Genomic DNA, 57,671 nt, shown 5'->3' on the forward strand with positions numbered 1-57,671 from the left:
TGCTTCACTTGAAGAAGTAAAGAGAGTTGCAGAAAAGGTAATAAGTAATGTAGGCAGTATGGGAATGGCACTAAGTTCTTGTATTGTGCCTGCCGCTGGAAAACCAAACTTTACTTTAGGAGAAGATGAAATTGAAATAGGAATGGGTATTCATGGTGAACCAGGAACTCATAGACAAACTATAAAAACTGCTGGTGAAATAACTGAACATCTAGTTAATAAAATATTAAAAGATACTAAAATCCAAAAAGGTGAAGAAGTAGCTGTTATGGTAAATGGCTTATGCTCCACACCTTTAATGGAATTATATATTGTAAATAAAAAGGTTAATGAAATGTTGCAGGATATGGGAATAAAGATTCATAAAACTTTTGTGGGAGAATTTATGACATCTCTTGAAATGGCAGGTTATTCAGTAACAATATTAAAATTAGATGATGAATTAAAAACTTTATTAGATGAACCAGCAAACACACCAGCTTTAAAGTGTATAAAATAGTACATTTAAGTAAATAAGATTAAACAGTGTATAATATACATCATATAATTAAAGAGGAGATTTAAAGTAATGAGTATTAATACAGCACAAGTAATTGAAATATTAAATAAAATAACTGAAGTCATGTGTAAGAATAAAGCATTCCTTTCAGAATTAGATGCAGCTATAGGGGATGGAGACCATGGAATAAATATGGAGAAAGGATTTTTAGCAGTTAGTGATAAAATCAAAGAGGATGACGATACTACTATAGGAGATTTATTAAAGAAAACAGGTATGCTACTAGTGTCTAATGTAGGAGGGGCTTCTGGTCCACTCTATGGTACAGCCTTTATGAAAGCTGCTATAGAAGTTAAAGATGCAAAAACTATAAACCTAAATGATTTTTTAAATATTATGAATGCTGCTTTAGATGGAATAAAAATGAGAGGTAAAGCTGAATTAGAGGATAAAACTATGGTAGATGCCATTGTTCCTGCTATTGAATCATTAAATGAATCTATATCCTTAAATATAGATGATGTTACAGCTTTAGGAAAAGCTAAAGATTCAGCTTATAATGGAGTGTTGCATACTAAAGAAATTATAGCAAAAAAAGGTCGTGCTAGTTATCTAGGTGAAAGAAGCATAGGTCATCAGGATCCAGGTGCTACATCAAGTTATTTAATGTTAAATACTATATATGAATATGTAAAAAATCTTTCTGAAAAATAATAAAAATTTAAATTATAAGCATGATGGTATAAAAGTAAAGAAATAAAGTTTATAATATTATTAATAGTGAGCTGCAAATAAGTACAAAAGTATTTGTTGTATTGTAAACAGCAATATCTATTTTATAGTAAAAGGATATTTTAAAACATAGCTATTTAATATGTAGAATATCTATAAGATATATAGTAAGGAGATAAAAAATGGTTGGTATTGTAATAGTATCTCATAGTGAAAAAATTGCTGAAGGAGTAAAAGAACTTGCTTTGCAAATGGCTGAAGAGGTACCTATGGCTGCGGCAGGTGGAACATCAGATGGTAGAGTAGGTACTGATATTGAAAAAATAAGTAATGCCATAAAAGAAGTTTATTCTGAAGATGGAGTAATAATTTTATTTGATCTTGGAAGCTCCTTTATGAATGCAGAAATGGCTATAGATTTTCTTCCAGATAATATGAAAGAAAAAGTTGAAATTGTGGATGCTGCTTTAGTTGAAGGTGTTATAACTGCAGGTGTAGAAAGTAGTATAAACAAAACTTTAGAAGATATAAAAAAGTCATTAAAAAGTATATCTATTAATAAGATGTCATAAAATTATATGTGTTCATGAGATTAGTGAAGTTTAAACATATCTATACTAATTAATAAAAGAAGACCAATATAACTTTGGTCTTCTTTTATTAGTTTTATTTATCTTCTTTAGGAGTACCTTTATCTTTTTTGTGGCTTTTATTTTGTTTATCCTCTATATTTTTATTATTTTCACTAGTAAAAGATTGTTTGTTTTGTACAATTTTATCAGTTTCACTAACTGCATTGACTTTTACATTACTTATATCATCTTTAGATGAAGTATCAATAGTCTTAGTTTCCATTGACGTTGAAGCAGGAGAAACACTCGTATTTTGAGAATCTGTAGTATTGCTTTCATCCTTGCTAATTGGGTTAACAACTTCATTTGATTCTTCACTTTTATCTTTTTTATTTTCATTCTTTACTTGTTTTTTTACTTCGCCAACCAAACCTTTTAACTCACCTTTCTTATCTTTAAGAGCCTGTTTAAATTGTTCCTTTTGTACACTTAAAGCTTGCTCTTTTTCTTTCAATAAGTTTTCAGCATTTTTTACAGCTTCTTCATTTCCAGAATTCTTTAAAGTCTCTAATTGTTTTTTAGCATCATTTACAGCTTTTTTACTATCTATTAATGCAACCCTCTGTTTAGCTATTTCAGATAAAGCTTCTTTTTTCTTCTGCTGCATTTCTATAACTTTAGTTATTGTTTCTTTCGCATTAGAACTATTAGAAAGTTTATTTTGAATTTTATTCAATACTTCTATTGAGTTTTTTTCACTTTCATTTATAGTATCTTGTAATTTCTTAAATTTATAAGAATTAGATTCATCTGAAGTACTATCCTCAATAGATGATTTTATAATTTCTAAAGCTTTATCCATGTCAGTAGTATATTCATTGATAGCCTTAATAGAAAGATCCTCCTTGTAATCATCACTCATTTTTTCACTTTCGCCTAATCTTTCTTCTGCTACATTGATCAGTACATCAGCTTTGCTACTATTAGAAGACAGTTTTATTCTTAAATTATCCATATATTTATCTATAGGATATATTATTTGGTTGTCAGGAGTAATCCCTGCTTTGTCTTTAAATGTAATATTGTCATTTTGTGCAAAAACAGCAGCTTTACTACCTAATGTAATTGTTGCAGCAGTGATAAATAATATTAATTTTTTCATGTATAATTCCTCCTAAAATGTTTTTCATAAATATTTACGTATGGGATTTATTATTTTTAGGGGGTAATGTATAAAAAAGTATTCAGAAATACTTTCCAGTTGATTTTATTAAATATTAATGTAAATTTATATTAAGAACCCCTTTAAATTAAAAAAATAATTCGTATAGATATATGAGGTGGTTAACCAAATGAGTTTACAAGAAAATTTAATTAAAAATAGAGACACCTTTATAGAGGAGAATAAAAAATTTATTTATAATGTTACTTTTTCAATATGTAAGAAAAGGCTTCAATGGGAAAATGATGATGAACTAAGTGTAGCACTTATAGCTTTTAATAATGCTTGTAATAGCTATGTGGAAACTAGGGGGAATTTTTTTAGTTATGCAAAAGTTATTATAAAAAATGCTCTTATAGATTATTTTAGAAAGAATTCAAATAAATATCTTCTGTCCTTTGGTGAGGAGAATGATGAATTAGAGAATGCTTTTTTTAAAAATTCACTTTCGGAATACGACATTAAACAAGAAAATATGAAAAGGTGCGAAGAAATAAAAGTTCTTTCCGAAGAATTAAAAAAATATAATATAAGTTTTAAGGATTTAGTAAAAAATTCTCCCTGCCACAAAGATACAAAGGACAAGCTGTTAAATGTTTCATTTTCCTGTTCAAAGGATTATTCCATATTAGACTATATTCATAAACATAGAAGGCTCCCTGTAAAACAAATTTGCATCATTACAGGATGCAGCAGAAAACTTATAGATCAGTGGAGAAAATATATTTTAAGTTTGATTGTAATTATATCCAATGAAAGTTATTATTATATAACTTCTTATTTAAATATAAAAGTAGGTGAAGATAATGAAAAGTAGAAAGGGTATAGTTATTTCTATTGAAAATAGAAATGTTTCTATAATTACGCAGGACGGAGAATTTACAAGTGTGTGCATAGATAAGAAAAAAACGACTCCAAGTGTTGGAGAAGAGTACGAAGGTATATTAGCTAAGAATAGCATATTCAATAATGACTTTTCTAAATATATCGCGGCCTGTTTAATATTTCTTATAATTTTATCAGGCGGATCAGCTTATGCCTATTATATGCCAGTTTCTACAGTAGTACTTAATACAGACAATCCCAATGTAGAACTTAAATTGAACAGATGGGGTAAAGTAATAGACGCAAAGGCATTAAATAAAGATGGAGATAAGATTTTAAAAGAGATAAATATAAAAAATAATTCTGTTAATAAAGCTCTTATAGCAATTTTAGAAAAAGGTAAAAAAGATAAGTTTTTAAATGAAGATTATATGAAGGGCATTAAAACTATTACTTTAGATATAAAAGGGAAGAAAGATGTTAATTTATCTGAATTTAAGAAGGAAATAGATAAGGGAAAACTAAATTTAGTAATAGATAGAAATGGAACTACAATTTTTAATAAAACAAACAGTGATAAAAATTATAATGATGCAGATAAAAAAACAAAGGAGCCTATTAAATCAAATGAAAAAAGTAGTGTGAATAATGGTTTGATTGATAATAAAAATGATGTGAATAATAATGAGGAAACTATCCAAAGGAATAGTGTGGATGAAAAATCAACTGAAGAAAATGATAAATCTAAGAAATTAAATGGAAACTCTAATATTAAAGAGGATGAAAAAAAGCCAGCAGATGCTGAAAATGCTAATTCAAATAAAGAAGATAAAATCAAAAAAAATGAGAGTAAAAAAGATAAAAATTTAGAAAAAGAGTAATATAATAATAGCTCGAATAACTATTTAACCATATTTTTAATTAAATGTAATATATAGTAAGAAAACAAGATTAATGAAGTGTTATTAAAATGTAGCGGTAAAATTAGGAGTATTAAGATGATTAATGAACATAAATACAATTTTCAATTTTAATACAAATGATGTAAAATTATTTTATTAAATTACATTTTTTCAAAAGAAAGGGGACTTGGAAATGAGCAAAAAAATGAAATTTTTAACAGCAACTTTATGTGGAGCATTATTAATATCCAATATTGCAATAACTAATGTTAATGCTAAAACTTTACAGGTAGATAAAAAAATTACTTCGAGTACTATTTATACACCAAATTATGCTGCAACATCTTATAATATTAATGCAACATATAATGCTCCTAATGTTTTAGTAGAGTATTATCCTAGTGATTCAAAAAAACATTCTTATACTACTGCAATCCTTCTTTATGACAAAAATAATAATAGAATTGGTATGCTAAATGATCAAGAAAATAACACATCAGGAAGGTATGCTGTAAACATGGGAACTTATCAGAATTGGTATAAAGCTGAAGTAGTTTTCAATGCAGATAATGTGTATATAGGTACAAGAATAGTATATCATAAATAATTGCTTTATACTTATTGGGAGTATAACAACGTTTTTCTGCACAGTAGTAAAAACTTACTGATTACCCGTATAGATTTGTAGTAACGACCGCTTACAGGACTTTAAAAAAAGAATGGTGGACAAGCATCGATAATGTCTGAGCCGTTTGTCCACCATTCTTTTTTAATCATATCTATATTTCTTCCGAGTCTATTTAACTATAAGTGTGTTATTTTTTCTAAGTTCTAATTTTATGCGATGGCTATCATTCTCTTTAAGGCGGAAGATAACAACACTGATACGTCACTGGATAAGTTCTTTTAAAACTCATATGTAATCGTAAAATCGCCTAATTTTTATAAGAATAAAACGGGTACAGTTTTTTATCTATGTTAGTATTATTTTTTGATGAAAATGAGATCTAGATCTCAATAAGAGTTTTTTTAGTGAGGATAGGATTTATTTGATTGATTAGTATTCGTAATAAATATTATGTATACTAAATAAATGAAAAAAATATTTAACATTAAATTATTTTTAGCAATACTTTACTTAAAACTTATGTTCGTATATAATGGAATTGATGAAAATTAACTGATTTTTAAAAGGGGATTTATAGATGACCGATAGAATTGTGTTTCATATAGATGTAAATTCTGCTTTTCTTTCATGGAGTGCAGTATATAAATTAAGCCAGGGAGAAAAAGTAGATTTAAGAGAAATACCTTCCATAATAGGAGGAGATGAAACTAAAAGGCATGGAATAGTACTAGCAAAATCTATTTCTGCAAAAAAATACGGTATAAAAACCGGAGAACCTATCGCAAAGGCTAAAAGAAAATGTACCAATATTCTAGTAGTTCCTCCGTTATTTACTATTTACTCTAAATATAGTAAATCTATGTTTAATCTTTTAAAAGAGTATACACCTGATATTCAAAAATTTTCTATAGATGAATGTTTTTTAGACCTAACAGGGGAGAAAGATTATATTAACCTAGCTCACATTATTAAAGATAGAATAAAAAAAGAGTTAGGTTTTACAGTGAATATAGGTATATCAAATAACAAACTTTTGGCAAAAATGGCCTCAGATTTTGAAAAACCTGATAAAATCCACACACTTTTTCCTGAAGAAATAAAAGATAAAATGTGGCCTCTGCCTGTAGAAGATTTATTTATGGTAGGAAGAGCTACACTGCCTAAGCTTAATTCTATAAATATCTACACTATCGGGGATTTAGCTAATTATGATTTAAGCTTTTTAAAGTATAAATTTAAAAGTTATGGAGAGCTTTTATGGAATTATGCAAATGGTATAGATAATTCAAAACTAGAATCTATAAATAGAAACTCTGCAAAAAGTATAAGCAATTCTACTACTTTGACTTATGATGTTACAAATAGGGAAGCTGCCCATAAAATTATACTTTCTTTGTGTGAAAACATAACTATGAAACTTAGAAGTAATAAATTTTTATGTAGTGTTATAGCTGTTTCTATAAAAAATAGTAGTTTTGAAGTATATTCAAAACAAAAAAAGGTAACTCCTGCTACAGACTGCACAGATGAGATAGTAGAATATAGCTTTGAACTTTTTGATACTCTTTGGAAGGGTGAACCTATTAGGCTTATAGGAGTTACTTTAGGAGACTTATGTAAGGAGGGGATAAAACAATTAAGTTTATTTGATGATGAAAATTACGAAAAAAGTTTAGAAAAAAATAGATCTCTAGATAAAGCTCTCGATAATATAAAAAACAAATTTGGAACTGGTTCCATATTTAGATTATCATCTTTAGATAAAGATTAAAATTTGAGATCGTTCTAATAATATGTTAAACTTATTTCTATAAAATTTATAAGAGATTGCTTTAAAACAGTAAAGTTACAATAGAAATGTTTTTTAAGATTTGTGCGCTGCTTTTGCTATAAGATGCAATTTTAATAATATAAAAAATACACATTACATATAAGGAGTGGATTTTAATGCCATATATAAATTCGACTTTAACATTAAAGCTATCTGAAGAAAAGAAAGAAAGTATAAAAACAAAGTTAGGTGAAATAATTAGTGAAATTCCAGGGAAAAGTGAAGAGTGGTTAATGGTAGGATTTAATGATAATTATTCTCTTTACTTTAGAGGGAATAAAAAGGATAAAGCAGCCTTTGTAGAAATTAAAATCTTTGGAACTGCTGAAAGAAAATATAAAGAAATTATTAATTTAAAAATATGTGAGTTGTTTGAAAACGAACTTTCTATTTCAAGGGATAGCGTTTACATAACTTTTACAGAAGTGCAGGATTGGGGATGGAACGGATCTATGTTTTAGGATCAGCAAAAGCTGATCCTATTTATTTTCTAATTAAAACATGATGATAATTACCTATATAATTATATAACTCATTTTTCATTTTATTTAATATTTTTCCAACTGATTGTGTTAAAAAAATAAATTTTAAAAAGTTTCAAATCTAGTTATGATGCATTTGAAGCTTTTTATTTTTTGCTTTTTTAAATAAAATGAAACTTATTGATGATATATGTAACAAACTTTTTTAGAAATGAAAAAAGTAGAAAATACAATAGAAAAATGAATTCACACACTTATCACCAGTTTGTGGAAATATATCAAATTAATAACTATCAACATTCTTGTAATACGCTTTGAATAAAAACGATTCATTTCTGTTCCCCTATCTGTTATTGATAATATTCTCAGTTGAAATTCATGCATATATAAACAGTATAATTTATTACAAAAATATACATCAATTTGATTTTAAGTTATTTTCCGATATTATGTTATAATTTAATTATTGCTTAAAGCTTTCTCTATCATACTGATATTATTTTTGTCATTATATGTTTCAATTATGGTTCTGGATAATTATTATTAATGACCGGTTCTTTTAAATTAAGTTTAATACCTTATATAATACCTATTGTATTATATAATAATACTCTTCTTAACATCGCTCAAAATATTATATGCGCTAAATATACATTTATTAAACTTCGCGTATTGAATAATGCGAAGCTATATAGTATAATAGAATCAAGGCTTAACATAGATTTAGGAGGTTTTTATGAATAGAGGTAGAACCATAACGTTTAAATACAAGCATTTTCAATATGATGAACATATTAAAAAATTATTATCTACTGATCTGAACCCTAATGATGAACTAGAATTGCAAAAAATATATAGCAATTATGAATCTTTAGATGTTCGCAGAGGCTATGAATACATAATAAAGGATTTGTATATTTTAATAGTAAAAAGAAACATTAGCACTACAGATATAGCTAATATATACGGTATTGGCTCTAGAACGGTACAAATATGGCTAAAAGAATTAGGATTAAACAGAACCCAAAAACAAGCTCAAAAAATAGCTGTAACCAAAAGAGATTACAACTTTATAAAAAAAGGTATAAATAATTCACATTCTTCTGGCTCGCTTACGCAAAATGATATAATATATAAATTGGACAAGCTTTTAAAAGAAGAGCTCAACGGATACGAAATTGTAATTGGTATAACCCATCACGGAATCTCGGATTGCAAAACAGATATTCCTGTAATTGTATTCAAAGACACTCAAGTTAGTAAATTTTTAATTGAAACGCATTCTCAATTGCACAAAGAAAAAATCAATAGGCATAAGTGCTATAAACTTATAAAATTAAGTAATAATAAAGATGCCTTAAAAAATGTAATTACAGAAATATCAGAAGAAGTGAAAGGAATTTAGCATTATGAAATACGATATTGCATCAATAAGAAGTAATAATCTACCCCAAAGTTTAATAGATTTTTTAAATTACTTAGAAACAATAAAAGGAAAATCTCAAAATACCATAAAAGGTTATAAAATCGATTTAACTATGTTTTTTAGATTTTTAAAAATTTATAAAGGATTATTCAATGATGAAAGCCTTGATTTTGAAGAAATACCTATAGGTGATATAAGTAATGCTGTTTTACAGCAAATAACTTTAGCAGATCTTTACGCATTTTTATCGTTCACAGAAAAATATAGAGAAAATAGTGCTTATGCTAGAGCTAGAAAAGTTGCTACATTAAAATCATTTTTTAAATTTCTAAATGGTAAAGCTAAAATTATAGTTGAAAACCCCGCTATAGATTTAGAATCTCCTAAAATAAGCAAAAGAAACCCGACATATCTCACTTTAGATGAAAGTAAATCTCTTTTAAACGCCATATCTGGCAGGAACAAGGAAAGAGATTATTGTATAATAACTTTCTTTTTAAATTGTGGTCTTAGACTTTCTGAGCTCTGCGGCATTGATATTCCTAATATAAAAGGAGATATTTTAACTGTTATAGGTAAAGGTAATAAAGAGAGGACAGTTTATTTAAATAATGCATGTGTGAAAGCTTTGGATAATTATTTAAAGGTTCGTAATGAGAATTTAGATAAAATAATCGATAAAGATGCCCTTTTTATAAGCAAAAATCATACTAGAATAAGCAAAAGAACTGTAGAAATTATGTTGAAAAAGCATTTAGTTAATGCAAAATTGGATTCAGAAAAATATACCCCTCATAAACTGAGACACACAGCCGCAACGCTTATGTATAAATACGGAAACGTAGATATAAGAAGTCTCCAAAAAATATTAGGCCATGAAAATGTATCCACAACTCAAATTTACACTCACGTTGATGATGAAAAATTAAGAGATGCCGTTAAATTAAATCCTTTAAGTGAAGAAAGCGAGAATTAAAAAAACAAGAGGCTGTGTCCCTTTTCACAAGCCTCTTGCAACTTTCTAGTTATTCTCATTAGTCTTAAATCTTATAAAACCAGGAAACTCTTCATAGGTTAAGTCCTTAAATACTCCTTCGTCCTCAATAATCTCTCTTAAACCATCTATATCATCTATAAATTCTATTTTATCATCATTGTTACTCTGGCATTCTGACTGTTCTCCACATGAAGAAACAGATTCTTTTTCATCATTAAGTACTTGATAACAATTATCATTTTCAAACACTTCTGTGTCATTTTTTTCTTCCATTATTTCATCGATTTTTATTGCTTTCATATCATAACCTTCTAATTCAAGACACTTACCACAGTTATTGCACTTCTTATTAGAATTTAAATCACATTTATTGCAGTCACCGCAGTTAATACAGTCTTTATTAGAATTAAATATACACTTTTTATTCATCAGCTAATTCCTTCCCTTTTTAGTATAATATCTTAGATTCTACATTTAATAATTTAAAGCCTAAATACTATTATACACAATCTAAATTAAATTCCAAGTTATTTTTATTCAATATTACTATAATCGGGAATTTTATCCTATACTAAATTAATTATATCCCATTTATTATAAAATTATACAACTAAAGCGACCCTTTCACAGAACACAAGTTTGATAATTGTATTTAAATATGGTATAATTCAAGTTAATTAAAGTATTTTTGGAAAATTAGTTTCTCTAAAATATCTAAGTTAAAGGGGTGTTTTTATGGCCGGACGTAAAAGTAATAAACAGATGGAAATTTACGAATTTATAAAGGATCAAATTAAAGAAAAAGGATATCCCCCTTCTGTAAGGGAAATATGTGCAGCTGTAGGATTAAGTTCTACATCTACAGTTCATGGACATCTTGAAAGATTAGAAAAAAAAGGTCTCATAAAAAGAGACGCTACTAAGCCTAGAACTATAGAAGTCATAGAAAATTCTTTGAATAGAAAAGAAATGATAAATGTTCCTATAATAGGCACTATTACTGCTGGTATGCCTATTTTAGCAGTAGAAAACATAGAAGACACCTTCCCTTTGCCTGTAGATTACGTAAAAAGTAATAAAGAGCTTTTTATGTTAAAGGTTAGTGGCGAAAGTATGATTGATGCTGGAATATTAAATGGTGATTTTTGCATAATTGAAAAAACTAATGCTGCTGAAAATGGTGATATTATTGCTGCTTTAATAGATAACGAAGCCACTCTTAAAAGGTTCTTCAAAGAAAAAGATCATATAAGGCTTCAACCGGAAAACAAAACTATGAAGCCAATAATCGTACCTGATTGTCAGGTGCTAGGTAAATTAGTAGGACTTTACAGAAACTACTAAACTAATTATTCTAAATATATAAAAGTTTCATTGCATTTCAAATCAATAAAGATAGTACCTCTTATGCTAAGAAGTACTATCTTTTAATTAAGTTATTTCATTATATTACTAATTGTTATAATTTCAGCATTAGTTAAATATTTTCCTGCAGCTTTACTATAACTTTTAATATAAGCTCTGCAGCTCTAAGTTATATAATCAATGTATACCCAATTTGTATAACCTAACTAACAGTTTAAATTGTAATATTAAATTATCTTAGAAAGAGCAATTAATATGCCTATTTTAGCATGATCAAAAGTAAGACCACCCTGAAGATATGCTATGTATGGTTCCCTTATTGGTGCATCTGCTGATAATTCAATAGATGATCCTTGAACAAAGGCACCTGCTGCCATTATTACCTGATCTTCATAGCCTGGCATATCCCATGGTTCACATTGTACAAAAGAATCTATAGGTGATCCTTGCTGAATGCCTTTACAGAAATTTATTAATTTTTCTTTATCATTAAATTTTATAGCTTGTATTATATCACTTCTCTTATCTGTATAGTATGGAAGTACTTCAAATCCAGAAAGCTCCATTATCCTCGCACAGAAAAGAGCTCCCTTTACTGCTTCCATAGCTACATGTGGTGCCAGAAATAATCCTTCATATAAGAGTCTCATAACACCAAAAGTAGAACCACATTCTCCACCTATTCCAGGTATGGTTAATCTATAAGAAGCTTGAGTAACATATTCTTCTTTTCCTGCTATGTAACCTCCTGTTGGAGCTATCCCTCCCCCTATATTTTTAATAAGTGAGCCTGCGATTAAATCAGCTCCTACATCTGTAGGTTCTTTTATGTCTATGAACTCACCATAACAATTATCTACAAAACATATCACTTCTGGTTTAATGTTTTTTACAAAATCTATTATTTCTTTAATTTCTGATACCAATAAAGCTTTTCTCCAGCCATATCCAGTAGATCTTTGTATATGTATTAATTTTATTTTAGGATCATTTTCTAATTCATTTTTGATCTTATCATAATTAAATTTACCTTCAGAAGTTAAATCTACCTGTTTATAATTTACTCCAAAATCCTTTAAAGATCCTATATTTTCTTTTCCGCTTATTCCTATAATATTATGTAATGTATCATATGGAGTACCACATATGCACATCATAGTGTCATTAGGTCTTAAGTTTCCAAATAAAGCAGCTCCTAATGCATGAGTACCATTCACAAAATGAGGTCTTACTAATGCACTTTCACAGTTGAATATTCTAGCATAAACTTTATCTAAAGAATCTCTTCCTATGTCTCCATATCCATATCCTGAAGAATTAGTGAAATGAGATTCGCTTATTCTTTCCTGCTGCAGCGCATTTAAAACTTTTAATTGATTATACTCTCTTATTTCATCATACTTTAAAAATTCATCTTTTATATCATTTATGGTTTGTTCATAAAGTTCAAGGACTTTATCACTTATACCATAATACTGCTTTAACTTTTGTTTTGTTAGTTCTATCATTTTACCAAACTCCTTTAAATTTTTATGTATAAAGCAACCTCAATTAATAACAAGGTTACTTGAATGTAAAGATTAGAAATTAGTAATCAATTCACCTGATAGTTACCTACAGCAATATTCCAACTAAATATAATTCATTGATGATTACTAGTTACTGGTTCCTTTTAACACATGTTTTATAATATCATATAAAAAAAAAATAGGCAATAATCTGCCTATTTCTTACTTTTCTTGTTGAGTTTCTTCACAAGGAATATTGTTAAATAAAATAGTTTTAGCAGGAGTAATAGTAGATATAGCATGTTTGTATATCATCATCTGCTTACCTTCACTATCAAGAACGACTGTAAAGCTATCAAATCCTTTAACATTACCTTTGAGCTGAAAACCATTAGTTAAATGTATAGTAACTGCAGTTCTATTTTTTCTTGCGCCATTTAAAAATATATCTTGTAAATTGCTGGCTGTTTTACTCATATTATCCACACCCTCCGTTGAAAGTTTTAATTTATATATTCTATAAATTATTATAAATTCCTTTTAATTATTATAATTTCTTTAATGATGTAAAAATGTCAATTATATTATCTACAATTTCATCTTCTTTCTCAAACTTATCTTTGTCTATCCATATAGCTCTTTTATCTTTTCTGAACCAAGTAAGCTGCCTTTTAGCATAGTTTCTACTACCCTTTTTTATAGAGTAAATAGCTTCATCTAAAGAAATTTTATTATCTAGATAATATAAAATTTCTTTATAACCTATACCTTTCATTGACTGCATATCAGATGAATATCCCATAGCTTTTAACTTTTTAACTTCTTCTATCAGTCCATTTTCAAGCATTATGTCTACCCTTTTGTTTATTCTTTCATAAAGCTTTTCTCTATCCATAGTAAGTACAAAGTAATAAACATTATAAGGTATATCATAAATATCATTTTCCAAATTAAACTCACTTATAGTTTTACCCGTAAGTTTATAAACCTCAAGTGCTCTTACAACTCTTTTTAAATCATTAGGATATAATCTATTAAAAGATTCAATATCTACTTCTTTAAGTAAGCTATGTACATATTCTTTTCCTTCTGTTTCTGCTAAATGATGAAGGTAGTTTCTATATTCATAATCTGTAGATGCTTCAGTGAAATCATAATTGTAAATCAAGGAATTAATATATAATCCAGTACCTCCCACTAACATAGGCAATTTATTTTTACTGCTTATATAATCTATTTTTTCTTCAACCATCTTTTTGTATTCAGAAACATTAAAATTTATATTAGGTTCTATTATATCTATAAGATGGTGAGGTATATTTTGCATTTCTTCTTTTGTAACTTTTGCAGAACCTATATCCATGTATTTATATATCTGCATAGAATCTGCAGATATTACTTCTCCATTTAATCTTTGCGCAAGTTTTATAGATATATCAGTTTTTCCTACAGCAGTAGGCCCTGCCAGTATAAATAAATCTTTCATAAAATCCCCCTTTTCCCTTGGATGTTATCTTGCTAACAAATTTATATAAAAAGCTTTAAATTTCTAAATAGTTTACTGTATTCTTTTGAATTTTTTTTCTAGTTCGTTTAGAGTAATTTTTATTATAGTAGGTCTGCCATGGGGACAATTAAATGGATCATTAATAAATCTTAACTCTTCTACTAAAGCATCCATTTCTATATTAGATAAATTATCATTAGCCTTTATTGCTGCTTTGCAGGCAAGTTTAGCTATAGCATTATATTTTACTTCCCAAGTTTCACCAGAGCCCATATTTTTAAGATTTTCCAATATATCCGTAAACAAATTTTTTATATCAGGCTTACCTAATACTAAAGGTACCTCTCTTATACTTATTGTATTATCGCCAAAAACTTCTATATTAAAACCTACTTTAGAAAAAGTTTCTTTATTATCTGCATAATACATAAAATCTTCATGATACAATTCAATAATTACAGGAGTTATTAAAATTTGAGCTACTATATTATTTTCCTTAATACTTTTTTTATATTGTTCAAATAGTATTTTTTCATGAGCAGCATGTTGATCTATAAGATACAGCGTATCCATATATTGAGCTAATATGTATGTACTATGAAATTGGCCTATTATATTTAGCTTTGGAAATTTAGGTTCAACTTTAATAGGATTAACTTCAATTTGGCTGCAGACATTCTCTTTACTATAAGTCTTATCTATTTTTAATAATTCACTATTTTCTTTGCATAATTGAAAATCTTCATTACGTTCTATCGGATGTTTTTCTCCATAATCTTTATAACAATTAGACCTTTCGATATTATAAGTATCTTCATGTTTTGATTTTAAATCTATAGGAAGCTGTATTAGTTCTTTTTTATTTTCTACTTTATCTTTTAATAGTCCCCCTTTAGCATTATTGTCATCTGGCACAGAAGATAAATCATTATTAATTTCCTCGGGGAATATATTGAAGGAGTCCTTAAGACTATCTCTTAATGCCTTATGTACAGTATCAAAGGTAATTTTGAAAATTTCCCTATCATCCCTAAATTTTATTTCGGATTTAGTAGGATGAACATTTACATCTATGTATTCAGGAAATATGTCTAGAAATAATACAAAAAAAGGATACTTATTTATCATCAAAAAGGATTTAAATGCATTCTCCACTGCTGCAGTTATTAGTTTATTTTTTATATACCTTTTATTTACAAATATACTTTCATTATTTCTACTTCCTCTGCTTATTTCAGAATTACCAATATATCCGTATATAGACATTATATCCGTATGTCTCTCAAAATTTATTATATTATCACATGTAGATTTTCCGTATACACACCTTATAGTGTCTACTAAGTTTCCTGTTCCATAAGTAGTAAGTACTTTTTTACCATTATTAATGAGTTTAAAAGAAATGTCACTATGAGCTAAAGCTAATCTATTTAATATATCTGTTATATAGGCAGATTCCCTACTTGAAGACTTTAAAAACTTTTGCCTAGCAGGAACATTAAAAAATATATCATTAACTTCTATGGTAGTTCCTAAATTGCAGGCTGCATCTTCAATATGATTTATATTACCTCCGGTTATTGAAATTTCTTTTCCAAAATCAAATTCTTTTATTTTACTTCTTAAAATAGTATTTGAAACAGAAGCAATACTTGCTAAAGCCTCACCTCTAAATCCCATAGTATTTATGTTATAAATATCTTCTATATTTTTTATTTTACTTGTAGCATGTGGCATAAAAACTTTTTCGATATCATCTGGATGAATACCTTCTCCATCATCTAAAACCTTAATAGTTTTTTGTCCACCATCTGTTGTTTCTACAGTTATATTTTTAGCTCCTGAATCTATACTATTTTCAACTAACTCTTTTACTACTGAAAAAGGTCTTTCAACTACTTCTCCTGCTGCTATTTTATTAGATGTTTCTAAATCTAGTACATTTACTCTTTTCAAAATATCACCTTCATAATCTATATAACTTAAAAATAAGTAACTAAATACTGGTTACTTATTTCTAATATTTTAATTTCAAAAAGTATTTTATTTATTAAAGTGTCCTTATCTCACAATACTTAATTTAGATCCTTTGCTTTTTTTATTATATCATAAAGCTTATTAAATCCATCCATAGGTGTCATACTTAATACGTCAAGAGAACTTATTTCTTTTATTAAATTTTCTTTTTCTATATCAGAAAATCCCATTTGAAGTGGCACACTTTTATCTTCTGTAATGGCTAAACTATCATTTTTTAACTTTTCATCAGATGATACATCTTCATTAATACTATAGTATTCTTTTTGAGACTTTGATATATTTTTTTCAGTTATTTCAACATTGCTATCTATAATTTCACGAACATCTATATCACTACTTTTTTCATTTTCAATTGATTTTAGTATTTCCTTAGCTCTCTCTATAACTTCATCAGGAAGACCTGCCAACTTTGCTACTTCTATGCCATAGGATTGATCAGCACCGCCTTTTATAATTTTACGCAAGAACACAATATCGCTACCTATTTCTTTTACTGATACAGAATAGTTTTTAACCCCTGATAAAATGTCTTCCAATTTAGTAAGCTCATGGTAATGGGTAGCAAACAATGTTTTGCATTTAAGCTTTTTGTTGTTACAAATATATTCTATTACAGACCAAGCTATACTAAGACCATCATAAGTACTGGTTCCTCTTCCTACCTCATCTAATAATATTAAACTTTTATTTGTAGCATTTTTTAATATATTTGATACTTCCCACATTTCAACCATAAAAGTACTTTTACCTGCAGCTAGATCATCAGAAGCGCCTATTCTTGTAAATATTTTATCACAAACTGATATTACTGCCTTTTTAGCAGGAACAAAACTTCCTATTTGAGCCATAATCACAATCAATGCTACTTGCCTCATATAAGTAGATTTTCCTGCCATATTAGGACCTGTTATGATTAAGAGCTGTTCATCAGAAGTATTTATAACAGTATCATTTGATATAAAGCTTCCTGAAGGTATCATTTTTTCTACTACAGGATGTCTTCCCTCTTCAATATAAATATCTTCCTTACTGTTGATTTCTGGTTTACAATAGTTGTTCTCTAAAGCTATAGTAGAAAGCGAACTTAAACAATCTATTTCAGATATAATTTTTGCAGTTTCCTGCATTCTGCCTACTTGCTTTTCTATTTTATCTCTTACATCAATAAAAATGTCATATTCCAAATTAATAAGCTTTTCTTCTGATCCAAGTATTTTATCTTCCATTTCTTTAAGACTAGGAGTTATATATCTTTCCGCATTAGCTAAAGTTTGTTTTCTTATATACCTTCCTTCTGGAATAGAACTTAAATTAGTTTTAGTTACTTCAATATAGTATCCGAAAACTTTGTTGTATCCAACTTTTAGGGATTTAATACCTGTAATTTCTCTTTCACTGTTTTCAAGAGAAGCAATCCAATCCTTGCCATGTGCTTTAGCTAATTTTAATTCATCAACTTCTTCATTATAACCTTCTTTTATAAGATTACCTTCCTTTAAAGATATAGAAGGATTATCTATTATAGCCTTATCTAATATTTCATATATATCCTGCAATTCATCTAATTTAATACTCATATTATGTAAAAGAGTAGTTTTAAAATTTGAAAGTACTTTTTTAATAATTGGTATTTTTTTAATTGAACCTTTAAGGGATATCAATTCCTTTGCATTGACATTTTTAGAAGATATTTTTCCAACTAATCTTTCTATATCATAAATTTCTTTTAAAGCTTCTTTTAAATCTTCATGAATAGTTAAATTATTTAATAATTCTTCTACGGAATCAATTCTAAGTTTTATTGCACTTTTATTTATCAAAGGTTGTTCTATCCATTTTCTAAGTTGCCTTCCGCCCATAGCGGTATTAGTTCTATCCATTACCCATAAAAGAGATCCTTTTTTGCTTTTATCCCTTAAAGTTTCAGTTAATTCTAAGTTTCTTCTAGAATTTATATCTATTGCCATATAATCTACTACATTATAATAGTTAAAACAATTAATATGAGATAATTGAGTTTTTTGAGTTTCAACAACATACTTTAAAAGACCACTTGAACATTTAACTAAAACTTCATTATAATCTTCTTCTTTAAATCCACTAAATTGTTTACTTAATAGCTCTTTTGCATTTAAGGTGAAAAAATCTTGAGAAAGACTTGTAAATGATGCACTAAATCTTTCTTTTATATCGTTTTGTATTTTTTCATCTAAATCCTCTTGTATTAATATTTCTTTAGGAGAATATTTAGAAATTTCATCCAGCAAAGTTGCTAGGTTGAATTTCATATCTGTACAATTAAATTCGCCTGTAGATATATCTGCAAAGCATAAAGCACATATATTTTTTTCTTTTTCCAAATATAAAGTCATTATATAGTTATTTTTATTATCTTCTAGAAAAGAGGCATCTGTATATGTACCTGGTGTAATTACCTTTATAATACCCCTTTTAACAATTCCCTTAGCTTGTGATGGATCCTCTAATTGCTCACAAATGGCTACTTTATAACCTTTGTTTATTAATCTACTTATATAACTATTAGCAGCATGGTAAGGTATTCCGCACATTGGCGCTCTCTTTTCTAATCCACAATCTCTACCTGTAAGTACAAGTTCTAATTCTTTAGAAGCTATTTCTGCATCTTGAAAAAACATTTCATAAAAATCACCTAACCTAAAAAAAAGTATGCAATCCTTACATCCTTCTTTAGCATCTAAATATTGCTGCATCATTGGAGTTAATCCCAAATCAAAAACCTCCTTTAAACCATGTGGCAAGGGAAATACTATCCCCTTGCCACTTTAAATTTCTTCACCTATTAATGAAAATGAATTTGCTTTAACAATTTTAACTTTAACAAGTTTTCCTATATTATCTTTGCTACCAGAGAAATTAACAAGTTTGCCTGTTCTTGTTCTTCCAGTTAATTTAGTATCATCATTTTTGCTAAAATCTTCAACTAAAATTTCTTCAATTCTACCTTCATACTTTTTATTATTTTTAGCACTAGAAGCATTGATTATTTCTACTAACCTATTAAATCTTTCATGCTTCACATCTTCATCTATTTGTTCTTCCATTTCATCTGCAGGAGTTCCTTTCCTCCTTGAATATATAAAAGTAAATGCAGAATCATATTGTACTTCTCTTGCTAAACTTAAAGTTTCTTCAAAATCTTCTTCTGTTTCTCCTGGGAAACCTACTATAATATCTGTAGTTATAGATACATCAGGTATAGTTTCTCTTATTCTTCGTACTAAATCAAGGTACTGTTCTTTTGTGTAATGTCTATTCATCTTTTTTAATATCCTGCTTGATCCTGATTGTACAGGTAAATGCACTTGTTCACATACATTATCACACTGAGCAATAGCATCTAATACATCCTGTGTAAAATCCTTAGGATGTGGAGTCATAAATTTAATTCTTTGTAATCCCTCTATTTCATTTATTCTTTTTAAAAGATCTGCAAAGCTTAATTTAGGCTCTAAATCCTTACCGTAAGAATTAACATTTTGTCCAAGTAAAGTGATTTCTTTATAACCTTTTGATATCAAATCTTTTATTTCATTTTCTATATCTTCAGGTCTTCTGCTTCTTTCTCTTCCTCTTACAAAAGGTACTATGCAATAAGTGCAAAAATTATTGCATCCATACATTATAGTAACGAAAGCTTTAACATCACTTTTTCTATCTATTGGAAGTCCTTCAACAATGCCATCTTCCTTATTTTGAATTTCAATTATGGATTTCCCTTCTTGCTTTACTCTATTCAAATATTCCGGAAATTTATATGCATTATGAGTTCCAAATATAATATCAACAAATGGAAATCTTTTTACTATGTCTTTTGCCATTCCTTCCTGCTGCATCATGCATCCGCATATTGCTATAATCAAATCAGGCTTTTTATCCTTGAGCTTTTTTAGTGCACCAAGATTACCATATACCTTTAATTCAGCGTTTTCTCTTACGCAGCAAGTATTAAATATTATTAAATCGGAATCTTCTTTTACTTGAGTTCTTTCATATCCTATCTTTTTTAGCATACCTGATAACTTTTCTGAATCCTCTTCATTCATTTGACAGCCCCAAGTTTCTATAAAAAACAGTTTGCTTTTTTCTCTAATTTTTAATTCATTATTCAATTACTTCACCTCTAACTTAAGCGACTTATTTCGTTGTTGTATACTTAACCTTTTACATTATACTATACTTTTTTACTAATATCTATTTTATATTACTAAAAAATGTTGACTTCTATAAATACTACTTAATTACTAATTCAATTTTATATTGTTGAATTTTTCTTAACTTTAAATGTTTTGTATAAATAAATTGCATTATAGTATAATATGCAAATCATGTAGTTAAATCATACTATATTAAAGAAAGTTATATGTTTTATAAATCATCATTGATATAATGAATCAAAAATTGTATTATTACTATAATTATTGTTATTTAAATTTGAATGAAAAGGTTTTGAATTTACTAAATTTTAAATTAATTATAATATCTGCTCAAATATTCATGCAATTATCTATTAATAAAAAGGACTTTTTAGTTTTTTGTAGAATACATATTATTGTAAACAGTAATAATATATAATTTTCGGAGGGATTTTTATGGATATACGTTTTTCAGAGAGAGCTAAAGGTTTGAAGGCATCAGAAATTAGAGAGCTTTTAAAATTGACAGAAATGCCTGAAATTATTTCTTTCGCTGGTGGATTACCTGCTCCAGAATTGTTTCCTGTTAAGGAAATGGAAGGAATCATGCAAAAAGTTTTGGAAAGGGATGGAAAACTAGCTTTACAATATAGTTCTACAGAAGGTTTTAAACCTCTAAGAGAAATAATCGCTAAACAAAGAATGACTCCTGCAAAGGTAAATGTTACTGCTGATAATATAACTATGACAACAGGCTCACAGCAAGCAATAGAATTTTCAGCTAAAATCTTTGTAAATGAAGGCGATGTAGTTATTTGTGAAAGTCCTAGTTATTTAGGTGCTCTTAATGCATTTGCAGCATATAGACCAAAATTTGTTGAAATATCTATGGATGATCATGGTATGATAATGGAAGATTTAGAAAAAGCATTAAAAGCAAATCCTAATGCAAAAATGATATACACCATACCTGATTTTCAAAATCCAAGTGGAATAACTATGACAGATGACAGAAGGAAAAGAGTTGCTGAATTAGCTGCAGAATATAAAATACCAGTAATTGAAGATAATCCATATGGTGATCTTATATATGAAGGTACAAGACATCCATCAATAAAAAGCTTTGATAAAGAAGGATGGGTTATTTACCTTGGAACATTTTCAAAGAATTTCTGTCCAGGCTTAAGATTAGGTTGGGTATGTGCTTCACCTGAAATACTAGAAAAATATATAATAGTAAAACAAGGCGCAGATTTACAATGCAGTACTTTGGATCAAAGAGCAACAGCCTTATTTATGGAAACTTATAATTTAGATGAACATATTGAAAGTATTAAAAATGTCTATGGAAAGCGTAGAACTTTAATGCTTGAAAGCATGGATAAATACTTTCCAAAGGGAGTAATTCATACTAATCCTTATGGAGGATTATTTACATGGGTTAAATTAAAGGAAGGTCTTGATGCTAAAGAAATATTAAAAGAAGCTTTAAAAGAAAATGTAGCTTTTGTTCCTGGTGGCTCATTCTTCCCTAATGGCAGTCATCCAAATTACTTTAGATTAAATTATTCATGTATGCCGGATGAAAAAATAATAGAAGGTGTTAAAAGATTAGCAAAAGTTCTTGCTAAATATTACTAAAATATCTATAAATTTAGCTAAATAAAACCCTTTTTTTAGGGCAAACTACACCTAAAAGGAGGGACTATTATGCATGATATGAAGCAATCAGATGAATTTGAAAAAAATAAGGATTTAATAAGATGTGAATGTATTGGAGATAGAAATTATTTTCAACAAATACAATATGAATCCATGTTTCAATTAAAATCAAATCATGTTCCAATTGAAACTATAATAAAATTATAGTTAGATTAAAAATAGATTTTTATCTATTTAAATATTATGTATTTATATTACGAATGGGGGTTATATAAAATGAAATTGTCAAACAGAATACTGGATATGCAATTTTCACCAATCCGTAAATTGGCTCCTTATGCTACAGAAGCAAAAAAAAGAGGAACTAAGGTTTATCATCTTAATATTGGTCAGCCTGATGTTTTAACTCCAGATCCTTTCTTTAAAGCTATTGCAAACTTTAAAGAAGATGTTTTAAAGTATACTGAATCACAAGGAATGGATGCTCTTCAAGAAAGCTTTATAGAATATTATAAAAAATGGGGAACTGAATTCACTAAGGATCAACTATATATAACTAATGGTGGTAGTGAAGCTATAATGCTAGTGTTCCAAGCTATTTGTGATGCTGGTGATGAAATAGTAGTGCCTGAACCATTCTATACTAACTATACTGGGTTTGCTCAAATAGCAGGTGCTAAAACAGTTCCTTTCTTAACGAAGGCCGAAGAAGGATTCCATCTCCCTTCAAAAGAAGAAATAGTAAGTAAAATTAGTGAAAAAACAAAAGCTATAATGATTTCAAATCCTGGAAATCCTACAGGTGTTGTATATACTAAAGAAGAGTTAAGAATGCTTGGAGATATAGTAAAAGAACATGATTTATTCTTAATTGCTGATGAAGTTTATAGAGAATTTGTATATGATGGATTACAATATACATCAACTTTAACAATGACAGACATATTGGATAGATTAATTGTTGTAGACAGTATATCAAAACGTTATAGTGCTTGTGGAGCAAGAATTGGATTAGTAGCTTCTAAAAATAAAGATTTAATGTTTAATATAATGAAGTTATGCCAAACAAGACTTTGCGTTCCTACTGTAGAGCAAATTGGTGCAGCAGCATTAAAAGACACTCCTGAAAGTTACTTTACTGAGACAAGAGCTGAATATCAAAGGAGAAGAGACATAATGATGGAGGGCTTAGAAAACATTCCTGGAGTAATATGTAAAAAACCAACAGGTGCATTTTACATAGTAGCTAAATTACCTGTTGAAGATGCTGAAGACTTTGCTAAATATCTTTTAACTGATTTTAGTCATGATGGTAAAACCGTAATGGTAGCTCCTGCAGGTGGCTTCTACGGAACTCCTGGACGAGGAAAAGATGAGATAAGATTATCTTACTGTTTAAACTGCGAATCATTAAAAGATGCTATGAATCTATTAAAAATTGCCATAGAAGAATATAAAAAGACTCATTAGTATATTAAATTAAAAGTAAGTTTCATGTTGTTAAAACATGAAACTTACTTTTTTAATTCCCATCTATAATTTTTTGATAATGTTTTAAAATCTAAACTCTTATATAAATTCAGTGCCACTATATTTGAAATTTTCACTTTTATTTTAACTTGATCAAATCCATTGAAACTGCATATTTTCAAAAGATAAGTAAACAGTGATTTACTGTACCCTTTTCCTCTATATTCTTCTAATATGCCAAAATTAACTATAAACGGTGTATTGTCTTCTATTATTATTTGCCCATATCCAATATGCTTTCCATCTTTTTTTAAGAATACAGCACCTCTATCAAAATAATAGCTTTGGAGTTCATCATAGTAAATATCCTCCAAAGACAAAGGTACTCTAGATTCTTCCTTAAATACTTCATTTTGTATAGTACACCTAATTTGCTCATCAAAACCCATTTTAAAATTTTCAAATTCCAAATCATCTTTAAGCAATAAAGGTACATTTTTATAAGTATCAGAACAAAGTATTAAAGTTCCATCTTTTACGTTGAATCCTATATTTTTTAAAATATCAAAATTATAATCGTTATCCTCACACAAATATGAGCTAGTGCAGTTACTTTTTAAAGCGGTTAGTAAAAACTTATATGGGATATAATCTGTTTTTTCTGATACACTTAAAGAATTTATATTACAATTATTTTTATCGGTCATTTCAAACCACATATATCCTATGTATTCTTCATCTTTCTTTAATAATTTTACCTTCCTTTTTAATAGTATCTGCCCTGCAAAATTACATTCGTTGTAAACTGCAAAAAAATCTTCATTTAGGGAATTAAAATTATTTCTAATTTCATTGAGTTTTCTTAAAACACCGAAATTCCTTTTATTTAGCGTTACACATTGATACATATTAAATATCCTCATAATCAAAAATTATTATTAATTACTAATTTAAGTATAATTAATAACTGTATATAAGTCAAATTTACTGATAATTTTCAAGATAATTTAAATATTCCTCTAAAAATTTATTCTGCATCTCATTATATCTCATAAGTCTATTTAATTTATGAATATACTTTTTTTCATCCCAGTTTTTGCACTTAACATATCTTTTTTTGCCAAGCTTCCAAAACTTATGTGGAAACACTATTAAAGATAGCATTACTTCTAATTCATTTTTCTCTAATTTATTAACTTCATTGTAAGCTTCTATTAAAATCTTTGCTTTTTCAAAATTCCATTCATAGGAACCTTTAAACATCAACCTTCTTATTAGCTTACCTAAATCATTTACATGAAGATCTATGAGAATGCTGTCTAAATCTATTATATAATATTCATTATTTTTCTTTATAATATTTTGATAGTAAAAGCTATCATGGCATATAGTTTTGTTTTTTTCAGCCTGCTTTGATAATTTATAGTAATCGGAAGTATTTAAAAAATTCAAAGATATCATCGCTCTGTGATATATGTTATCTAAATAACCACAATACATTGAATCAAATTCCGTTTTTATTTTTCTATTCTTTACAATTCTCTCAAACCTCTCTAAATCTCTTAAATTATCTTTAAAAATTTTAGGCCAATTTTTTAAATTATTACGTATTCTAAGTTCTGTAGTATCTATGCCACTTGCAGCCTTATGATACTGAGCTAGCAACTTTGTACAAATAATAGCCTCTTCTATATTATTTAGATCACATTCTTCACCATCTATCCATTCTGTGGCATAAAAAAGCATATTTTTATATCTAACATATTTATTTTGAGTTTTAGTCTTATAATATTTAGCTGTATTACAAAATCCTTTATCAGAAAGAGCTTCAACTAAAAAACTTCCATTATGAGGTTTATATCTTCCGTGATTTATTTTCTTCAAACATACATTGCCATTGCTAGTTTTTATTTTATATGCACTTCTAACTTTTGAATAATCTATAACTTCAAAATCATATTTTTCAAGAACTGTATCTATCATATTTTTTTCTTTTTTTGACATCTGATTTTCAGCTGTAATATCATCGTTACCCATTTATATTCCACCACCTATTAAGCATATATACAATAATATATGCTTGATAGATAAAATTTAATTACACTTATTTACACTTAAAAATAAGAGATCATCTTATTGATGATCTCTTATATATTTGACGCTTTAACCGAAACAGGCTGCTCAAATATTCCTCGCTTAACTTCAGTAGCAGTCATATTCTTTGCATTTAACTTTTCAGTCATAAAATTACATGCATCCCATGGATTCACTCTATCACCACAAGTAAATACATCTACAGCAGCGTATCCAAGTTCTGGCCAAGTGTGTATTGTCAAATGAGATTCTGATATTATAACTACTCCACTAACCCCCTGAGGGCTAAACTTATGGAAAGCAACTTCCCTTACCTCTGCACCTGCTTTTAATGCAGAATCTACCATTATCTTTTCAATGAATTCTTTATTATTTAAACTCTCCGAACTGCACCCATAAATTTCTGCTAAAATATGACGTCCTAATTCATTCATTTTCCGTATTTACCCCCTTATATAAAATGATAACAATTAGATTTTATCAAATATAAGAAAAAAGTCAATATATATAGGCATTTTTTAATAATATGCATCAAAAACTCTTATTTTTTAGATATACCTCTCGTTTACTATGAAGCTTATTTAATAATATATGCAAAAATGCGTGCTCTATATTTATATTACACGCATTTTACAAAAATTATTCTAGAATATTAAAATTCATCTACTTCTTTAATACTCAATCCTATTTTTTTATTTTCTTTACTTACCTCTAGTATTTTTGCTTTTATCTCTTCACCTATTTTTAACACATCATCAGGTTTATTTATTCTATTATGACTTATTTGCGATATATGAACTAAAGCATCTACTCCTGGTTCCAATTCAATAAAAGCACCAAAATTAGCAAAGCGTACCACTTTTCCTAGAACTATGTTTCCTACAGGATATTTAATATCTACATTATTCCAAGGATCTTCTACAAGCTTTTTAATAGATAATGAAAGCTTTTTCTTTTCCTTATCAATATCAAGTATATAAACTTTTATCTTATCACCTATTTTTAATGCATCCGAAGGCTTTTCTATTCTTCCCCAGGATATTTCAGATACATGAAGAAGTCCATCAACTCCTTGTACATCTATAAATGCACCAAAGTTAGTTAATCTCTTAACTTCACCTTCTACTACAGCATCTTTTTCTAAAGAGTTCCATGTTTCTTGTTCTTTAATTTCATTTTCTGACTTTAATAAATTTCTTCTTGAAGCTACTATTCGTGTTCCTTTTCTTTCTTGTTTAAATTCTATTATTTTTACTTCTAATTCTTTACCTATATATGTAGAAAGATCGTCAACATGGAAAAGTTCTATATGAGATGCAGGTAAAAATATTCTCACACCATTATAATTTGCAACTAATCCTCCCTTAACAGCATCCTTAACTAATACTTTTAATACATTATTATTTTCACTCGCTTCTTTAATTTCTTTAAAAGCGCTTTCCCTTTGAAGCTCTATTTTTGATAAAACTACATATCCATCTTCATTTTTTCTTCTTATAACCTTAACTGTTAATTCATTTCCTACTTGGATTAAATCTTTTAAATTTAAAGCATCATCTTTTGTTACTTCAGACTTTGGAAGTAATCCGTCTGATTTATAACCTATATTTAGAAATGCTCCACTTTCATTTACTGAAATTACAGTACCTGTAATAACCTGGCCTACTATTATTTGCTTATCATTTTGTTCCATGTAAGCTAATTGTTCACTCATCTCTATATTCTTTTCTTCGTACATTTTTGAAATTGCCTCCTTTATTATCCAATCAGGTGTTGAAGCTCCTGCTGTAACACCTATAGTATTTATTTGAGAATTAATTATATCATCAGGTATTTCTCCTGAATTTTCAACATGAATAGTATTTGAGCAATTGTTTTTACATATTTCATAAAGTTTAGTGGTATTAGAACTATTGCGACCACCTATAACTAACATCAAGTCTACTTCTTTAGAAATTTTTTCAGCAGAATTTTGCCTTGATTCAGTTGCACTGCATATAGTATTAAATGCAACAATATCTTTACAATTTTCAACTATTATGTTTAGAACCTTTTTCCAATTTTCCTGTTTTTCAGTAGTTTGAGATACAACACATATTTTGGATGGAAGCTTAGTTAAATTTGAACCATCCTTGGATATAATTGCGCTGTCATCGCACCATCCATTAATTCCTATAACCTCTGGATGATTTTTATCACCTATAATAAGTATGGAATAACCTAATTTGTAATACTTATCTACCTTTTTATGTATATTAGCTACGTACGGACATGTAGCATCAATTATATTTAAGGACCTACTTTTAAGTAAATCTATAGTTTTTTTAGGAACCCCATGAGACCTTATTATAATTACGTCACTTTCATTTAAATCATTTATATCAGCAAGTTCCGTTGTATGTATGTTTTTTTCTTTTAAATAATTTACTACATCATTATTATGAATTAAAGGCCCTAAAGTAAATACTCTTTTATTATATTTTTTTTGAATATTTTCTGCCTCTTCTACTGCTCTTTTTACTCCGAAGCAAAAACCAGCATTATCTGCTAAAATAATTTTCAACTTTAATCACCCTCAGTTCACATTACATTTTCTTATATAATCTTCTATATAATTAGAAATTAACTCAATTACATCATTTATAGAAAGCTTCGATGAATCTATCTCTATAGAATCACAAGCCTTTTTTAAAGGATTTACTGCTCTATTAGAATCTATATAATCTCTTTTTATTATGTCATTTAATATGTTATTATATTCTACAGACGTACCTTTTTCAATTAACTCTTCATACCTTCTTTTAGCTCTTTCCTCTGGACTAGCCGTTAAAAAAAACTTAAGAGGAGAATTTTTTAAAACTACAGTACCAATATCTCTCCCATCCATAATTACATTATATTTATTAGACATATCCTGTTGGAGTTTTACAAGTATTTCCCTTATTTCTGGTATAGCAGCATAATTAGATACATTATTACTTACTGTAGTATTTCTAATTTCTTCAGTTACATCTTCACCATTAACTATTAATGAATTACCTTCAAAATGCATTTCAAGAGATTTCGTAAGATTACACACAGATTTAACATCTGTAAAATCTACATTATTTCTTAAAGCCATTAATGTAACAGCTCTATACATAGAACCAGTATTTATATACATAAGGTCAAATTTATTAGCTATAATATTAGCTATTGTACTTTTTCCTGCACCTGCAGGTCCATCGATTGCTACAGAAATATACAAACTTTCATTCCGCCTTTCTAAATGCCTTTCTAAAAAACATAAATGTTTAACATTTTGTTATTTAATTACAACATATACCTTAATATATATTCTATAAAAAAAGGTGAACTCCTTTATTTTATTCCATGATTTATGAAATAAAAAACTTATAAATTTTTAATTTTCATATGATCAATACTATTTTATTTAGGAGTCCCTTATTCATCTATTTTAATACCTGCTAAATACCCTGTAGAAAAAGCTATTTGTATATTGAATCCGCCTGTATAAGCATCTACATCAATAATTTCACCAGCAAAATATAAATTTTTTAATATTTTAGATTTCATTGTAGAAGGATCTATTTCTTTAATATTTATTCCTCCAGCAGTGATTATTGCTTCAGATATAGGTCTAAGTCCTTTTATATTCAAAGATAAATTTTTAATCAAATTAACTAAATTCTTTCTTTCTTCTTTTGTTATCAAGTTAACTTTTTTAGTTGGTTCTATTTTAGAAAGATTTATTATAGTATTTATAAGCTTTTTAGGGAGAAGTTCATCTAAAGAATTTTTAAAATCTTTATTTAAACATTTAGTAAAATCTTTTTGTATTCTTTTGTCAAGTTCTTCAGAAGATAAAGCAGGTTTTAAATCAATAAAAACTTTTAAATTATTGGATTTGTTTACTACTCTACTTCCACTCAAAACTATAGGCCCTGAAATTCCAAAATGAGTGAATAACATTTCTCCAAAATCTTTATAAAGGATTTTCTTTTTGCCTTCAACTATTCTTAATTCAACATTCTTCAAAGAAAGTCCCTGTAATTCACTTATCCAATTTTCATCTATTTCAATAGGAACTAAAGAAGGCATAATTTCTGTTACACTATGCCCTACATCCTTAGAAATTTTAAATCCTTCCCCTGTAGAACCAGTTTGGGGATAAGACATACCACCTGTACACAATATAAATTTATCAGCTTCAATAAGAGAATTATCTTCAAGTTGTACTGAACTTATTACATTATCTTTAATTACAAACTTTTTAACTTTAGTATTTAATTTTATGTTTACATTATTTTTTTGTAACTCATTTACTAATGCATTTATTATATCTGAAGATTTGTCAGATTCCGGAAATACTCTATCTCCTCTTTCTATCTTTAATTTCACACCTAAATTTTCAAAAAAGTTCATAGTGTCCTCATTAGTAAACGTATAAAGAGCACTATATAGAAAAGTAGAATTACCTGGTATATAATCAAAAAAATCATTTATATCTTTAGCATTTGTAACATTACATCTTCCTTTTCCCGTTATATAAAGTTTTTTTCCTAGCTTTTCATTTTTTTCGATTAATATAGTATTATGTTTTTTCGAAGCAGCTATTGCAGCCATCATACCTGCTGGCCCACCACCAATTACTACAACTGTTGACATAAATTCACCGCCTTACAATTATATTTTTTCCAACTATAATAGTAATATAATAATGAAGTTTATTCAACTTTGTTATTATTCTCATATGTAAACTTAAAATAAAAAATTATAGTTTTAATCAATTGCTATTTATATTTTAAACTGGAATTTAATATTAAATATATACCTGTTTAAATCTTATTAGTACATAAAAAAGACGAATCCAACAACTTGAATTCGTCTCTTAAAATTAAATCTACTTAAAATTAATAGTTTCCTTGTGCATACATTGCATCAGCAACTTTTACAAATCCTGCAATGTTAGCTCCAGCAACTAAATTATATCCAAAACCGTAGGCTTCTGATGCATCTTTACAATTGTTGTATATGTTAATCATTATTTGATGAAGTTTTGCATCAACTTCTTCTGCTGTCCATGATAATCTCTCACTATTTTGTGACATTTCAAGAGCTGAAGTAGCAACTCCACCAGCATTAGCAGCTTTAGCAGGTCCTACTATAACGCCATTTTTCTGGAAATATTCAACTGCTTCATTTGTACATGGCATATTAGCAACTTCACAAACAATTTTTATACCATTTTCCACTATTTGTTTAGCATGTTCTAAATGTATATCATTTTGAGTAGCACTTGGCATTATGATATCAGCTTTAACACCCCATGGCTTTTCTCCTTTGAAGAATTTAACTCCAAATTTATCAGCGTAATCCTGTACTTTATCTCTTCCTGATGCACGCATTTCAAGCATGTAGTCAATTTTTTCACCTGTTACTCCATCTGGATCATAAATATATCCATCTGGACCTGAAAGTGTTATAACCTTACCACCTAATTCTGCAACCTTTGTGCATACTCCCCAAGATACATTACCAAATCCTGATATTGCAACTGTTTTTCCTTTGAAGTCTGTTCCTTCATGTTTAAGCATTTCTGAACAGTAATAAGTTGCACCAAATCCTGTAGCTTCTGGTCTTATTAAACTTCCACCATAAGATCTTCCTTTACCAGTAAGAACTCCGTTTTCAAATGCTCCTCTTATTCTTCTATATTGACCATAAAGATATCCTATTTCTCTTCCGCCAACACCAATGTCACCTGCTGGTACATCAACATCTGGTCCTATATGTCTGTAAAGTTCAGTCATAAAGCTTTGGCAGAATCTCATAACCTCATTATCTGATTTACCTCTTGGGTCAAAATCAGAACCACCTTTACCTCCACCTATTGGAAGTCCAGTTAATGAATTCTTTAATATTTGTTCAAATCCTAAAAACTTAATTATTCCTATATAAACTGATGGATGAAATCTTAAGCCACCCTTATAAGGTCCTATGCATCCATTGAATTGTACCCTAAATCCACGGTTAACTTGTACCTTGCCTGCATCATCAACCCATGGAACTCTGAAAGTAATCTGTCTTTCTGGTTCACAAAATCTTTCTAAAAGATTTGACTCAACATACTCTGGGTGTTTTTCAAATACTGGACCTAGAGAACTTAAAACCTCTTCTACTGTCTGTAAAAACTCTGGCTCATTACTATTTCTCTTCTTTACTTTTTCTAGTACCTCGTTAATGTAGTTTTGTACACATTCTTTTGTCATTATAATACCCTCCCCATGATAATTAAATTAAGTTTATATGATATCCTTTACACTTATAGTATTCTACAATAAACTCAATTTTCCTCTTAATTTTAAAAAATTTTTGTAATTTTTGAAATTTTTAATTTAATTTCAAAATAAGAATACAACTTTTGGTTCTTTATAAATTACTTTCTTTAAATGAATATACTTGATATTCCTGCCAAATTTCTTCTAAATCAGAGAAAGTTTTAGATATTTTCTCTTTTTCTCTTAATCCTACTGCAATTATTAGAGCATTTATTACACTAAGCGGAGAAACTAATGAATCTACAAAAGAAGCCATATTGCTTTGTGCAATTAATGTATAATCAGCCCTGGCAGCTAAAGGTGAAAGTAAACTGTCAGTAATTGCAGTAACTTTTGCACCTCTACTTCTTGCAAATGATAATGCTTCAATAGTTCTTGCTGCATATCTAGGGAAACCTATACCTATAACTAAATCTTTATCCGTAACATTAATCATTTGCTCAAAAATGTCACTTATACCATAGCTCACCACCTTTACATTATCCAAAATGAGATTCAAATAAAAACCTAAAAATTCAGAAAGTGCGGTAGAACTTCTAAGTCCTATTATATATATTTTGTTAGCAGAGAAGATATTATTCACAACATCTTCAAAAGTTTTATGATTTATTTTTTCAAGGGTAGCTCTTATATTTTCCATATCTGACTTTAACACACCCTTCAGAGCACTTTCTTCACTTACAAAATCATTTGAAAGTTCAATTCTTTGAACTGTGGTAAGTTTATTTTTTATTAATTCTTGAAGAGCTTTTTGAAGTTTTGGATATCCTGAAAATCCAAGTTCATTTGCAAATCTAACTACAGTAGATTCACTAACTCCCACACTAATGCCTAGTTTTGCTGCAGTCATAAATGCTGCTTTGTCATAATGTTTTAAAATATACTCAGCTATAAGCTTTTGTCCTTTACTTAATCTTGGAAACTTAATTTGAATGGTTCTCATTAGGTCTTGCTTATTATTATCTTCCATAATTATCCAGCCCCTTCTTCGTATCTTCATACTCTTGCAATATTTATTTCATTTTAACATCTATTGACCATATTTACAATAGATCTTTCAATTGTTGATCACTTTTCTTTGTAAATATTTATAATATTTTTATTTTCTTTTTCTGTTATTCCTAAAACAATATTATATTCACTTAAGTTCTTATTCATAAAATCTACGACTTTATACATTTCAGCATAGTATTCAAATTTTTTTGATGCTATTAATTCTAATTTATCCTGCATTTTTTAAACCTCCTAAATTTAAATTACTTTTTTTCTATTACAATTAAAATTGGGGCATTTACATCTCTGTTTACAAAAGAATGAAGCATTACAGCATATTTATTTTTGGGAAGCCTTTTAACAAAATCTATAAGTAAAATTTCTTCTTCTTTTCCTTCTGCATGTTCTTTATAGGCTGCTATAGTTATTAAGCCTCCTTTACGTAACTTATTTAAACCACATTTTAAACTTAACATGGTAGATTTAGCCCTAGTAGTTAATTTTTTATTTCCACCTGGCATAAAACCCAAGTTATACATTAAACAGTCAATTTCATCATTTATGTATATATTAAAGTTTTCGTGTGAATCATTTATTAATGTAGTATTTCCTTTAGATTTTTTTTTATATGCTTCAATAGCACACAACTGAATATCGAAGGAATATACTTTATTAAAATTATTACTTAAAAAATCCGTATCATATCCATTTCCTAAAGTAGCATCTACTGCAACGCCAAAGTTATTACAAAAATTTTTAATTATGTAATGTGATAGCTTACTAACATCAGTAATATATCTAAACATAATTTTTTTCCTTTCTATAGTTTATTTTAGTTTACTTTTTATTAAATTTACATAATATTTAATATGTTAAATATTATTTTCAAATAATGGCCAATACCATTATAAAAAACTGACTAATTGACCATTCCTTATTATTTATAAATCTTTTATGTAGTCGACTTCGTTTTTAGTTAAATGTCTCCATTTACCTAACGGCAATTTTTCTAATCTTATATTTCCTATTTGAATTCTTTTTAATTCTATAACTGGATGATTTATAAAATCACACATCTTTCTTATTTGTCTATTTCTGCCTTCATGTATAACTATTTCAACCTCTGAAGAATCTCTTATCTTTCTCATAATTTTAAATTTTGCTGATGCTGTAATATAACCATCTATATTTATTCCATTTTCAAATTTTTTAATGTCATTTCCATCAGGAATTCCTTTAATTAATGCTATATAAATTTTATTTTTTTCTTCTTTGGGATGTATTATCTTATTATATATGCTGCCGTCGTTAGTAAGAAGTATCAATCCTGATGTATCATAATCCAACCTTCCTATGGGATATATTCTCTCCTTTACATCTATTAAATCTAAAATAGTTTTTCTTCCTCTTTCATCCTTTACCGTAGATACATATCCTTTAGGTTTATTTAGCGCAATATACACTTTATTTTCTTCCTTTTTTATCAACTTATCGTCTAGAGTTATTACATCTTTTTCTTCATCAATTTTAACTCCTAATTCACTTATAACTCTGCCATTAATCTTAACTCTAGACTGCAGTATAATTTCTTCACATTTTCTTCTAGAAGCTACTCCACAAGCTGCCATATATTTTTGTAATCTTTCTTCCATAATATCACCTTTATTTCACCATAATTTTACTACTTCTATTTGTTTATTTTAGTTATTAAAAAATTTCCCGTTTAGTACTATTAGATTATAAAACTCTTTACAAAAGTATACAAGTTAATTGAAATTCAAAATCACAAAATACTTTTTAATTAAAATAGTATAAATAACATACTTTGCAAAAACTTAATATAATTATAATTCTAAACCACTATAAAATTTACATTAAATAGTATCTTTCTTAGAATTACTAGAATAAATTGTCTAACTTATGTTAATAATTACATTAGTATTTGGTATTAGAAGGAGGAATTTAAATGAGACTTCCAAATCACATTGGTATTATACCTGATGGTAACAGACGTTGGGCTGTTAATCATGGATTAGGAAAAGAAGCTGGATATGCTTGGGGACTTCAACCTGGAATAGAAACATTTAAAATTTGCAAAGAACTTGGAATTAAAGAACTAACTTATTATGGATTTACTGTAGATAACACAAAAAGACCTAAAGTTCAAACTAAAGCATTTACTACAGCATGTGTAGAAGCTGTTAGGATGCTTTCAAAGGAAGACGCCTCACTTTTAGTAGTTGGAAACTCATCTTCTCCTATGTTTCCACCTGAATTACTACCTTTTACAAAAAGAAAATTTTTCGGTAATGGCAGTATGAAAATTAACTTTTTAGTCAATTATGGTTGGCAATGGGATTTATCGCCTGTACATAATTCAGATAGCAGTGCTAAATACTATTTAAAATCATCAGATATAACTAGAGTAGATTTAATAATAAGGTGGGGTGGTAGAAGAAGGCTTAGTGGTTTTCTTCCTGTTCAATCAGTATATTCCGATTTTTATATTATAGATGATTACTGGCCTGACTTTAAAAAATCTCAATTAATGGATGCTTTAAATTGGTACAGCAATCAGGATATTACTTTAGGCGGTTGATAAACATATTTTCATAATTACATTATAATTATCCTTTAATTAACTAATTGTATTTAATTTTTTTAAATGAACTTTAAAATTAGCGTTTATACATTAACCGTATCTTTACGTAATTTTTTAAACGAATTTTTTACAGTTAATAATTTTTATAAATTTGAAAATAATAATATTGAAAGGGTGATAATAATGGATAATGAAACAATAAAAAATAGTTCTTTTAAAATTCCCATTGAAAAGCATGACACCGCAGCTTGGGCAAACATTACTGAAACTAGACCTGTTAGCAATGTTTCTATTCCCAATGAATATGAAACTAGAAATGCAAAAGAATGGGTTGATTCAAATCAAAAATAAATAGCTTTAATTAAGAAGGGAGTCTCTTAAACTAAAAAGAAGACTCCCTTTCTATTTATAATATATTAAAATTTTTGTTCTGCCAATCTTTTATAGGTTTCATATCTTTCCTTTGCATGTTCTTCTGCTTCATTAAACATATCCTCTGCAATATCAGGAAATACATTCATAAGAGATGTATATCTTATTTCCCCACTTATAAAATCCTTGAAAGATTTTGTTGGTTCCTTTGAATCCATTATAAATGGATTTTTGCCCTCTTCCTTCAATTCTGGATTAAATCTATACATGTGCCAATATCCTGATTCTACAGCTTTTTTACCTTCCATAACACTAGTTGCCATACCAGATTTTATACCGTGATTAATACATGGTGCATAAGCTATTATAAGTGATGGTCCTTTATACTTTTCAGCCTCAATAATTGTTTTTATAGTTTGATTCATGTTAGCTCCCATTGATATTTGTGCCACATATACATATCCATAACTCATGGCCATCATTCCCAGATCTTTCTTCCTTATTTTTTTACCTGACGCTGCAAACTTAGCAACAGCAGCAGTTGGAGTTGCTTTTGAAGATTGACCTCCTGTATTAGAATACACTTCTGTATCCATTACAAATAAATTCACATCATCACCAGATGCGAGAACATGATCTAATCCTCCATATCCAATATCATATGCCCATCCATCTCCGCCTAGTATCCATTGAGATTTTTTAACTAGAAAATCTTTTTTATCTAGTATTTCCTTTATTATTTCATTGCCGTTGTAATTATGATCATTTAAAATTTCAAGTATATTTTCTGAAGCTGTCCTTGACGCTTCTCCATCATTCATAGCTCTAATCCACTCTTTAAATGCATCTTTTATTTTATCAGTTCCTGGAGAAGCTATATATTCTTCCATTAAATCCTTAAGTTTCTCTCTTATTTGTTTAACTCCTAAATACATACCATATCCATACTCTGCATTATCTTCAAAAAGTGAATTTCCCCAAGCAGGACCTTTTCCATTTGCATTTACAGTGTAAGGTATTGATGGAGCACTTGCTCCCCAAATAGAAGAACATCCTGTAGCATTTGCAATCATCATTCTTTCTCCAAATAATTGAGTAAGAAGTCTTATATAAGGTGTTTCTCCGCATCCTGGACATGCACCATTAAACTCTAAAAGTGGTTTTGCAAATTGGCTTCCTTTTACTGTACCTTTATCCATAACAAAATCTTTATAAGTAATTTTACTTGTATATTCCCAATTTTCTGCTTGTTTTTCAATTTCATGTTCTGCTGGTTCCATAATAAGCGCTTTTCCTGGTGCTGGACATATATCTGCACAATTTCCACATCCAGTACAATCCAGTGGATCTACCTGAATACGATACTCAAATGTTTCTAAACCTTTACCAGCAGCTTTTTTTGTTTCAAAGGTATCTGGTGCATTTTTTACTTCTTCTTCATTCAATAAGAATGGTCTTACAGTAGCATGAGGGCAAATATATGAACATTGATTACACTGAATACATTTATCTATTTGCCACTGAGGTATCATAACAGCAATGCCTCTTTTTTCATAAGCAGTAGTTCCTAATGGGAATGAACCATCTTCCATTCCTGAAAATGCACTTACTGGAAGATTATCTCCTTGATGTCTTGACATTGGTATTTGAATATCCTTAACAAATTTATTATCAACCTCAAAGTCTTTTTTATCTTCAGGTGAATTTTTCCACGAATCTGGAACATTTACTTTTATAAGAGATTCTATTCCCTTGTCTACTGCAGCTTTATTCATTTCTACAATTTTTTCGCCTTTTTTTCCATAAATTTTTTCTATGGAATCTTTTAAATAGTTTACTGCATTTTCTATTGAAATTATATTTGATAATTTAAAAAATGCAGATTGCATAATCATATTAATTCTTCCACCTAAACCTATTTTTCCTGCAATTGACACTGCATCTATAGTGTAAAAATTAATATTGTTTTCAGCTATATATCTTTTCATTGTTCCTGGAAGTTTTTCTTCTAGATCATTAGCATCCCATGGACAATTAAGTACAAAAGTTCCACCTTTCTTTAATCCTTTTAGTACATCCTGTTGATATATAAAAGATTTATTATGGCATGCTATATAATCTGCACTATAAACTAAATAAGGAGATTTTATAGGTTTTTTACCAAATCTTAAGTGAGAAACAGTAGTTCCACCTGATTTTTTACTATCATAAGAAAAATAAGCTTGAGCATAAAGCTGAGTATTATCTCCTATTATTTTAATAGCACTCTTATTAGCTCCTACAGTACCATCAGACCCTAGTCCCCAGAATTTACAACTTACAGTTCCTTCTGGTGTAGTTTCTATAGGATCTCCATTAGCTAGCGAAGTATTAGTTACATCATCTGTGATTCCAATTGTAAAGTTATCCTTAGGAGAAGAACTTTTTAAATTATTAAATACAGCTAATATTTGAGATGGTGTAGTATCTTTAGAACCTAATCCATATCTTCCTCCTACTATTAAAGGTTTATTCTCATTTTTGTAAAATAGATGAACTACATCTAAATATAATGGTTCTGCTAGTGACCCTGGCTCTTTAGTTCTATCTAATACAGCTATTTTCTTTGTTGTAGCTGGGAGAACATTAAAGAAATATTTTTTTGAAAATGGTCTATACAAATGAACTTTTATGCATCCTACTTTTTCTCCTTTATTCATGAGGCAATCTACAGTTTCATCTATAGTATCACATACAGATCCCATAGCAACTATCACATACTCGGCATCTGGTGATCCATAGTAATCAAAAGGATGATATACTCTTCCTGTAATTTTTTCTATCTCTCTCATATAACTTTCTGTTATATCTGGTACTGCTTCATAAAATTTGTTTGAAGCTTCTCTTCCCTGAAAATAAATATCTGGATTTTGTGCTGTTCCACGTACTACAGGATGTTCGGGATTTAAGGCTCTATCTCTAAATTCCTTAACAGCATTATAATCTACTATTTTATCTAATTCTTTGTAGTCTATAACTTCTATTTTTTGATATTCATGAGAAGTTCTAAATCCGTCAAAAAAGTGTAAAAATGGTACTCTAGATTTAATTGCAGAAAGATGAGCAATACACCCTAGATCCATTACTTCTTGAACACTTGAAGACGCTAAAAGAGCAAAACCTGTTTGACGACAAGCCATTACATCTTGATGATCTCCAAAAATTGATAAAGCATGTGCAGCAACTGCACGAGCTGTTACATGAAAAACTCCTGGTAGATGTTCCCCTGCTATTTTATACATATTAGGAATCATTAATAATAATCCTTGTGATGCAGTATAGGTAGTTGTCAATGCACCTGCCGCAAGTGATCCATGCACTGCACCTGCTGCACCTGCTTCAGATTGCATTTCTGAAACCTTAACAGTTTGATTAAATAAATTTTTCTTTCCATGTGCTGCCCATTCATCAACCCCTTCTGCCATAGGTGTTGATGGCGTAATTGGAAATATGGCTGCTACTTCTGTAAAAGCATAAGAAGCATATGCAGCTGCAGCATTTCCATCCATGGTTTTCATAATTTTTTTTTCCATATGTCAATCCTCCAACAATAATATTTATTTTTCTATATTATTGTTTGGAAGAAAAAGCTTATTATTCATGTTTTTTTAAATCTTTAATTTTTTTTAACTTTACTTTTTATTTTAGTTAACATAATACTTAATATGTTTATGAAATTCGTCCAATCTCTCATTTTTATAATATTACTACTCTGATTTCTGTCTATAATTAAATAAGATTCAGGTATTATTAAAAATTACCTGAATCTCATTTAAAATATATTTCTTTACATAACAAATCATATTATACTATTAATACTCTCAGCAATATACAAGTATTTATTAATTATAATATATTAAATTTAGCAGTACTTCCTTCAGCACCAGGTATTATTTCAAGCCTTGCATCAATTCTCTCTTTTAGCTCAGGAACATGGGATATGATTCCTACAAGCCTTCCAGTGCTTTGCAAATCTATAAGACACTGCACAGCATTTTCTAATGATTCTGCGTCTAAAGTACCAAATCCTTCATCAATAAACATTGTTTCTAAACTTATACCTCCAGAGTAACATTGAACTATATCTGATAAACCTAATGCTAATGATAAAGAGGCTTTAAAGCCTTCACCACCTGATAATGTTTTTACATGTCTGTATTTTCCCGTATAATTATCATATACTTGAAGTTCAAGTCCACTTTGGGTTAATCCCTTACCTTTTTCTTTAATTCTATCTAATTCATACCTACTCTCAGTCATTCTAGCAAATCTTATATTGGCTGCTTCTATAATACTATCAAAAAAGAAAGCTAATACATATCTTTCAAAGGTCATTCTCTCACTATTATTACCTTTAGCGGCTTCTGCTAAATCTCCAACTATACTATATTGCTTTTCCTTATCTTTAATCTCTTTATTTAGCTCCTTTATACGTAAAAATGCATTATTATTTATTTCTATCTTTGCATGAAGTTCTGTTTTCTGTTTATCTAAAATTTCTCTTTCTCTCTTTACATTTTCATAATCATTTTCAAGTATACTTATATTTAATAAACTTTTTCCTTCTATATCTTTTAATATTTTTATATACCTATCTTTTATAGATCTTAATTGTTCATTAAAATCATTTATATACTTATTTAGTTCCTCTTCTTCCTTTTCACTAAGCTTTGATTCTCTATAATCCTGTAAATCTTTAAAGCCTCTTTTAGATATCCCCTCATTTAATTTATCTTCTGAATACTTTAAAGAAATTTCTCCTTCTTCTAAAGCCTTTATTATTCCTTCTTTCTCTATAATAAGTTTTTCATATTTAAGTTTTAAATTATTAAAATGCTCTTGAGAATCTTTTAAAGATTTCTCCATAGTAGTTTGCTTATATTCCATTTGTGCTATAGTATTTATTAAATCTTTTTCTCTCCTAAACTTTTCAGGTATATCATCAGCTATTTGATTTAATATGCCCTTTTCCCTCTCAACTGCACTTAAACTCAATTGATATTTATTGTTTAATTCTTCAAGACTCTTTTCATTTTTTAATTGCAATTCCCTTTTTTCATTTAAAACTTTTAAAATATTATCCTGTTTATTTTTTTCTTTCTCCAATCTTTGAACTTCTACAGTTAAATTCTTCTTATTTTCTTCAAAAGCTAAAAACTTTTCCTTTATAAAATCAGTTAATCTGTCTTTTTCAAGTGTAATTATATCATCCTGTATTAGTACTTGAAGTTCCTCTTTCAACCTACTTACAATATTATTTTGAGATCTACCATTAACATCTGCTTCTATAAAACTTTCATTACTTTTTTCAAATTTCTTTAAAGCTTCTTCTAAAAAATCCTTTTTTATTTTTAGCTGTGCTTCCGTAGGCACACCTTGTTCAAGTACAGCTAATTTAGTATGATGTATTGAACCACAAACAGGACATGGCATTCCATCTTCTAAGTTTTTTGCTAAAAGTCCCGCTTGACCTTCTCTAAAAAGTCGTTCTAATTCTTTAAAATTAAGTTCTGCTTTTTCTACTACTTTTCTATCTTCTATGGCCTTATTTTTATATTTTACATACTCCCCTCTGATTTTTATAAGCTTCTTATTTTCTAAATCAAGAGTATGAATTTTGTTATATATTCCAGTAACTTTTTCAAGCTGCATACTTAACTTTACATATTTTTCTGAGGATTTTCTAACCAATTCTAATTCATTACTATAATTATCTATATCCTTTTTTACCTTGTCTATATCCTGTTTTTTTGAAAATCTATCTTTTTCTGATAATTTTAATCTCTCTTCTAAAACCTTCAGACGTTCTCTTTTATCTTCAAAATCTCTTACTTTACTTATATATCCCTTTAGAACTGTCACGTCTTCTAAAAGCTTTTTTCTTTCTTCCTCTCTAGAACTTTCAAATTTAAAACTTTCCTCTGCTTTTTTTAAATTTTTTGTTTCTAAATTTATAGCTTCCTTTTTTTCCACAAGTTCTAACCTTTTCATCTGTAACTTTTTAGTCTTTTCAGTGTAATTTTCTTCTATTCCTACTATTTCAATAGCTTTTCTAGCCTTTAAAAGCCTATTCTTTTTTTCTTCTATAGTACTTTCTTTATCTTCTAAAGACTTTTTCTCAGCTTCGATAAAATTTTTTTCTTCGAACTTTTTATTGTTTTCCTTAGCTTCTAAAATTTCTTTCTGCTTTTTCTCTAAAAGCGTTCCCTTTTCATTTATAGATTTTTCAATATGTGTTCTTCTTTCATCATCACTCTCAATATGTTGTTTTAATTCTTCAATAATAGAAAAAACATTTTTATTATCACTTTCTATTAGTTCCATTAAAACTTCGTTATCATCACACTGTACAGTATTTATAATTTCATTTTCCTTATGCTGCAATTCATTAACACTACGCTTAATCTTTCCAGCCATCTCATTAAGTTTTATTTCCACTAATTTATATGCTTCTGTGCCAAAAATTTTTTGAAGTATTTTTTCCCTATCCTTACTTTCAGAAGTTAAAAGCTTCCTAAATTCTCCTTGAGGTATCATCATAATTTGCTTAAATTGATCATAATTTATTCCCATAATTTCATTTATCTGTTCATTCACATTGCTTACCCCTGAGATCACCTTAATATCACCATTGCTTTTAAATATCTTCATTTCAGCATCAGTTTTCTGTTCTGTTAATCCTTCTCCTCTAGCCTTTTTCTTTTCCTGCTTTGGTATTCTTTTTATGTAATAATCTACTCCTCTAAGGTTAAACTCCAATTCTACAGATGTTAAGGTATCAATATCCGCAAATTGACTTCTTAAACTCTCTGAATCTCTATCTTCTCCACTGGCTTCTCCATATATAGCATAACTTATACCATCAAAAATTGTAGTTTTACCCGCTCCTGTTGGTCCTGTTATTAAAAATATATTTCTCCCATTTAGATTAGTAAAATCTATTTCCTGTTTCTTAGCATAAGGACCAAAAGCCGTCATAGTTAATTTTAAAGGTCTCATTTTATTACCTCCCTTCTTTCTTTTCTACGCTTTTTAATACTTTTACTAGAACCTCTTTTTTTTCCTCAGTAAATTCTCTTCCAGTTATGTTTGTATAGAATTCATTAAAAAGTTCTAGCATTGTTTTATTATTATAATCTTCCTGTAAGGAGGTTCTTCCATTTTCCATTTTTCTATTAAAAGAGTTTCTTGTAAGCTTAAGTACATTAGGATAAACTGTTCTAAGTTTACTCATAGGTTCTATAATTTCACATTCATCAGTTAAATCTACATAAATATAATCATTAACATCAGTATCCTTATAAACATCAGGACTTAGCAAATCTTCCATTTTTCCCTTTATAATTCTCATATCTTTATGAGGAATAAGACTTTTAAGCTCTATACTTACTTCTCCATTTTTATCTAAATTTACTATAGTAACAGATTTTTTTTGCTTAAATTCTGAAAAAGAATATTTAAGCAGCGAACCAGAATATCTAACCTTATCACCTCCTACCTTTTGAGCACCATGTAAATGTCCTAATGCAGTATAATTAAAACCATTAAAGTTTTCTATATCTATAAATTCTGTTCCACCTATAGAAAGTGGCCTTTCAGATTCACAAGTATCCCTTTCACCTGCACCTATTACGAAACCATGAGCTATCAAAACATTTCTTTTACTTTCATTCACATTTTCTTTTATAGAACCTATTATGCTTTTCATAGCTTCATTATGGTTATGTATGTCCTCATTTTCCATTACATGCCTTACTTCTGCTGGGTCTGCATAAGGAATTGGGTAAAAATTAACTTCTCCATATTGATCCTTTATAACTATAGGGTTAATATTTTTTCTTAACTTTCCGCAAATGTACAAACCTTTATTTTTTAAAATTTGGCTTGCAAATCCTACTCTATCTCCGCTGTCATGATTACCTGCAATGGCGATTATAGGTGTATTTAAATCAACAAGTATTTTCGTAAAAACTCTATCTAAAAGCTCTACTGCCACAACTGGAGGAACTGATCTATCATACAAATCTCCTGCAATAACTACAACATCTGGTTTTTCCTCTTCAATTAATTTTATAAACTCTTTTAAAATATACTCTTGATCTTCAATCATCTGTATCTGATGTACCATTTTACCTATATGCCAATCACCTGTATGAATTATCTTCATTGAGAACCCTCACCTTCATATGTTATATATAAACGTATATTTTTGTGCAAATACCTTATTAACTCTTTTTACCCCCTAGTGCAAACCCATAGCCAAAAACTTCTAATTACTAGCTATCCGACCTCCAAAACTCTATCTATCCTATTTTAACACTATATACAATAGTTTTAACTGTATAAAAGGCTAAGTTTATTATCTTTTGCAACTAATATTTTATCATGAAAATAATTATAGCCACAAGATAATTTAAAAATATCCTGTAGCTATAGTTTTCTTTATTTTGCCTTTGAAAATTAAGTTATTTACTTTTTTAATATCCTGTATTTAAACAAACTATTTTGTTAATTTGTCTTTTCTAATACATAATAATAAGGTTTTATACCTCCATCTATATAATCTCCATTCTTCCATTCATAGAACATATAAGTTGAACCATTTATTTCTTTAATTACATATTTACTTGCTGTTTTCACATTTTTATTAATAACAATACCTTTTGTCCATGTAAGTTTTAAATCCAAAATTTTTCCGTCCTTACAAAGTTTTGAATCCAAATTTCCATCTTTAGTGAAATTCAAGGCAGTTAAAAACAACTCTGACTGACAGGATTGAATACCAGGTTTAAAATCACTAGTATTTTTCACAAAATCAACGCTTTTCCAATTTCCAATAACCTGTGAGTCATTTACGAAAGAATAGTCAACTTTATCAACTCTTCTATTTCCAACTTCTTCACCATACGTATTAGTTGTTAATGAAGGCACCGAATTTACTTTCTTCATTACATAGTAATAGGGCTTCATCCCTCTCATTGTATAGTCTCCACTCTTCCATTCAAAGAACATATAAGTTGAACCATTTATTTCTTTAATTACATATTTACTTGCAGTTTTTGAGGCTTGGTTCAAAATAATGCCTTTTGTCCATGTAAATGCACTTTTAGATACTTTTCCATCCTGTAAAAAATTTAATTCTTTAACAAATAAATCGTCATTCCAACTTTTACTATCAACTTTAAAATCATTAATGTCCTTTACAAAATCTACACTTTGCCATCTTCCAATTAGCTTAGCATCATTAACAAAAGGATAATCAACTTTATCTTGATGTTTATAAAACTTAGATACTATTTGATTTTTTATTGATGATGCTTTTGCATTACCATCTGTCAGTACAGAACAACCTAATACTAATAATGATGCCATAGCCACTGCAGAAACTTTATGAGATTTTTTATTAAACATTTTTATCATAATAATTCTCCTTTTTATTTTAGATTTACTGCTAACTATTGATGCCATTCCCGGAAGGTTAGTATAAATTGAAATTTTTTCAGCAAGACTAAGAATTGTTAATCCATATTCCTTTGCTTCATCATCATTTATATAAGATAAGGCAAGAGAATCACAGGATATTTCCATGTCTTCACACATTTTACTAAAACCATAATGAATAGCTGGGTTAAACCAGTGTAATATTCCTAGTATTAGCATTATCCAATTCATAACTGTATCTCTTTGCTTTAAATGAGACAATTCATGAATAAATATATAGCTAAGCTTACTCATAGGAACTATTTCATGCATGTTTTTGGGAATTAGTATTATAGGATGTATAACTCCTATAAGTGATGGACTTTTAACTTTTTCTGTTTCAACTAGCTTAATATACCTGATTATTTTCATTTGAGATTTGCAATTTTCCAATATATTTATTACTTCGGTATCACAAAATGCATTCCTTTTTCTAATTTTGTTTTGAAAGTTTATATATATTGATAATTTATATATACTTATTACAAATACTCCAATTATCCATATTAAAGAAAGAAAAAAGCTTATATCTGGATTTAAAGGTGTATTCTTAGTTACATAACTAAGATTTAATAACTGATTTAAGCCGCCTTCGGTATTATGTTCATCATACCTAGCATATGCTGAATTAATTCTTGGTTCAGCACCTATTTGTTTTTCATTTTTAATGCTTTTTTCTACAACGATTATTGGAGGCATTTGCTTTGCCGAAGGTATATAATTAAATATACTAATTGAGCTTGTTGGAAGTTGTGGCAGTACTAATCGTAATACTACAGCAAACCAAATTATATATTGAAACCTTGCTCCAAATCTGTTTTTAATCAATTTCTGTATCGCTAGAACTAAAACTATCAATATGCTTGCACTAACAGATAACTGAACTATCCAATTAAACAAAATATAATTATAGAAGAATAAGCTTACCATTGGTATTACTCCCTCTCATCTAGAATGCGCTTTAATTCTTCAATATCATCCTTTGATAAGTCGTTTTCTTTTATAAAACTTACAAGCATTTTTTTTATTGCTCCATCATATACTCGACTTAAAAAAGATTGATTTGCTTCTTTTATGCATTCAGCCTCTTCTATTAGTGGATAATAAATATATTTTCTACCATCTTCCTTATACCCAAGTACATTTTTTCCAACTAACCTATTAATTAAAGTTTTTACAGTTTTAGGTTTCCATTCTGTATTTTTCTCGATAGCCTCGGTTATTTGTCTTGAAGTACATAACTTATATGCCCACACTATTTTCATAACTTCCCATTCCGCTTCTGATATTTTAGGGCCCTTTTTCATAAAATTCACCTCCGTTGGATTACAATTGTTAACATAACTAAGTATACAACTGTAATCCCTAATTGTCAATAAAATACTTTTCATATCTACAATTGGTAATATAGAATTTGTGCAGTAAATATATATATTTTTTTAACTTTAAAGATTTTAAAAACCGTACTCTTATAATTCATTAAATTTTTAGAAGAGTGCGGTTTTTTTAATTTCTATTATTTTTTTAAATATAAATCATATCTTTAAATTTCTCAAAAGAAGTTGATACAAAGATAAAGTTTCCTTCTATCCACTCTTCTAAAGATTTCGCTTTTAATTGTGATGGTGTAATATCTTCGATGCATAGAGCTTCTTCATGTTCCATATATAATATAGCTGGTTCATCTGTGTTTTCTATATAATCAAAAAGTAATACATCTCCATTTAAATTTGACGCAAAGGGAATAATTCTTTTTGTATCCACTATTCTATCACTAAATGATTTAGTAAAATTTATAAATTCTTCTTCTAATAATCTCTGAAAATTAAAATTAATTATCCCATATCCAGGAATATCCACCTTGTAATCTATAACTTCTGGATAACTTTGTTCAATTTTAAATATCACATCTTTATATGTACTTGAAAATTTTATTTCAAAATATTTTTCAATTTTTTCTATACCTCCAGTTTTACACATTAATTCTGTTTTGCTCATAATTTATTCCTCCATATCTCAAAACTTTTTTAAATTATTTACACATTACTTGATAACTTTTTTAACCTTATGTCTTTTATTAAGTCTAATCATTCCAACTAACACCTTAATTTCAACTAATTAACTTTCAGCCTTGATTTATGTTTTACAAGATATATTTACCTCTTATACTTATACTTCGTATATTTTAGAAAATACTGTATAATATTTTTGTTATACAAACTTTATAACAATATATCTTTGCTTAAAAAAGCACCGTATTAATTTAATAATACGGTGCTTGCGCACAAATTATCCTTTTAGTATTTCATAAGTACTTTTTAAATCCCTTAACAACTTATTCTATCCATAGTAATCATGTTTTCCCCCATGTCTTTCTTAATTTAAATATATTATGTGATTTCTACACATACATCAATATATAAATTGTGCCTGTGATAATATTATAATCTAAATTCTCATATTATTTATTGTCTTTACTGCTAAAATATTGTAAAAGATGCTTTTAAAAGTATAAAAGTTAAACTTATAATATTTATTACTAGATCAATTTATTTCATATCCATCTTTAGTTTTTTTCTGATAAAGACCTATCCAGTTAGGTATTTCTCCTTTATTTTTTAACAATTCTATAGCCACATCACCTACTACCGCTAAATCTTCTGCATTAAAATAATACTGTATATTTCCATCAAAGAGTATGTTTGCCGAAGCTTCCAGTTCATCATCACCCTGCCATATAACAAATGTTATATATACATTATTTATAAATTCAAACCTGCAGGCTGCATCTCCCTTTTTTATTAAAGTGCCTTCTACACACAAAGTTACTTCTTCTAATGCCTTTAAATCATTACCAAAAATCTTAGCTAATTTTAATATGGTTCTATTATAAAAATTCCTATAATAAACCAATCCACCTGGTATTTCTTTATAGGTTATATCCTTATTAAACACAGGTACATTCTTTGAGTTTACAAGATACCTTAAGACTATGGTTTTTATAGTATATGCACTTATTTCTTTCTGAGTTTTTAAGTCATACATGTTTCCTTGCGGATGTTTTATGTTATACTCTTTTCCCATAATTTTTATTTTAAAATAATGGTTTTCTTCATCATAATAAATTCCTGATTGCTGAGATATTTGAACTGGATCTTCCTTGGCAAACATATTTTGTATGTATTCATAAGGAACTCTCCCCTGCCTGTCATCATTTAATTCAATATCATTCATATATTATCTTTAGAGAATGTAAATATATTAGCTATACAAATTCTCTAAAAGTTCACCCCCTTTTTATTAAATTTTCACTTAAAACATACCATATATATTTTTAGCTTCTGTTCAACATGGACGCATCTTTTAATCCTTAATTAGTCACTTTATTTGATGTCTTAACACACTTTTCCTGAAACCAATGAATATAACTTACTTATTTAATTCTATTATATTACAATTTTAATTCTATTTAATTATAACATTTGTATTAGTTATTTAAAATATCATTTTTAATAGTAAATGTAACATAAAGTTTTAGTGATACATAGTATATACAATGAGAATTTATATAGGAGTTGGGACCTAGAAATGAAAAATTTTCAACCTTTTCATGGAATTATTACCATGATCGATGATTTTTGGATAAATACAAGTGGAGAAAATTTAGGATGCTATAAATTAATGTCTGTAGAAAACAAATTTGGAACCTTAGTAAACTTCGTAGTAACACCCTCTACTTACTTTGTAAACAATGTAACAGTATCAGTAGGAGATATGGTTACTGGTTTTTATGATGCAAATGCAGCCACTCCTCTCATTTTCCCACCACAATTTAGAGCAATTGTTATGGCAAAAGATTCTCAATATCAAAACGTAAAAGTAGACTATTTTAACAGTCAATTAGTAAGCAGCGATAATAAATTAAGATTAAATATTACACCCTATACTCGAATAGTACTAGAAAACAATCAACTCTTCGCTAGAAATCCTGCAAATCGGAACTTAATTGTTATCTACGGCGCTTCCACAATGAGTATACCAGCCCAAACCACGCCATATAAGATTATCGTTATGTGTTAAATAAGATTTTATAAACAGACTAGTTAAATTTTCATGGCATATTCACAAAATAACTAGTCAGCATGTTAGTATATTTTGCGTCAGCAGAACCCTTTGATAGATCAACTATCAGCGGAACCTGCTTCCTTGTTAATCGCAAAATATACTAACATCTTTGACTTGTTATTTTCTTTCATATACCTAAAATAAATTTTTAACTAGTCCATTTAAAATGTTCATAATAATTTATTGATATAATCTATTCTTAGCACCTAACTTTTTTTCAAAGCATATAAACATTAATATGGCATCAATTCCCCATTGTATAACAGTAACCCACCATACATAAATTACAGAGAGTTTTAAAAAATGTATAAAATAAAAAATCAAAGGTAATCTTATAATCCAGCTAGTAGCTAAGGAAATTACAAGAGGAGTTTTAGCATCACCAGCACCTTTTAACGCACTAGCAAAAACTGTAGATATAGCTATAGATGGTTGTTCAAAAGCTCCTATAAAAAGACATAAGGATGCTAAATATATAATTCTTTTTTCTCCTTCATCTATAAATAAGTTTACTAATATTCCTGGCATTACTAAAAATACTATTGAAAAAAAGCCCATCATCAATACCGCACCTAATGCACATGCATATGTATACTCTCTTGCTTTTTTATAATTTTTTTCTCCTACCTTAATTCCTACCAGCGTAGTTGCAGCCATTCCAAATCCCATCCCCGGCATAAAAGAAATAGATTCAATAGTATTAGCAATTTGGTTAGATGCAAAAGCAATATTTCCTGAATGCATAATAATAAATGTGCAAAGCAACTTACTTAATCCAAAAGCAGCATCCTCCATAGAAGATGGTATAGAAAGAAGTAAAATATTTTTCACTTTTGATATTTTTAAGTAAAAAATATATTTAAATCTTATTTTTACATAAGATTTTTTTAAAAAATAAATTAATGCAGCAATAAAACCAACTCCTTGAGAACCTACAGAAGCTATTGCTAAGCCTATGATACCCAACTCTGGAACTATTATGCCAAATATTAATATTACATCTAATAGCAACTTAACTACAGTAATAAAAACTGCTATTAAAAATGGGGCATAAGTATTTCCATATCCTCTTAATATTGAATTTATAACATTTGTCATCATATTAAAAAATACAGCTACCACAGCTATCTTCGTAAAATTATTACTCACATTCAATACATTTCCTTTAGCCCCAGCCCAAAATAATATATTTCTACTAAATTTAAATAGTATACAACATATAAAAATTGAAAATATAAATCCTAAAAGAAAACCTATAGATGCATATTCATCAGCTGAAGATTTTTTCTGTGCACCTATACTTCTAGATACGAAAGAAGTTATTCCTATTGAAATACCTACTACTATAAAAATATTTACACAAGTATTTAATATTTCACTGCTTATTCCTACAGCATTTACCGCAGTACTTCCACCATAATTACCAATCATCATAATATCAAATATAGACATAAGGGTATAACAAATACTTTCACCCACTGCTGGAAGTGATATATCTAAAACCTCTTTTATAGTACTTTTGTTTAACATTTTTAACCACCTTTTTATTAATTTTAGATTTAGTTTCATATTTCTAAATATATTAATAACTTAATGTTTTTAATATGAAATTTGCTTAAAATTATATATTTATTGCAACATTCTTTATATTAACTATGAAAAAAATAATTATAATAATTATTAAACCAATAATTAATTAGTAAAGGAGGTATTTACTTTAGTATGCATTTTAAAAGAATAAAGAAAAATGTTCCTATAAACACATAAGAAAGGTATAATAGACTAAAAGCTGTAGAATATGCAGATAAATATTTCATTGCCGCTTTGGGTAATAGAAACATTTTTAAATACAATAAAAAAATATGTGGATTTTACTGTTATAGGTGAAGATTGTACAAATTTTGCATATCAAGTAATTGCTGATAAGAAATCTGGTAGATTAAAATTTGATGGAACTTGGTATTGTTCCTATGCTAGATATGGTAATATTAGTGAAAGTAGTGCTTGGATAAATGCAGATAGTTTTAAATCACATTTAATATATAGTGGTAAAGGACGTTTAATAAAGAGAGGGTGTTTTGAAGATTTGATAACTCCCCAAAATGATTCTTTAGATCCTGCTTAGAAACTTTACTTAGGTGATTTGATTTATTATGAAAAAAAAGCAATATGGATCATTTTGCCGTTATAACTAGTTTTGATTCCAAAGGTTATCCTTTAGTAAATCCCCATATTACAGACAGATATCATTTTTCATGGAATTTGGGATTGGGAAACAAAAACATTTTTCTCATCTAATTCATATAAGGTAAATATCTTTTGATACTTTTCTCATTAGCAAATTACCTAGAAATATTTTTAGTGGAGAGCAAATAGCTTTTTCTATTCATTATTAACTCTCCACTTTTAAATTACTTATATTTATTTTAATTAAAATATTTATTTTTATTAGGTTTTTTAGGATAATATATACTATTATACCGCACTCATCCATTATAAGACTTATTTAATTATATCCTTATTTATAAAAAAAATATTTTTTCCATTGGTAAAAATGCAGCACCAAATATAGAAGCATTTTCTCCTAAACTTGAAAACATCACATTGCATTGATTCTTATCATAAAAGCTATTGCTCTCAAATACTTTTTTTATTAAATCTTCTTCTATGAAACTCTTATATGGAAATATTTCTCCTCCTATAAGTATATCTTTAGGATCTAAAGTCAAGATTATATTTTTAATCCCTTCTGCTAAAAAGTCAACATATGTATCAAGTATGGCCTTTGCCTTTTGATTAGTTTGAGTCATCTTTAAAAAATAACTTAAGTTATTTTTATCATCATTAAAAATATTCCTATATTCATCAAGCAAAGCTTTTTTAGAAGCATATAGTTCCCAACATCCCATTTTACCACAGTTGCACTTTCTACCATTTTTAACAATAGTCATATGTCCAAATTCACCTGCACGCTTATTAAAGCCTTTATAAACACTATCGCCAATAACTATCCCTGTTCCAACTCCTTCTGTAATAGATATAAAAATCAAACTATTTTTTGTATCACTGAAATTTATAAAAGCTTCTGCATACGCTGAAGCATTTGCTTCGTTCTCTATGAAAACTGGAAATTTAAAAAAACATTCAAACTCCTTAAAAAATATATTTCTAATTCCTAAATTTGTCATATTTTTCAAAAACAACCTTTTTTCATCTACTACGCCAGGTAATGAAAATCCTATTCCTAGTATTTTATCTAAAGGAATATTGAGATTATTTATAATTTTTTCTACACAATTTCTAACTTTAATAATTATATCTTTAAAGTCACATAAATTTTCAGGCATATGAAAATTTGTTTCATGTATTACATTAAAATTTAAATTTGCCAAAATAATTCTAACTCTATCCTTTGTGATACACACTCCAAAAGAATATCTACAATCTGGAATAAATTTAATAATTGTAGGTTTTCTACCGCCTGTGGATTCTGCAACACCAGCTTCTTGTAAAAATCCTTGTTCTATTAAATCATTACTATTACTTATAACAGTCGGAATACTTATATCAAGTTTTTGCGATATATCCTGCTTTGTAAGTTTATTGTTTCTGTATAATAGATTTAATATCTTTTTTTGATTTAATCTTCTTATTGTTTCTTGATCTATTGATTTTAACCTTTTCATATTAGTACCACCATTCAAAATTAAATTTATTAATACTATTTTAGTTGATCTGGTTGATCTAGCTGATGTATCATATTTAATCATCGCTTGTTTTAACTTAAATTTAGTATACCATCTATGCAAAAGTTTCTCAAGTGGCTTTATAAAGTTCTAGTATTAAGTAAAAGTAACTATCATTTTTAACGAATACTGATCTGTACTATCAAAAGATTATTTATTTAATAGTTTAAATCTTTTCTATAAGATCTTTATATACTAAGTGTTGCAATTCATAATCTCAACTAAAATCTTATATCTATTTTACTTATAATATTCCATAAATTCAATATTGGTGGTACACTAAATATATCTACTCTTTACCTAATGTCAAAAATTTTGAATATATATGTGAACCTTTAAGAAGATACATTAGATTATATTAGAGTAAAATAATAAAATTAAATGAGGATTAAAAAAATGGAAAAAATACTATTAATAACTGACAGTGCATCTGATATAAACAAAGATTTTATTAAAAAAAATAATATAAAACTTTTACCCTTTAAGATAACATTTAAAGATATGGAATACGAAGACGGAATTGATATAAATTCTAAAATGTTGTATGAAATGCTACCAAACGAAATACCCAAAACATCACTTCCAAGTATTGATAGGTTAAGTGATATATTAGAAAAAGGAATCAAAGAAGGCTATACTCATGCTATTATAGTAACTATATCCAATCAATTTTCAGGCACCTATAATTCAGTAAGATTATTTTGTGATAACTTCCAAGGTTTAAAAATTCATGTATTTGATTCTTTATCTTTAACTATGGCAGAGGGTGCTATAATAACCGAATCGGTAGAGCTTATAAAAGCTGGTAAATCCTTTGAACAAATAGTAAATGTTTTACCTAAAATTAGAGATAATACAGAAGTTTTTTTCACAATAGATACATTGGAATATTTAAAGAAAGGTGGACGAATAGGTAAAGTTGCAGGAACTGTCGGAGAAATACTTAATCTTAAACCTATAATAACTATAGATAAAAAAGGAGCTTTTCAAGCAATTTTTAAAGTAAGAGGAGTTAAACAATCAATATCAAAATTAACAAGTATAGCTAAAAGCAAGTTGGAAATGAGTAAATGTAAGGTATGGATATTAAGTGGAGATGCAAAAGAAAAAGCTCTTACATTATATGAATCAATAAGACATTTACCTAACTTAATTGAATGCAAAATAGAAGGAGAAATCTGTCCAGCATTAGGAATTAATACTGGTAAAGGTCTTGTAGGTTTCGTTGTAGAAACAATAGATTAAACTTTAATATACCAAAGCATTAACCGTTATGTTATGGTATTAAGGTCTATTGAAAAAATAATTGGTCAATATGTTATTTTCTTTCATATGCCTAATTTAAATCTCTATTTTACCTAATGTGAAAATGCCTTGAAGGCTTCTATTTGGAAGCTTTCAAGGCACTTTTAAAATATGACTAACTTAATATTTATTATAAGTTGTCTTGAAGTATTATCAATAAAAAATAGATAATTTAAGTTTTTTATTTTTTCCAATGCAGTAAAACACATTTATGTTTTACTTAATATTGATACTATTTGTTTTAGTAATTCCATTTTGAAAACTACATTCTTTAAAAAGTACATTTTTACAACAATCAAGCTTTGCTTCATAGAAATTACAATTTATAAATTGTAAATTGCTGAGATATGAAACATCCTTTCCAAAATTTGAGCCGTTTAAGTCTAAAATATATTTAGGATTGCCTTTAGGTGCGTTAACATTTTCAAATTTGAAATCAGAAATATCAGGAAGTTTAACACCTGGAGTTGCACTTTTCTGCTTATCATAGTTGGTAATAACAGAAATTCTATTACAAATTGAATCTCTTAATTGAAGATTATGAATATATCCTCCTCTGGATGGACTAACTTTTACACGGATTCCATTATTCACATTTCCATTCTTAAGATCAAAAGGAATAATAGTACAATCTTCCGCAAAAACATTACTTATTCCTCCAGACATTTCACTGCCTAATGTAATACCTCCATGACCAAAATTAAACACACATCCACGATAGTATATATTCTTAGATGGTCTACCAATTTTACGTCCTTCAGCATCCTTACCAGATTTAATTGCGGAACAGTCATCACCTGTTGAAAAAGTATTTTTAAGCAAATATACATCATTTGAAGAATTTGGATCAAAACCATCGCCATTATGCACACTTGTATTGATATCAAGATTATAAGATGTAACATTTTTACTGTATACTGGAACTACAGTCCACATCATGCCGTTTCTAATATGAATTCCATCAAGGTAAACATTTGAACAATTTTTCAAGCTAATTAGACTACCTCCACCATAATGAGATGCCTTGTTATGTTGTGTATCAGCACAAAATGCATCATAAGCTTTTCGAAGTTCTAAACCATTATTCTCATCACCAATTGTCCCTTCACCCATAATTTTAATATTATAAGTTGTAGTTCCTTTCTTACTATCCATTGTTCCAACATTTAATAAGCTTGAAAATGCTGGATTTCCTAGTGTAGGACTATTAGGATCATAAATATCTTCAATATCATGTCTTGCAGAAGTCCAAGGATAATCTTTTAATTCTGTACTTGGTATGAGTTGTGAATTTTGAGCTACATAAAATGTCATATCATCATGCAAATACAATGCACCACTTAGATATTTTCCTTCAGGCAAAAGAACAGTCTCTCCCTTTTTACAGTCGTTAATTGCTTTTTGAATTGCTTCAGTATCTTTGGCTATGCCATTACCAACAGCCCCATAATTTTTCACATTTAGAACCTTTTCTGTATTTTTTGTCTTTATTGCAACTTCATTACTGCTTTTAGATTCAAAGCCATTGGTATCGTGAGCTTTTACACTGAACTTATATTTTTTATTTTCCTCTAAACCCTGTATCTTATAATAAGTCTTGTCTGTTTCGCCTATCTTTTTACCATCATTATCATAAATAATATAGCCTGTTATTGTAGAATATTGAGCTGGCTTTTCCCAAACTAATACGACTGATTTATCTGTTATTGAAGCTGGAGCTTTACGTAATTTAGTTGGATTATAAATTTTTTCACCAGCTCCCTTAAATTTTTCCCAAATAAGTGTTGCTTTTTCATAGGTAATTGACTGAGAAATTGCTTGCGGATTCTTAGGTATAGGAATGTCTGCTGCATATACTTTACATTGCTCAAGTAAACCAATCACTGTAGCTATAAAAAACATAAGAAAAAGCATCGGTAATTTTCTATTTTTCCAAACTTGTTTCATATAAATTGTACCTCCTAATTGTTAATACAAATAATATTTAATAAATTATATAAACATATAACAGGAAACAACAATCCTAAAATACAGTTATCTAATTATGCATAAGTAAGATTAAGACATATTCAAGATAATAACTAAGAAGTCAGCTAGTATATTTTTCATTATATTGTATCAGCAAAACCTAACTTCTTATCAAATGCAAAATATATTAATATCTCTCATATGCCTTAATATTTTATTTTTACTTGGGTTGGTAATTAAAATAATCAAAGTCAGCAAAACAGTCATTTTTCTTCTCTAAATTATTAACTGTTAATCCTACAAAATTTCCTGTAAATCCTCCTGACAAAAAGCTAATATCTTCTTTAGCTAAAAATTCTTGTTTCCCTTTATCTTCTATGCTAAATCGTGCGTTAATTCCATTTACTTCAACATGTAGTTTTACTTTATTGCCACTTACTGGTACTTGAACAGGTAATATGATGAATTCATCTTTTACCGATTTCATTACTTGTGCAATAATTCCTTTTTCTTCATCATAGGAAATGTATAAGTAAATGTAATTCATTATATCCAGGTACAATATCATTCCTGCAAATTGTAAGTAGTTGACTGGATTAAAAGTAATTGAAGTTTCAGCACTAAAATTTATATTTCTTTGCCGTATTGCAATAATATGCTGATCAAAAGTACTTTGAGGTGATTCAGCACCAAACATACGAAGTATAGATTTATTTGTCTCTATTTTCATCCAACTATCATTTGGAAATAGTCGTAAAGTACT

50 protein-coding genes (2 of these 50 running past the window's edge) are annotated in these 57,671 nt (G+C 28.2%); 20 read left to right on the plus strand and 30 right to left on the minus strand.

Going from position 1 to position 57,671, the window contains the following annotated elements:
• The 3 genes from dhaK to dhaM all read left to right on the plus strand — a co-directional run.
• Positions 1-499 carry the 3' end of a dihydroxyacetone kinase subunit DhaK gene (gene dhaK, locus HBE96_RS08170; RefSeq protein ID WP_169297269.1) on the plus strand. Its footprint begins 503 nt before the window's first position, so only the last 499 of its 1,002 coding nucleotides appear in the window; the start codon falls outside the window, past its left edge; it ends in the stop codon at positions 497-499.
• A 69-nt stretch (positions 500-568) separates the two neighbouring features.
• Positions 569-1,213 carry a dihydroxyacetone kinase subunit DhaL gene (gene dhaL, locus HBE96_RS08175; RefSeq protein ID WP_169297270.1) on the plus strand — a complete coding sequence of 215 codons (645 nt, stop codon included), beginning with the start codon at positions 569-571 and terminating at the stop codon, positions 1,211-1,213.
• A gap of 200 nt (positions 1,214-1,413) precedes the next feature.
• Positions 1,414-1,803 (plus strand): dihydroxyacetone kinase phosphoryl donor subunit DhaM, encoded by a 390-nt coding sequence (dhaM, locus tag HBE96_RS08180; protein ID WP_169297271.1) that lies wholly within the window; start codon positions 1,414-1,416, stop codon positions 1,801-1,803.
• Positions 1,804-1,897: 94 nt separating this feature from the next.
• On the opposite strand, the gene HBE96_RS08185 is transcribed toward dhaM, so the two are convergent.
• Positions 1,898-2,965, minus strand: a complete 1,068-nt coding sequence (locus tag HBE96_RS08185) for a DUF5667 domain-containing protein (protein ID WP_169297272.1) — start codon at positions 2,963-2,965, stop codon at positions 1,898-1,900.
• Between the two features lie 190 nt (positions 2,966-3,155).
• Here HBE96_RS08185 and HBE96_RS08190 point away from each other — a divergent pair, with 190 nt between their 5' ends.
• From HBE96_RS08190 to HBE96_RS08220, 7 genes are all read left to right on the plus strand, one after another.
• The gene (locus HBE96_RS08190) at positions 3,156-3,842 is read left to right on the plus strand and encodes a sigma factor (protein WP_169297273.1); all 687 of its coding nucleotides are present in this window, start codon (positions 3,156-3,158) and stop codon (positions 3,840-3,842) included.
• Entirely contained in the window at positions 3,832-4,731 is a 900-nt protein-coding gene (locus HBE96_RS08195; RefSeq protein ID WP_169297274.1) for an anti-sigma-I factor RsgI family protein, read from the plus strand. The genes HBE96_RS08190 and HBE96_RS08195 overlap by 11 nt, the downstream gene beginning before the upstream one ends.
• A gap of 214 nt (positions 4,732-4,945) precedes the next feature.
• Positions 4,946-5,359 (plus strand): hypothetical protein, encoded by a 414-nt coding sequence (locus HBE96_RS08200; protein ID WP_169297275.1) that lies wholly within the window; start codon positions 4,946-4,948, stop codon positions 5,357-5,359.
• Positions 5,360-5,957: 598 nt separating this feature from the next.
• Positions 5,958-7,151, plus strand: coding sequence for a Y-family DNA polymerase (locus tag HBE96_RS08205; RefSeq protein WP_169297276.1), 1,194 nt, complete (start codon positions 5,958-5,960; stop codon positions 7,149-7,151).
• A gap of 176 nt (positions 7,152-7,327) precedes the next feature.
• Positions 7,328-7,672 carry a phenylpyruvate tautomerase MIF-related protein gene (locus HBE96_RS08210; RefSeq protein ID WP_169297277.1) on the plus strand — a complete coding sequence of 115 codons (345 nt, stop codon included), beginning with the start codon at positions 7,328-7,330 and terminating at the stop codon, positions 7,670-7,672.
• 757 nt (positions 7,673-8,429) lie between these two features.
• Positions 8,430-9,098: a hypothetical protein gene (locus HBE96_RS08215; RefSeq protein ID WP_169297278.1), complete on the plus strand. Its 669-nt coding sequence runs from the start codon at positions 8,430-8,432 to the stop codon at positions 9,096-9,098.
• Positions 9,099-9,102: 4 nt separating this feature from the next.
• The gene (locus HBE96_RS08220) at positions 9,103-10,095 is read left to right on the plus strand and encodes a tyrosine recombinase XerC (RefSeq protein WP_169297279.1); all 993 of its coding nucleotides are present in this window, start codon (positions 9,103-9,105) and stop codon (positions 10,093-10,095) included.
• A gap of 45 nt (positions 10,096-10,140) precedes the next feature.
• On the opposite strand, the gene HBE96_RS08225 is transcribed toward HBE96_RS08220, so the two are convergent.
• Entirely contained in the window at positions 10,141-10,545 is a 405-nt protein-coding gene (locus HBE96_RS08225) for a hypothetical protein (protein WP_169297280.1), read from the minus strand.
• A 306-nt stretch (positions 10,546-10,851) separates the two neighbouring features.
• Between HBE96_RS08225 and lexA the strand changes: the two genes are divergently transcribed.
• Positions 10,852-11,460 (plus strand): transcriptional repressor LexA, encoded by a 609-nt coding sequence (gene lexA, locus HBE96_RS08230; protein ID WP_169297281.1) that lies wholly within the window; start codon positions 10,852-10,854, stop codon positions 11,458-11,460.
• Positions 11,461-11,708: 248 nt separating this feature from the next.
• Here the strand turns inward: lexA and HBE96_RS08235 are convergent, their stop codons facing one another.
• The 6 genes from HBE96_RS08235 to miaB all read right to left on the minus strand — a co-directional run bounded on the left by HBE96_RS08235 (position 11,709) and on the right by miaB (position 20,687).
• Positions 11,709-12,989 carry a methionine gamma-lyase family protein gene (locus HBE96_RS08235; RefSeq protein WP_169297282.1) on the minus strand — a complete coding sequence of 427 codons (1,281 nt, stop codon included), beginning with the start codon at positions 12,987-12,989 and terminating at the stop codon, positions 11,709-11,711.
• 222 nt (positions 12,990-13,211) lie between these two features.
• Complete coding sequence (gene hfq / locus HBE96_RS08240) at positions 13,212-13,466, minus strand: RNA chaperone Hfq (RefSeq protein WP_169297283.1); 255 nt, start codon at positions 13,464-13,466, stop codon at positions 13,212-13,214.
• Between the two features lie 70 nt (positions 13,467-13,536).
• Positions 13,537-14,475 (minus strand): tRNA (adenosine(37)-N6)-dimethylallyltransferase MiaA, encoded by a 939-nt coding sequence (gene miaA, locus HBE96_RS08245; RefSeq protein ID WP_169297284.1) that lies wholly within the window; start codon positions 14,473-14,475, stop codon positions 13,537-13,539.
• Between the two features lie 72 nt (positions 14,476-14,547).
• Complete coding sequence (mutL, locus tag HBE96_RS08250; protein WP_169297285.1) at positions 14,548-16,452, minus strand: DNA mismatch repair endonuclease MutL; 1,905 nt, start codon at positions 16,450-16,452, stop codon at positions 14,548-14,550.
• 119 nt (positions 16,453-16,571) lie between these two features.
• Positions 16,572-19,286: a DNA mismatch repair protein MutS gene (mutS, locus tag HBE96_RS08255; protein WP_169297286.1), complete on the minus strand. Its 2,715-nt coding sequence runs from the start codon at positions 19,284-19,286 to the stop codon at positions 16,572-16,574.
• Between the two features lie 54 nt (positions 19,287-19,340).
• Positions 19,341-20,687, minus strand: a complete 1,347-nt coding sequence (gene miaB, locus HBE96_RS08260; RefSeq protein ID WP_169297287.1) for a tRNA (N6-isopentenyl adenosine(37)-C2)-methylthiotransferase MiaB — start codon at positions 20,685-20,687, stop codon at positions 19,341-19,343.
• 480 nt (positions 20,688-21,167) lie between these two features.
• On the opposite strand from miaB, the gene HBE96_RS08265 reads away from it, so the two are divergent.
• The 3 genes from HBE96_RS08265 (at position 21,168) to HBE96_RS08275 (ending at position 23,843) form a co-directional block, all read left to right on the plus strand.
• The gene (locus HBE96_RS08265; RefSeq protein WP_169297288.1) at positions 21,168-22,352 is read left to right on the plus strand and encodes an aminotransferase-like domain-containing protein; all 1,185 of its coding nucleotides are present in this window, start codon (positions 21,168-21,170) and stop codon (positions 22,350-22,352) included.
• A gap of 69 nt (positions 22,353-22,421) precedes the next feature.
• The gene (locus tag HBE96_RS08270; RefSeq protein ID WP_169297289.1) at positions 22,422-22,580 is read left to right on the plus strand and encodes a hypothetical protein; all 159 of its coding nucleotides are present in this window, start codon (positions 22,422-22,424) and stop codon (positions 22,578-22,580) included.
• Positions 22,581-22,649: 69 nt separating this feature from the next.
• Complete coding sequence (locus HBE96_RS08275; RefSeq protein WP_169297290.1) at positions 22,650-23,843, plus strand: pyridoxal phosphate-dependent aminotransferase; 1,194 nt, start codon at positions 22,650-22,652, stop codon at positions 23,841-23,843.
• A gap of 44 nt (positions 23,844-23,887) precedes the next feature.
• Here the strand turns inward: HBE96_RS08275 and HBE96_RS08280 are convergent, their stop codons facing one another.
• The 11 genes from HBE96_RS08280 to HBE96_RS08330 all read right to left on the minus strand — a co-directional run bounded on the left by HBE96_RS08280 (position 23,888) and on the right by HBE96_RS08330 (position 34,923).
• On the minus strand, positions 23,888-24,751 hold the full coding sequence (locus HBE96_RS08280) for a GNAT family N-acetyltransferase (protein WP_169297291.1): 864 nt from the start codon (positions 24,749-24,751) through the stop codon (positions 23,888-23,890).
• Positions 24,752-24,827: 76 nt separating this feature from the next.
• Positions 24,828-25,880, minus strand: a complete 1,053-nt coding sequence (locus HBE96_RS08285; protein ID WP_169297292.1) for a CotS family spore coat protein — start codon at positions 25,878-25,880, stop codon at positions 24,828-24,830.
• A gap of 110 nt (positions 25,881-25,990) precedes the next feature.
• Positions 25,991-26,371, minus strand: a complete 381-nt coding sequence (gene speD, locus HBE96_RS08290) for an adenosylmethionine decarboxylase (protein ID WP_169297293.1) — start codon at positions 26,369-26,371, stop codon at positions 25,991-25,993.
• 218 nt (positions 26,372-26,589) lie between these two features.
• Positions 26,590-28,500: a bifunctional 4-hydroxy-3-methylbut-2-enyl diphosphate reductase/30S ribosomal protein S1 gene (locus tag HBE96_RS08295; protein ID WP_169297294.1), complete on the minus strand. Its 1,911-nt coding sequence runs from the start codon at positions 28,498-28,500 to the stop codon at positions 26,590-26,592.
• Between the two features lie 12 nt (positions 28,501-28,512).
• Entirely contained in the window at positions 28,513-29,184 is a 672-nt protein-coding gene (gene cmk, locus HBE96_RS08300) for a (d)CMP kinase (protein ID WP_169297295.1), read from the minus strand.
• A gap of 197 nt (positions 29,185-29,381) precedes the next feature.
• The gene (locus HBE96_RS08305) at positions 29,382-30,605 is read right to left on the minus strand and encodes a BaiN/RdsA family NAD(P)/FAD-dependent oxidoreductase (protein WP_169297296.1); all 1,224 of its coding nucleotides are present in this window, start codon (positions 30,603-30,605) and stop codon (positions 29,382-29,384) included.
• 245 nt (positions 30,606-30,850) lie between these two features.
• Positions 30,851-32,209 (minus strand): NADP-specific glutamate dehydrogenase, encoded by a 1,359-nt coding sequence (gene gdhA, locus HBE96_RS08310; protein ID WP_169297297.1) that lies wholly within the window; start codon positions 32,207-32,209, stop codon positions 30,851-30,853.
• A gap of 160 nt (positions 32,210-32,369) precedes the next feature.
• Complete coding sequence (locus HBE96_RS08315; RefSeq protein WP_169297298.1) at positions 32,370-33,248, minus strand: MurR/RpiR family transcriptional regulator; 879 nt, start codon at positions 33,246-33,248, stop codon at positions 32,370-32,372.
• Between the two features lie 98 nt (positions 33,249-33,346).
• The gene (locus HBE96_RS08320; RefSeq protein WP_169297299.1) at positions 33,347-33,511 is read right to left on the minus strand and encodes a DUF4264 family protein; all 165 of its coding nucleotides are present in this window, start codon (positions 33,509-33,511) and stop codon (positions 33,347-33,349) included.
• 23 nt (positions 33,512-33,534) lie between these two features.
• Positions 33,535-34,077 carry a tRNA 5-(aminomethyl)-2-thiouridylate-methyltransferase MnmM gene (gene mnmM / locus HBE96_RS08325; protein WP_169297300.1) on the minus strand — a complete coding sequence of 181 codons (543 nt, stop codon included), beginning with the start codon at positions 34,075-34,077 and terminating at the stop codon, positions 33,535-33,537.
• A 135-nt stretch (positions 34,078-34,212) separates the two neighbouring features.
• The gene (locus HBE96_RS08330; protein WP_169297301.1) at positions 34,213-34,923 is read right to left on the minus strand and encodes a pseudouridine synthase; all 711 of its coding nucleotides are present in this window, start codon (positions 34,921-34,923) and stop codon (positions 34,213-34,215) included.
• A gap of 314 nt (positions 34,924-35,237) precedes the next feature.
• On the opposite strand from HBE96_RS08330, the gene HBE96_RS08335 reads away from it, so the two are divergent.
• Complete coding sequence (locus HBE96_RS08335) at positions 35,238-35,870, plus strand: undecaprenyl diphosphate synthase family protein (protein WP_169297302.1); 633 nt, start codon at positions 35,238-35,240, stop codon at positions 35,868-35,870.
• 186 nt (positions 35,871-36,056) lie between these two features.
• Positions 36,057-36,224 carry a CDIF630_02480 family spore surface protein gene (locus HBE96_RS08340; protein ID WP_169297303.1) on the plus strand — a complete coding sequence of 56 codons (168 nt, stop codon included), beginning with the start codon at positions 36,057-36,059 and terminating at the stop codon, positions 36,222-36,224.
• Positions 36,225-36,289: 65 nt separating this feature from the next.
• Here HBE96_RS08340 and nifJ read toward each other — a convergent pair whose 3' ends face one another.
• The 7 genes from nifJ to HBE96_RS08375 all read right to left on the minus strand — a co-directional run bounded on the left by nifJ (position 36,290) and on the right by HBE96_RS08375 (position 48,998).
• Positions 36,290-39,817, minus strand: a complete 3,528-nt coding sequence (nifJ, locus tag HBE96_RS08345) for a pyruvate:ferredoxin (flavodoxin) oxidoreductase (RefSeq protein ID WP_169297304.1) — start codon at positions 39,815-39,817, stop codon at positions 36,290-36,292.
• A 313-nt stretch (positions 39,818-40,130) separates the two neighbouring features.
• On the minus strand, positions 40,131-43,283 hold the full coding sequence (locus tag HBE96_RS08350) for an AAA family ATPase (RefSeq protein WP_169297305.1): 3,153 nt from the start codon (positions 43,281-43,283) through the stop codon (positions 40,131-40,133).
• Between the two features lie 4 nt (positions 43,284-43,287).
• Entirely contained in the window at positions 43,288-44,451 is a 1,164-nt protein-coding gene (locus HBE96_RS08355; protein WP_169297306.1) for an exonuclease SbcCD subunit D, read from the minus strand.
• A gap of 341 nt (positions 44,452-44,792) precedes the next feature.
• Positions 44,793-46,694: a M56 family metallopeptidase gene (locus tag HBE96_RS08360; protein ID WP_169297307.1), complete on the minus strand. Its 1,902-nt coding sequence runs from the start codon at positions 46,692-46,694 to the stop codon at positions 44,793-44,795.
• A gap of 5 nt (positions 46,695-46,699) precedes the next feature.
• Complete coding sequence (locus HBE96_RS08365) at positions 46,700-47,071, minus strand: BlaI/MecI/CopY family transcriptional regulator (RefSeq protein ID WP_169297308.1); 372 nt, start codon at positions 47,069-47,071, stop codon at positions 46,700-46,702.
• 217 nt (positions 47,072-47,288) lie between these two features.
• Positions 47,289-47,762 carry an SMI1/KNR4 family protein gene (locus HBE96_RS08370; protein ID WP_169297309.1) on the minus strand — a complete coding sequence of 158 codons (474 nt, stop codon included), beginning with the start codon at positions 47,760-47,762 and terminating at the stop codon, positions 47,289-47,291.
• A gap of 546 nt (positions 47,763-48,308) precedes the next feature.
• On the minus strand, positions 48,309-48,998 hold the full coding sequence (locus tag HBE96_RS08375; RefSeq protein ID WP_169297310.1) for a DUF3786 domain-containing protein: 690 nt from the start codon (positions 48,996-48,998) through the stop codon (positions 48,309-48,311).
• A gap of 354 nt (positions 48,999-49,352) precedes the next feature.
• Here HBE96_RS08375 and HBE96_RS08380 point away from each other — a divergent pair, with 354 nt between their 5' ends.
• Positions 49,353-49,844, plus strand: a complete 492-nt coding sequence (locus HBE96_RS08380) for a hypothetical protein (protein ID WP_169297311.1) — start codon at positions 49,353-49,355, stop codon at positions 49,842-49,844.
• 225 nt (positions 49,845-50,069) lie between these two features.
• Here HBE96_RS08380 and HBE96_RS08385 read toward each other — a convergent pair whose 3' ends face one another.
• Complete coding sequence (locus HBE96_RS08385; RefSeq protein ID WP_169297312.1) at positions 50,070-51,419, minus strand: MATE family efflux transporter; 1,350 nt, start codon at positions 51,417-51,419, stop codon at positions 50,070-50,072.
• A gap of 268 nt (positions 51,420-51,687) precedes the next feature.
• On the opposite strand from HBE96_RS08385, the gene HBE96_RS08390 reads away from it, so the two are divergent.
• A complete protein-coding gene (locus tag HBE96_RS08390; protein WP_169297313.1) occupies positions 51,688-52,014 on the plus strand; it encodes an amidase domain-containing protein in 327 nt (108 codons plus the stop codon).
• A 44-nt stretch (positions 52,015-52,058) separates the two neighbouring features.
• Positions 52,059-52,187, plus strand: a complete 129-nt coding sequence (locus HBE96_RS26950) for an amidase domain-containing protein (RefSeq protein WP_169297314.1) — start codon at positions 52,059-52,061, stop codon at positions 52,185-52,187.
• A 224-nt stretch (positions 52,188-52,411) separates the two neighbouring features.
• Here HBE96_RS26950 and HBE96_RS08400 read toward each other — a convergent pair whose 3' ends face one another.
• Positions 52,412-53,659, minus strand: a complete 1,248-nt coding sequence (locus HBE96_RS08400; RefSeq protein WP_243186867.1) for an ROK family transcriptional regulator — start codon at positions 53,657-53,659, stop codon at positions 52,412-52,414.
• 372 nt (positions 53,660-54,031) lie between these two features.
• Here HBE96_RS08400 and HBE96_RS08405 point away from each other — a divergent pair, with 372 nt between their 5' ends.
• Entirely contained in the window at positions 54,032-54,880 is an 849-nt protein-coding gene (locus HBE96_RS08405; RefSeq protein WP_169297315.1) for a DegV family protein, read from the plus strand.
• 276 nt (positions 54,881-55,156) lie between these two features.
• Here HBE96_RS08405 and HBE96_RS08410 read toward each other — a convergent pair whose 3' ends face one another.
• Both HBE96_RS08410 and HBE96_RS08415 read right to left on the minus strand, forming a co-directional pair.
• Positions 55,157-56,887 carry a glycoside hydrolase family 28 protein gene (locus HBE96_RS08410; protein ID WP_169297316.1) on the minus strand — a complete coding sequence of 577 codons (1,731 nt, stop codon included), beginning with the start codon at positions 56,885-56,887 and terminating at the stop codon, positions 55,157-55,159.
• 241 nt (positions 56,888-57,128) lie between these two features.
• Positions 57,129-57,671, minus strand: the 3' portion of a protein-coding gene (locus tag HBE96_RS08415; RefSeq protein WP_169297317.1) for a glycoside hydrolase family 43 protein. Its footprint extends 1,014 nt past the window's final position; 543 of the gene's 1,557 nt are visible here — the last part of the coding sequence; its start codon lies off the right edge, out of view; its stop codon occupies positions 57,129-57,131.

The organism is Clostridium muellerianum, assembly GCF_012926525.1.
GTDB classification, from domain to species: Bacteria; Bacillota; Clostridia; order Clostridiales; family Clostridiaceae; genus Clostridium_AM; species Clostridium_AM muellerianum.

Coding starts and splice junctions, on each gene's coding strand:
- HBE96_RS08185 (WP_169297272.1), bottom strand. CDS start 2,965: ATGAAAAAATTAATATTATTTATCACTGCTGCAACAATTACATTAGGT.
- dhaL (WP_169297270.1), top strand. CDS start 569: ATGAGTATTAATACAGCACAAGTAATTGAAATATTAAATAAAATAACT.
- HBE96_RS08315 (WP_169297298.1), bottom strand. CDS start 33,248: ATGGAAGATAATAATAAGCAAGACCTAATGAGAACCATTCAAATTAAG.
- HBE96_RS08195 (WP_169297274.1), top strand. CDS start 3,832: ATGAAAAGTAGAAAGGGTATAGTTATTTCTATTGAAAATAGAAATGTT.
- HBE96_RS08390 (WP_169297313.1), top strand. CDS start 51,688: ATGCAGATAAATATTTCATTGCCGCTTTGGGTAATAGAAACATTTTTA.
- HBE96_RS08205 (WP_169297276.1), top strand. CDS start 5,958: ATGACCGATAGAATTGTGTTTCATATAGATGTAAATTCTGCTTTTCTT.
- nifJ (WP_169297304.1), bottom strand. CDS start 39,817: ATGGAAAAAAAAATTATGAAAACCATGGATGGAAATGCTGCAGCTGCA.
- HBE96_RS08410 (WP_169297316.1), bottom strand. CDS start 56,887: ATGAAACAAGTTTGGAAAAATAGAAAATTACCGATGCTTTTTCTTATG.
- HBE96_RS08305 (WP_169297296.1), bottom strand. CDS start 30,605: ATGTCAACAGTTGTAGTAATTGGTGGTGGGCCAGCAGGTATGATGGCT.
- HBE96_RS08225 (WP_169297280.1), bottom strand. CDS start 10,545: ATGAATAAAAAGTGTATATTTAATTCTAATAAAGACTGTATTAACTGC.
- HBE96_RS08330 (WP_169297301.1), bottom strand. CDS start 34,923: ATGGAAGAAAGATTACAAAAATATATGGCAGCTTGTGGAGTAGCTTCT.
- HBE96_RS08220 (WP_169297279.1), top strand. CDS start 9,103: ATGAAATACGATATTGCATCAATAAGAAGTAATAATCTACCCCAAAGT.
- HBE96_RS08235 (WP_169297282.1), bottom strand. CDS start 12,989: ATGATAGAACTAACAAAACAAAAGTTAAAGCAGTATTATGGTATAAGT.
- HBE96_RS08285 (WP_169297292.1), bottom strand. CDS start 25,880: ATGGGTAACGATGATATTACAGCTGAAAATCAGATGTCAAAAAAAGAA.
- lexA (WP_169297281.1), top strand. CDS start 10,852: ATGGCCGGACGTAAAAGTAATAAACAGATGGAAATTTACGAATTTATA.
- HBE96_RS08215 (WP_169297278.1), top strand. CDS start 8,430: ATGAATAGAGGTAGAACCATAACGTTTAAATACAAGCATTTTCAATAT.
- mnmM (WP_169297300.1), bottom strand. CDS start 34,077: ATGTTTAGATATATTACTGATGTTAGTAAGCTATCACATTACATAATT.
- gdhA (WP_169297297.1), bottom strand. CDS start 32,209: ATGACAAAAGAATGTGTACAAAACTACATTAACGAGGTACTAGAAAAA.
- HBE96_RS08335 (WP_169297302.1), top strand. CDS start 35,238: ATGAGACTTCCAAATCACATTGGTATTATACCTGATGGTAACAGACGT.
- HBE96_RS08375 (WP_169297310.1), bottom strand. CDS start 48,998: ATGAATGATATTGAATTAAATGATGACAGGCAGGGGAGAGTTCCTTAT.
- HBE96_RS08360 (WP_169297307.1), bottom strand. CDS start 46,694: ATGGTAAGCTTATTCTTCTATAATTATATTTTGTTTAATTGGATAGTT.
- HBE96_RS08190 (WP_169297273.1), top strand. CDS start 3,156: ATGAGTTTACAAGAAAATTTAATTAAAAATAGAGACACCTTTATAGAG.
- HBE96_RS08320 (WP_169297299.1), bottom strand. CDS start 33,511: ATGCAGGATAAATTAGAATTAATAGCATCAAAAAAATTTGAATACTAT.
- miaA (WP_169297284.1), bottom strand. CDS start 14,475: ATGAAAGATTTATTTATACTGGCAGGGCCTACTGCTGTAGGAAAAACT.
- HBE96_RS08380 (WP_169297311.1), top strand. CDS start 49,353: ATGAAAAATTTTCAACCTTTTCATGGAATTATTACCATGATCGATGAT.
- HBE96_RS08275 (WP_169297290.1), top strand. CDS start 22,650: ATGAAATTGTCAAACAGAATACTGGATATGCAATTTTCACCAATCCGT.
- HBE96_RS08365 (WP_169297308.1), bottom strand. CDS start 47,071: ATGAAAAAGGGCCCTAAAATATCAGAAGCGGAATGGGAAGTTATGAAA.
- HBE96_RS08270 (WP_169297289.1), top strand. CDS start 22,422: ATGCATGATATGAAGCAATCAGATGAATTTGAAAAAAATAAGGATTTA.
- HBE96_RS08340 (WP_169297303.1), top strand. CDS start 36,057: ATGGATAATGAAACAATAAAAAATAGTTCTTTTAAAATTCCCATTGAA.
- HBE96_RS08370 (WP_169297309.1), bottom strand. CDS start 47,762: ATGAGCAAAACAGAATTAATGTGTAAAACTGGAGGTATAGAAAAAATT.
- hfq (WP_169297283.1), bottom strand. CDS start 13,466: ATGAGTAAAACAGCCAGCAATTTACAAGATATATTTTTAAATGGCGCA.
- HBE96_RS08210 (WP_169297277.1), top strand. CDS start 7,328: ATGCCATATATAAATTCGACTTTAACATTAAAGCTATCTGAAGAAAAG.
- HBE96_RS26950 (WP_169297314.1), top strand. CDS start 52,059: ATGGATCATTTTGCCGTTATAACTAGTTTTGATTCCAAAGGTTATCCT.
- HBE96_RS08405 (WP_169297315.1), top strand. CDS start 54,032: ATGGAAAAAATACTATTAATAACTGACAGTGCATCTGATATAAACAAA.
- HBE96_RS08200 (WP_169297275.1), top strand. CDS start 4,946: ATGAGCAAAAAAATGAAATTTTTAACAGCAACTTTATGTGGAGCATTA.
- HBE96_RS08385 (WP_169297312.1), bottom strand. CDS start 51,419: ATGTTAAACAAAAGTACTATAAAAGAGGTTTTAGATATATCACTTCCA.
- HBE96_RS08280 (WP_169297291.1), bottom strand. CDS start 24,751: ATGTATCAATGTGTAACGCTAAATAAAAGGAATTTCGGTGTTTTAAGA.
- speD (WP_169297293.1), bottom strand. CDS start 26,371: ATGAATGAATTAGGACGTCATATTTTAGCAGAAATTTATGGGTGCAGT.
- dhaM (WP_169297271.1), top strand. CDS start 1,414: ATGGTTGGTATTGTAATAGTATCTCATAGTGAAAAAATTGCTGAAGGA.
- HBE96_RS08400 (WP_243186867.1), bottom strand. CDS start 53,659: ATGATTAAATATGATACATCAGCTAGATCAACCAGATCAACTAAAATA.
- HBE96_RS08355 (WP_169297306.1), bottom strand. CDS start 44,451: ATGAAGATAATTCATACAGGTGATTGGCATATAGGTAAAATGGTACAT.
- HBE96_RS08265 (WP_169297288.1), top strand. CDS start 21,168: ATGGATATACGTTTTTCAGAGAGAGCTAAAGGTTTGAAGGCATCAGAA.
- HBE96_RS08350 (WP_169297305.1), bottom strand. CDS start 43,283: ATGAGACCTTTAAAATTAACTATGACGGCTTTTGGTCCTTATGCTAAG.